The sequence below is a fragment of the Cytobacillus eiseniae genome, from assembly GCF_017874625.1.
GTDB classification, from domain to species: domain Bacteria; phylum Bacillota; class Bacilli; order Bacillales; family Cytobacillaceae; genus Cytobacillus; species Cytobacillus eiseniae.
The window spans coordinates 1-57,671 of record NZ_JAGIKZ010000017.1; the positions used below are offsets into that span (position 1 = coordinate 1).

A 57,671-nucleotide genomic window follows, 5' to 3' on the forward strand; every position below is an offset into this window, starting at 1 on the left:
ATGAAGTGGTAAACGCATGGCATTGACTGGTACATTTCTTGTCATTCGGTGGTAAAAAATATGTCAAAGGTGGTACATTTTGATGGCCGTAATCATTAAAAGAGAAAAGGGTGATTTTAATATTCTGCTTATCATTTTTTTTAATATCAACAAGCATATTTTCAATTTCCTGTAGTCTTTTTTGAGTACAAACTTTTGTACTGTTATCAAAATCAATCAATGATTCTTCTATTTTATTTAATTGACTTCTTATTTCGTTTAGTTCGGTTTTCATCTTATCAGTAAATTTATTACTTAATACTTCTGATAGAGTTGCAAATATAATCGAAACTAGTCCGAAAATTAGTCCAGCATGGGCAAATATGATTTCATCACCACTAGGGGCTTTAAACATTGCATAGATAATTATGCCTGACCCTAGAAAGGCAATAATAATTATTAACCAGTGAATTATACTAGGAAATTTCATCTCTATACCTCCGTTTAAAAAATTTAATGATAGTATATCACTAATATCCATACAGTGTTTGTTACTTTCTTTTAATCTAATTCCATATTTTACTCAGTGTATAAATATTCTTTTATAACATTTCTGTAATGTTATGCAGGATTTTTCCATGCTAACGATTGTTCAATCCAAATGGATAATCTGGAAATAATTTTACATATCCCAATCCCCAAAAATGTTTTATGATATATCTCGTGAGGCCGAGAAGATGAAACAACGGCTGACACAAACGCAATTATATCGATTATTAAATAAAACAAACATAACTTCTAGGGGGATTCTCATTTGAATAAAAATAAAGCAATTAAAGTACTAGGCGCATCAGCAATCGCAGCATCAGCATTTGTAGCAACATCACCAATTGGCGCAGACGCTGCATCAGCGAAAGACGTACAATCATCAGTAAAGAAAGCTAAGGATGCGGGTACGGTATTAAAATGGGCAATCTCAACAGAAGGTTCTGCGGATGGAACAACTCGTCCATGGGCACAATATAATGCGGCAAAGGTTGCGCGTGATAAAGCAGTAGCTGCAGTTAAGACTTTACCGGCTGCTCAAAGAGCTGGCTACCTTGCAGACATCGAGCAAAACGTAAATCTTCATATTAATCGTACAATGTACTACATCGATGCAATTACAGCTGGCGAAAAGATCAGCGTGAAGAAAGCAGCACTTGAAGGACAAATTGCAAAGAACGTAATCGATGACAAAACAGAAGCGGCTTACCATGAGCTTTCAACTGAAATTCGTAAACAAGCGATCCTTTTAGACCGTGTATATGGACAAACAACACGTGATGAAATTCGTAACAATTATAAAAAATCGGCTGAAGCAGTACGTGACAGCGTAAAATATGAAGTATCTACAAAAATTGAATTAGATCTAGCGAAAAAAGCTTTAGATGCGAATGATACAGAAACAGCTGATAAACATTTAGCTGAAGCAGCTAAATATATGAAACAAGCAAAAAATGAAAAAATGAAAGCATCATTAGTAAAAACGCTTGATGAGCTTGAAGCAAGTGTAACACCGAAAGTGAAGTCTGTTAGTGCAGTGAATGCTACTCAATTAGTTGTTGTTTTTAATAAAGAAATGAATGTGGCGGATGTAACAGCAGATAAGTTTAAATTAGAAGGCCAAGCAGCTCCTACTGTTGATGTAGCTGATGATGAGAAAACAGTTACATTAACTTACAGCAATGTGCAAGGAGAAAACTTAGTTTTCACTGTTGAACCAATCAAAACAAAAGCGAACAATGAAGTGAGTACAGAGCGTAATGTCTCAACAATCACTTACAAAGATACTGTTGCACCAACAATTTCTGATGTAACATATGAATACAATGTGGATGGAAAAACAGCAACGTCTGTGATTAAATTTAGTGAGCCATTACAATCAAAAGGTACAATTTCTGTAAATGGTACGGTTGAACAATCAACGGATGAATTGGCAACAGGAACAATCAAATTAACAGGATTAGAAGTAGGCAAAGCATACAAAGTGGATATTGTTGGTGCAATTGATAAAGCGAATAATATTGCGAACCCAATTACACAAACAATTACTGTTCCAGCACAAGTGAAGGATGAAGTGAAACCAGCTGCATCGATTCATGTCGATGGAAACAAAGTAACGCTTCATTTTTCAGAAGAGCTATCTTCATTAGGAACAGTTAAAATCAATGGAACGGACTATGCTTCAAGCTTTAAAAAAGATACAAAAGAAAATACGAAGTATGTACTAGACGCACAAGAAGCTGGTGTGCTTGATGGAGTAAACTTCCTGCAAGCAACAATTGCTGTTGATGGCTTTAAAGATCTAGCAAAAAACACTGGTGAAAAAGTAGAATCTCAAGCTACTTTACACGCGGACAGAACAGCTCCAGCATTTGAAGCGGCAACAGTGAACAAAACAAATGATAAATTACTAGTTTCTTTTAATGATAAAGTAGTAGCAGGGGATCTTGACGCTTCAAATGAATTAAAATTAAAAATGAAGAATGATGTTCATCAATCAGCAGAAACACTTGATTTAACAGCAGCAAATACGTCATTTGGTTACGATGTTGACCAAAACGGCAAAATTGAAGGCACAGAGAAAAACGTTCTTGCCATCAACTATGCATTTGATGCGAAATCAACGTATACATTTGAACTTGCTGGAAAAGTAGTCGCAGATGTATATGGAAATAAAGTGGCAGATGCTTTAACACTTTCAGTAACTGCACCTGAATTAGAAGTAACACCAGTTAAGCCAGAAGCAGTTATTGCATTTGATGGTGTAGAAGTTGATGGCGGCGTGCTAACTGTTTCTTTCAATAAAGAAATGAGTGATTCTGCACTTGTTGCATCAAACTACACATTAGGTGGAAAGGTTTTACCTACTGACACACAGCTTAAATTCGTTGATTCAAAGAAAAATGTTGAAGTAACATTGCCAGAAGGATTTATTACAGCAAACGGCATGTATGTACTTGAAGCAACATCATTACTTGATAAAGACGGCAACACATTAGCAAATGGCAAAGCAACGATCTCAAAGGAAATGAAAGAGAATATTGCACCAACTGCAGGCACGATTGCAGTAACTAGCAGCAAAAACGTAACAGTTGATTTCTCAGAAGCCATTGCAAACAACAATTCAGTAACAGGAGTAACCGTTAAAGTGAACGGGACAGTCGTTGAAACGACATCTAAGAAGGCTGAAAATGGGAAACTAGCAATCACAATGACGAACAACTTTAATTCAAATGATACGATCTCAGTAGAATTCAAATCTGCTAATTTAGTAGATATGAATGGCAATAAAGTGAAGGATGGCATTGTTACTAAGTAATGAATGAGCGAAGCACGGGGACGGTTCTCGTGCTTCCGATAAAGATTATTTCTTGTATTTTGAAAAGCTCTGAAGAGGAATAAACTCTTCAGAGCTTTTCTTTGTAAAGGAAGAAAGCATTCTTGCTTTCAAGAGTAGATTAAGTGTTGGTTGGAATAAAGGTTGATTAAATAATTCTATTCAAACCGTATTTAACAGTAAATGCAAAAACTCCATTTTGAAAAAATTGATTAGAATAACGCTTTATTTATTAATAGCCACGTAATAAACGCTTTCCTAATGAAAGTGTTGCGCCAGCTAGAGTCGTTACAACCATAATTGGAGCAGATGCAACGATAAGTGCACCCACAGATGTAGCAGCTAATGTAGCACCCATTAACGAAGCAGCCGTTGCCGTAATTGCAGTGCTTGCTGCTGTAACTCCTGCACCAATACTAGCTGATGCCGCAAGTAAGCTTGAACCGGCTGTTGTTCCCATTAATGCTCCCGAAACTGTAGAAGCAGTGCCTGCTGCTAATGCGCCTACTTTTGTTGTTGCTAATGCTCCTGCAACTTTAGTAGATACCATTATCCCCGCTTTTGAACTTGATGCAGCGCGTAGAGCAATGGACGCAAGTTGCATACCACCGCCAATTGCTGTACTTTGCGCAGCCCCTACTAATGCACTTTTTGCGATTTGTGCGCCAGCGTCTTGCAGGGTGATTTCTCCATATAATAATTCAACAGTGGATTCTCCAAATGAATAACCAGCACTCGCTACACCACCATAAATGCCTGTTTTAAAAGCAGCGCCGCCAGTAGAAATGACAGTTGAAGTGATCGGTGCATTTTTACCTGTTGAATTAAAAACTGTCTGATAAATTTTTCGTTCAAGTTGCATAAGTTCCGCTACTTTAGTAGTCGTATCAAGGCTGATAGGTGATTCTATAACGGTTTTTCCAGTCTTTTCAAGTCTGGCCTTTAATGTTGGATTATTTTTTGGGATAACAAATAACTGTCCATCATATTTAGAAGCGTCAAACCACGCGTTTTCATAGCCCGCTTTTGCTTGTCCGAAAGTTTTTGTTCCGTCCGCGTTAAACATAATGAAATCGATTGGGCCGTTATTGTTATTAACAATCGTTTTCGTACCGCGTAGGGAAGCTGATGCAGCGTGTAGGTCTTCAAAAATAAACCCTCTAAAACGTTCTGCAGTTCCACCTCTAAATACATCTTTTGAAATTAAATTCGTATGCAATTGATCAAAGATTTCTTTTGTTTTAAATGAAGAAATGAGTGCTTGTGATGGGGCAATACCTTTATCAATGACTTCTTGAATTTCATCAAGTTTCACTGCAAAATCATTTAAGCCCCATCTATGCATACCAAGTACGGCTTTCATTTCATTAGGTGTAATACCTGCAATGTCTTGTAATACGGCAAATTCCGTTGATAACCACAACGCTTCACTTCTGCATTCTTCTGAACAGAACTTTGCCGAGCCGTATGTATATTCTGTCTCTATGCGCTCATTACAGTGAGGGCATCGCGGTTTATAAGGTATAACATTGTTCATTTTATCGCTAAAGAAGTATAAAGGTTCTAGCCAATGTTCACGCGCTTCTGGGTAAATGTTCAGATAAGCTTCAATGATGCTTTCGTAATCACGTTTCATATAAAGCGCAAAATAATACGTTAACATACGTAATGAATAGGTGTGTCGTTTCATATATACGTCCCGTAACGGTGCATTCGGAAATTGCGTATAGGACAGCAATGTTTTTTCTAAAGCATTGATCTCTCGATTGAATCGATCCATAATCGGATATTCCTTATCAATGGTAATATCTAACATGAATAAATAATCTTCATTTTTCAGTAATATGTAGTCACCTACTGTATTATCTAAAGCAATTGACTCTTGATGTAATTGTTCAGAATTCCCTGCTATTTTTTTCAACTGTTCATTTTGTTCAATCATAAACGATTCAATATCGATTAATTCATCATCAAAAACGGTTTCTTGTTCAAAAACTTCTTTAGAACCACCATTCATATTTGGGCTAAAGAAGTATAAATCGTCATCCCAGTGTTTGACTCCCTCATTAATGAAGTTTTTATGTTCATTAATAAATTCCTGGAAATTTTCCAACTTATTTAAATATAAATATTTATAATAGCCAATCATACGTAGGGAATACACGGAACGCATGATGTAATTTTCTCTAAAATAAGCGTTTTTATCATCACGTAATCGCAATTGTTCATCTTTAATCAGAACAATTACTCGGTCAAATGCATCTTCCATATATGTATTTGGATTATATTCTTTTAATTGACTTTCCAAGCCCATCTCATTATAAATTGAATAACCATTAGCATAGTTTTCTAAATTTTTCTTTGTTGTCCAATAACAAAAATCATTTACTACATTTTCAATAGACATGCATTCTTGTTTAAATTGTTCACTATGATTTGCAAGAGCTTTGATTTGCTCTAAATCTTCCATCATTTTTTCCGAAATCCCCATATTAGTCACCATTTTCCATATTTTATATATTTATTATATCAAATTTCCTATTAAATTCTAATTATAGCAAGGGGACGGTTCTCATACTTCCATCATGAAGCATAAGAACCGTCCCTATGCTTCTTTTAAATCAGCTGATTTCCGATAATTGATTTTTTAAGTCTATCCGTAGCCCCTGTTCTCCAACTTTTTACCGCTGATAAGGACACCTTTTCTATTGACGCTATTTCTTTCACGTTGAAGCCCTTTAAATATGTGTAAAGCACCCACTTCGTCTGGTTTTCGGTCAAAGCTGCCGCCTGACAATAAGCAAGAAGAGTATCCTCTTCCAATGGGCAGATACAGGACTCATCTTCTACATAATGCAAAATTTCCTCATTTGCCGGACATGTATGGTCAAAATGTTTATTCGCATGGTTCATTTCTGTGAGAAGCCTTCCCTTAATATAGCTGTAAGCATAGCCTGTGAAATTCCCTTTCTCTGGATCAAATCGCTCGTAAGCCTCCCATAATGCGATAAGGGCAATCTGGTAAAACTCGTCCTTGTTCATATAAATATGGAGAGATGAAATAATTTTGTAAATCATTGGCTGATATTGATTTGTAATCTGTTCAAAGCTTTCCATTGGTAATCCCTTCAGAAAGCGCGCTTTACTCATGTATTCCCGGGTAATTCCACCATAATGGAACACTGAATTTTCAGCGAACAGAGTAAATAATAATTCTGAAGGGAGAAGGGTAGTAAGCGTTGAAATTTCGACAGGAAAAGAATGATTTGACTGCAAAAAGTGAGATTTTATGACGATTTTAATCAATCGTTGTCATCAGAAATTAAACGCAATTTCATGCTAATAATAGGGAGAAGTCTAAATTCCTTTGCTCCTGTCCAGTCGAAAAGCCCATCTCAAATAGCTCATCAAAATAGAGTTCTTCTAATTTCTGATTTAAGATCCCGTAGAAATAGGCAATAGGGTTGCTAACTTTAGTACTTGACTTCATTTTTCGAATAAGCTGTTTAAATGAATGAATCGCTAAATCAGTCATCAGTCCAAGATCATTTTCACGGTGATGACGATAAGCAGCAATTGTTGTCATTCTCCAAAATTCTTCAATCTGCTTCATGTTAGAAAAGAAAGACTTAACCAATTGATTGAACGCAGAAGGAACACGATCACTTGTATACGTATGATCAAGTTCGCTCTCTTTACGTTTATTTAAATCTTTTATCTTTGTTTTAGAAAGATTGCTAGTTTTATTAAGGGGGGTCAATTTTTCCCTTTTAGGTGGTTCACTATGAGGAAAACATTGAAAGACGTACAGGTTACTAGATTGTGAACCATTTCTTCTTTCCGTTTCATAGACTGTTAGTATACCGAGTGAACTTACCTTGGCAATCATTCTCTTAAATGTCGAACGAGAGATGCCATTTCCATCAAACTCTTCGTGAATAGCCTTTAACACGGTTCCAATCTTCGCATTGCACACACCTGGCACTTTCGCTGCAAAGCGAATCAGCCGCTTCAACCCAACTAATTCCCCTTTTGTAAGCTTATCTTTATGCACCGCTAACCACATCTCAATATGCATATTAAATTCTTGAAGACTTTGAAACTGTGAATAGGACTGAAACTGTTCTACATTGCCTGATTTAATATTCATTTATATGCACCACCCTTTTATAGCTATATAGCTAATTGAGGTGGAAAGGGACAGGGGGGTGGGGGATTTTTTTGAAGGGATCGGTGCCTATTATAATGGGGAGGCATAGTGATGGTTTTATTGCAGTTTTGCATAAATGCTAGTTGGTACTTATCATCCCAGAAAAGCCTTCATTCATATTAGATCGATTTAAATATTAGCAAGTAAAAGAGCTAACTCAATTTATTCATGAGTTAGCTCTAATTTGTTTGATGATATTTTTTTTGCAAAAGCAAAAGATCTGTTAATGGACTTCCATTAAGCGCTGGAAAAGCATTTAAGGTTGTTATTTCATTATAACTGTATCTTCACGAATCCTTTCATACCTTCTAGCCACACTATTCATACTTCGATCCATCTTCACACTGATTTCCTTAAATGTATGTCCTTGATTACGCAATTCAAGAAGAGTATTGTCCTCTTTCGTTGTCCAAATTTGATAGCTTCTTCTTTTTATTAGGTTTTTATCTTTCTGCCTTTCAATTGCTACCCAATCGGGTTCTGGGAGAAGTGTTTGTGGTTCTATTTTGGAAAACTGAACTTTTTCTTTATGTTCAGAGGCCCATTCCCAAAAATCGGTTGGGTGGATGAAATAGAATTGCCTAGACTCTCTTGTTGTCCTTCTTAGATAAGTTAATCCATGTTTCTTTGTCCATTCGCATATGGTCGTACGATCTACTTTGAGGATGGTTGCTAATTCACCGATTGTTACTAGCCCGGTATGTTGTTTCGTATTAGATAATCCCAGTCTCTTCATTTTCACCCGAACGGATTCATATGAACGATTTAATCTATTAGCGATAGTGGATAGTTTATACATACCGATATGATCCTCAAGAAAAAGGAGCTCGGCTTCCGTCCATTCTTTCCTCAATTTAAAATCCTCCAAGTTATACATGTTGATAGGTCTACAACATTAATCGTTGTAAAAACAGACACTAAGGTGAAGCAGGGGATTTATTGATTATTGCAAATCTAAACGCCATTAATCTTAAATTTTTACTGCTTATCCCTTTAATAATAATATTTCTTCCTAAGCCTATAGTTTAAATTTATTTATCATTTCATTTAGTTCTTCGGCTAAAGAAGCGAGTGATTCAGAACTGCCTGTTATTTCCTGCATCGAACTGCTTTGTTGCTCAGCGGTCGCTGCACTTTGTTGAATCCCTGCCGCCGCTTGTTCAGAAGCAGCTGCAATCTCTTCACTAGACTCTCTTACGTTGTCACTGCTTGTTCTGATTTCCATTAAATGCTGGGAGACTTTCTGTATTCCCTCAATCATTTCTGTTACGCCTAAATTAATAGAGTCAAAGGCTTGGCTGCTCAGCTCCATTTGGCTGTTTCCTTCCCTCACCCTTTGATAGCCAGTCTGTAAGGAATCTACCGTAGATTTTGTTTCTTCTTGAACCCCATGAATGATGACTGTAATTTCATTGACAGAGCTCCCTACTTGTTCGGCCAGTTTTCGTACTTCATCAGCAACAACGGCAAACCCTCTACCGGATTCCCCAGCACGAGCGGCTTCGATCGCTGCATTCAAGGCGAGAAGGTTTGTTTGCTCCGCAATTCCCTGGATCACATCTACTAATTTTGATATTTCCTGTGAACGCTGATCCAGTCCTTTAACCTGTTCCACTGATGATAAGACTACATCATTAATTTCTTCCATTCGAATGGTTGAAAGTTTCATCTGCTCTTTTCCGTTATTGGATAGTTCCCACACACGGTCGGAAGTTTCTTTTAGACTATCGCCTTGTTGACTAGTCTCATTGATTTTATGATTAAGTCCACGCATCAGGTTAGAAATGTCACTAGAGGAACTCGCTTGTTGTTCAGACCCAGATGCTAATTCTTGCATCGTTTCAGCAATTTGATCCGCCCCTGTCGTTACTTCATTTGAACTTTGGGTTAATTCTTCACTTTGGGTATTAACTGTCTGCGAAATCGTTGAAATTTGTGAGATCATCTCACGAAGACTATCACTCATCGTATTAACCGCTAGCCCTAATTGTCCAAGTTCATCCTTCCCATGAAATTCAAGCTTTTCTACAGATAAATCACCATCAGCAATTCGTTGCTTACTTCTACTACTTTACTTAGGCTACGGGATACTAACCGATTGGTAAGGAATACTAATGTTCCCCCTGTGATAATAGAAATAATAATAGATATAAGTAGTACTCGGTCTGCTATTTTTGCACTACTTAAAGATTGATTAAATGCTATTAGACGATCGTCATTAACAAGTGTCTTTAACTTTTCTAATTGTTCTACTGTTTTCGTTTGCAGTTCATTCGCTTGTGTTTCTAATTGTAATAGTTTATGGTTATCCGCTTGTATATTTAAGGTAACAATCTCTTCTATAAAAAGCTCACGCACTCGCTCAGCATTTGTAATCACTTGATCGAATAAGGTTATTTGTTCCTCGGTATACATTCTTCCATCTAATTCAGTTATGATCGCATCAATTTGTTTATAACGTTCTTCATAATCATCGATAATCTGTGGACTCCCATTATGAATGTAAGTGATGATTCGTATATGATTTGCGCGGATCAAAGAGCCCATTTCTGTAATTTTAATAGCACGATCGCCTCTTTGTCCTTGCACATTAATATTATCCTTAATGCCTGAAAGTAGAGTCGACACGACTGCTGTAGAACTACTCACTAATAGGATAACAACACCTAATGTTATCCAATATTTCCAACTTATCTTCATATTTTTCCATTTGAGTTTTTCGAACATAATAAATAAATGACCTCTCTTTTACTGGGTATTTTTAATAAACAATGTGAAGTACATCTGTATTCTCAACATAAGTTTTCTTTGATTTGAAAATATAATTCTAGGATGAAGGATAGTCAAATGCGGAATGAATGCATTTCTAGCGAGGAATGTATCTCCTAAAAGCTCAATTAATCAATTTTAACTTCTGATATTGAATAATTATTTCATCGAGTTTTTCGCTTATCTTAATCGTTTCGTGATGCTGAATGCCTCTTTGCATATAAATTTTAAATAACTCTTCTACATAATTGTCCATTTGATTAAAAAGAGTTTCCTCTTTTAAAAGCAATGTTAGCTTTTCGGAAAGCTGTTCATACTCTGGGCTAGTTGTCCCACTTTGAATAGAAACTTCTAATAATTTATTATTAACATCCTTAATTTCCATTGAAATTTTCAGTTTCTGTTTTTGGATATAACTACTTTTTTCATTATTCACTTAGTCTAATCACCCTTCATATATTTTGTTTTTGGATCGTAGGATGTATGGAACAGAATGGTCCCTCTCTTATGTAAACACATGTAATAATTCCAAAACCTTACTGAAATTAACATAATGTAAATTTATAGTAAACCCTAATGCTAATATTTATAAAATTAGGAAAAGAATATAAGTATATTAGAATCTATTATTTAATTTTCATAAATGGTGAGTTTTAAATAGTTTCAACGGTAGGAGGAAATACCTATAGGTGAAAGTGATATATTAAAATAACATTAACGGTAAAAGAAAAAGTATTTCTAATATTAGCACTGTTAATGTGTTTTAAGAAAGTAGTGCTTCATGTTGAATTTTTCATTATTTTTTATCTAAGTAGGAGAGAAGCAAAGGATTGTTGAGCAAAGAAGAAGCGTAGAGAAAAGTTTACTAGAAGGCTCTTTTTCATTTTCAAGTGTAACTGCTAGTTCGAGTGCTCATCAATCCCTGAATAATTGTTTATAACAAAATAATCCAAAAATTAGCAAGTAATAGATCTAGTTCTATTTTTTAGATGAAAGTCAGTGATTTTGTGGAAGCAAAAGAACCGTCCCCGTGCTTCTTTTTTTAGGAAGCAAAAGAACTGCCCCACGCTTCCACAATAGTAATTTTTAATCAAACGTTTGATTAAAAAATTTTTGAGCCCTTATAAAACCTAGTGCAAATTCCCTATTTTAAAAATTAACTTTTTTCACCGACTATATTAGAAAAGGAATGGGGGCGGGAGAGTCTCACCCTTTGAAGAAGCGCAAGAACCGTCCCCATGCTTCCTTTTATTATATTAAAATGCAAAACTTGTTGCTTTTTATTTCTAAATTTAGGAAAATGGGCATATTGGACTGATTCATTCGTTCTAATGAAATTTTACTATTTTCCATATTTGGGAGGGGTACATATGAAGAAGGGAAAATTTGCCATACTTATTTTTATTATGGCATTATTGCTAACTGCATGCAGCGGCGGCAGTGAGGAAGCGGGAAGTAAAAAGAAATTGTCTGAAATGGCTAAGAATACGTTTTTGCTGTATAGTGAGGCGTATGAAAATGAAGATGGCCTTAGTATTGGTGATTTATATATTAAAACAATCGGCAAAGAGGAAGAAAAGATTGCAAGTTCAGTAGTAAATGGACAATTTGAATTTGTGATAGACACGGAAAAAGTACTTTATATAGATGAAGAAGATGAATTATATGAAGTGGCATCTGGTCAAGACAAAGAAAAGATTGCTAGTAACGTTTCCTACTTTAATGCCAATCATACGAATAATATTATTACGTATCAAAATGAAGAAAGTGACTTATATGTAGTGAATAAAGAACGGGAATCTGAAAAAATTGCTTCCGAGATTGCTCAATACGAAGTCATTGATAACAACATCTATTATTTAGGTTACGATGGGGATTTCCATAAGTATAATCTAGAAACACGTGAGGAATTATCCATTGCTAATGATGTAGCGAATTTCACCTTATTAAACGCTAAAGAATTAGTGTATGCCAATGATGATTATATGTTATTTTACAAAAACAATGATGATCCAAATGTGAAAATTTCAAGCAAAGAAGTTAGTTCAAGTTTTATACAAAAAGTAGATAATCAATTAATGTACTTTGCTGAAGAGGACGGCCATTTTAATTTATATACTTCTTCTCTTGATGGCTCAACTACGGACAAAATTGCTAGTGAAGTAACGAGTGTAGAGTTAGACGGAAAAAATATCTATTACTTAACGACAGACGGAAATGTCTTTGTAAAAAAGGCAACAGAAGAAAAAGCAAAGAAATTATTAAGTGACGTAACAGACTTTACCCTAAACGATGATACTGTTTATTACACAGACGAAGAGAGTAATTTCTATAAGTTAGCAGATGGTGGCAAAAAGGAAAAGGTTGCAGCTGACGTAGAATCGATGAAAATAACAGATAAAGGGGAATTTATTTATCAAAATTCCAATGATGAACTGTATTTAAGCAAAACAAAATTATCAAGTGATATCGATGAATTCTCTTTTGTATCTAATAATTTAGCCTATGCGACGCTTGACGATAAACTATATTTCATGACGCTTGGGGAAGAAAAACAGGTTGTATCAGAAGACTTAAGCAAATACTCCATTGTCACTTATCATAATAAAATAATTTATTCAAATTATTTAAGCTTTGATGATGTTTCAGGTACTTATTCAATTCAAGATGGCGATGAAACGTATTACGCAGAATTAAACAATAAAGGAATCTTCACGAGTGGATTGTCTAACGAAACATTAGTATTAGATTTTGTTTATGCGGGCTTTAATTATATAAATGTTAAAATCGATGAAGAGTATGCGACACTTCGTCTAGATGGAAACCAGTTAATTCTTGAAGATGAATATGAACAACTTATTTTCACCAAGTCATCGAAGGAAGAAATGAATAAAGAAGTAGCCAACCAGAAAGCACTTCAAGAAAAGCAGGAAGCTGAGGCAGCGGCTGCAGCGATTGCTGAAGAAATTAACTATGTTTTAAGTGATTATTTATATGAATACACAGCTGCAGTCAATTATGACGATATATCAAGTTTACATTACTACATTTTAGATAGTTCTACTTTCTATAAGGAACAAACAAGTTACGCTCAATCTTTGACTGAAAATGGAACGTATTTAGATTTATTAGATTATACAATTGGTACACCTGTGAAAGTAACGGATGATACATATAATGTAGAAGTAATGGAATCATTCGATATCACCAAGGCGGACGGTACGAGCTCAGAGACGACTTATACGAGCATTTATACGTTGAAATATGTGAATGATGAGTGGTTTATAACAGATATGAAGATAAGTTCGAAGTAAGGTCACCCCGGAATAATCGTATTTCACAGAATAGAGCCAACTCAATTTGAGTTGGCTCTATTTTTTTCTGGAAAGTGGAAAGCGCATGGACGGTTCTCCTGCTTCCTTCAAGGGAGAATTAAGTAGCAAAAGAACCGTCCATGCAGTTCCTTAAAAAAGGGAATTCTAGAATGCTTATAGAAGATAAAAGGAAAATATTTAGTTAGAGGAGCTAAGCTGATGGAAGGAAAAATTAAAACCTATGAGGAAGCTGTGAAAGTAGTGGAGGAGCTTGGTTTGCTGCCCTTGGCGCCTTTGGTCCCTGATTATCCCTCTTTGAATAGCATTACTACAGAAGAATCATGGCATTCTGGGACAGAGTTTGATCCTTGGAATTGGAGGACACAGTTTTCAGTAGATGGGGTGGCGGGGTACGGGAAATTTATGAAGAAAAAATCAGTACTCATTTCTAGACAGTTACTTCCCTATGTGAAACGGGTGCTTGGCTTTAATGATTCAGTTGAAGAACGTTATTACAAAGGGAACGTATCAAGGGAAGCATTGCATTTATACAGGATCATTCATGAAGAAGAGGGGATTGACACAAGGGCATTGAGGACGAAAGCAGAAATGCGGGAGAAGGAAAAGAAAAAGCTATTTGAAAATGCATTAGTAGAATTGCAAGGGACAATGGATATTGTCATTTCAGGGATTCAGGAAAAAAAGAATGAAGACGGAGAAAGGAATGGCTGGAGCAGCACCTCTTTTGAAACATACGATTCTTGGGCGAAAAGAAATCATATCGACTCCATTGCACTAGATAGGGAAGAGGCAAAAGAATACCTTTTGACACATTTCAAAAATGTATGTGTGAATGAAGCTTCAGTAAAGAAATTAGAAAAGATCCTTTAATAGGGTTGGGTGCTTGCCAGCTCTGAATGATTCATCCTTTGTATGAATCCCTATCGTTTGATAATATAATGCTAAGTAGAAGTCGAAAGGAATGATTTGATGTCCATTCCAAATGAAAAAGGGAGATACTCGTATGCGGATTATTTATCATGGGATGACGGAGAAAGACTGGAGTTAATTGATGGGGAAGTCTTCAATATGTCGCCTGCCCCTTCACGTAGGCATCAGCAGGTTCTTCGAGAATTATCGACTATCTTTTCTGTTTTTCTGAGAGGGAAGGAATGCGAAGTGTTTTTTGCGCCTTTCGATGTACGGCTGTTAGCAGAAAACAAACAAGATGATGAAATTACTCATGTTGTTCAGCCTGATCTATCAGTTGTGTGTGATCAAGGAAAGCTTGATGATAAAGGTTGTAATGGAGCGCCAGACATGATTGTTGAAATCCTTTCCCCTTCATCTGTTAAGTTGGATCGCTGGAAGAAATATCAGCTGTATGAAAAAGCAGGGGTAAAGGAGTATTGGCTTGTTGATCCGATTAATGAATCGGTAGAAATACATTTATTAATAGGTGAGCAATATCAATTTCAAGGGGTTTATACAAAAGAAGATTCCATTGCAGTTCGTATTTTAGCTGGATTCGAATTTGGCTTAGATCAAATATTTGTCTAAATACAGGTGCTTGTAATTACGTAGTTTTGATGGGGGAAGCATGGGGACGGTTCTCTTGCTTCCTTCAAAACCATTCCTACATTTGTGGAAGCACAAGAACCGTCCCCGCGCTTCGCCAATTATTTTAAAGTAAACGTCACCTTTTTACCCTTTGAAAGGTCCTTTGCTTCTTTGTCTTTCATTGGTCCGATTTCAAGTTCGAATGATTTATCTTTCCAAATTTTTTCGTACATTTCTTTTTCTAAAGCATAGACTTGCAGCAATTCGCCTGAAGTGCTAGGGGCGATTACATCATTGTATTTGTAACTAAGCAGCATGCCTTCATCGAGCATGTATTGTGAGCCATCATTAACCGTTAGCTTCGAGTTGATAGAACTTTGTGCAATTTCTGCTGACTCTTTATTATCAATCGTAAATTTAACAGTTAACAGGACAACCCCATTATTGAACGATTCAAATCTTGGCGCTTCAACCTCGTTTGGGACAAAATCAGTGAATTGATACCCATCTAGCGTAACAGTGGCATTTCCTAGTTGTTCGCTTTTGGCAATGTCGCTTTTTTCTTCGATCATTGTCTTTGTGCCCCAGTCATCAATCGTTGCTCGATCCTGATAAAACCCTTTATTTCCTTCGACTTTTTTCTCTCCACTTTCATTCAGGCTAAGTGTGAACTTTCCATCCTTTCCAAATGTAGAAGAGAAGTCATCCTTTACAGACTGTGGGGTAGGAACTTCAATAGCTACAGTTGATACATTCAATACTTGCTTTAGATGATCTTCACCAAATGGATAAGTATAATAGCCAGTAATTGTTTCGCCAGCTTTAATTAAGTAATCATTGGCTGGAGCCAGCTTTGTTGGAAGCTGTTTTTCTTCAGGCAATAGGACTCGATAATTGTTATAATGCTTCTCACCCCCTGTAAAAAATAAGTAGAATGCAGGCATATAATAAGCATCTTTATCTGTTTGATTCTTCACCGTATATTTGGCAATGATGACGCCGCCATTCGTTTGATCATTAAAAGGAATCATAAAATCAGTATGGAAATCTATTAATTCAACAAGTTTATAGGCATCTAATGAAACAGAAACCCCTTCCATTTCATGCGTTTGTGGAGTGTCATTTTCATAAAGAATCGTAGTCGTTCATTCTGTTTCCTTCTCCATATAACGAATTAATTCAGAAAAGTCGCTTGAGCTTTCACTTTTGTTTGTGTCGCTTTCCTCAGCTGCTTCCTCTGTATCTTCACTTTTTTCTTGTTTTTCTGCTACTTCGGTTTCTTTTGGTTCTTCGGGAAGCATGGGGACGGTTCTCCTGCTTCCGTCAAAGCCATTCCTGCCCTTGTGAAAGTGTAAGAAAGGTCCTATAGTTAATTCAAAGTAAAGTCGGGGTGCTTGTCATCTGCGAAATAAGATTGATTCACAAAATAGAGCCAACTCGATTGGAGTTAGCTCTGTTTTTTTGATTCTTTTCTAAGGGAAAGCAAAGAGATGGTTCTTCCGCTTTCTTTAAAATCAATCGCATCCTTATGGAAGCACAAGAACCGTCCCCGTGCTTCATTTGTCTCCATTCACCATATCTTTTAATTGTAAGCTTACATGATTTAATTCGCCTACTGCTTCATTTATTGAAGTAATTAGATGATGTTCATCTTCCAGTGTTGCCACTATTTCCTGTGTGGAAGCAGAGTTCTCTTCTGAAATATTGGCAATATTTTCAATCTGCTCTTGAATATGTGTGAAAGTATCTGTTGCTAATTTAACTTCTTCCATTCCCTTAGAAAGTTCTGCATTTGTATTTTGGAACGAATCTTTTATCTCAGAAAAGAAGGATGAAACTTCATTTAATAAATGACGCCCTTCTACAGCTGCATTTTCACCTTCAATCGATTTTACATGTGCTTCCTTGGATTTATGGGAGAGTGTATTTGTCACTTCTGAGATAGATACAGTAATATTTGCACTTTGCTCAGCCAGTTTGCGCACCTCATCCGCTACGACCGCAAAGCCCTTCCCATGTTCCCCTGCACGGGCAGATTCAATGGCAGCATTAAGTGCTAATAAATTGGTCTGGTCTGCAATCTGCTTGATGCCTTCTAATAATGAATTCACTGTTTCAAGGCTTGTTTGAAGTTCTTTGACGGTTAAAGCAGTCGTACTAATGGCAGAATTGACTGTTTCCATATGGTCTGTTACTTGGCTGATCTTATTCCAGCCATCCTGGACTTTCACATTCATCTTTTCCGACTCTTCTGCGATCCCTTGGGAAATGGAAATCGTTTGATTGACTCTTTTGAGTGAATTTCCCATCCATTCATTTACATGACTGATATTGTTTGCTTCCTCTTGGATCCCTGCAGCCATTTCTTGAACAGAATCGAGGATATGATGACTAGAATCATAGATTGTTGTTATATTTGTATTAAAATGATTGATATTGTTTTCTAATGTTATTGTGCCTTCTTCTATGGAAGAGAATGTAATCTTTAATTTTTCTACTAGCTCTGTTGCTTTTAATTCCTTTTGATGAGATTCCTCTATTAAGTCTCTTCCCCATTTGGTTATGTAAAAGAAAGCCCACAAAATTCCATTGATGATAAAAAATACGGTAATAAATGCTTTTAGTCCATGCTCAATTCCTAATAGACCCGCTGGATTGAATAGATACATGGAAATATAAGAAATATTTACAATTCCACTAAATACAAGAACTAATTCTTTTTTCAAATAAAGAGTGATCATCGCAATCGTTAGTAGGATTAAATAATGTTTGTTCAATGCAAAACCATCTAAGTTAAAGAGTGCCACTATTACTAAGTTGGGCAGCAGGGCAAAAAGGAACCCCTTCAAATATTCAGGTATTGGCAAGAAGTAATTTATAGCTGATAAGAGAAGAACGATAGCACCTGCAATAATGATTCCTATACTGTCAGTAAGGCCCCTCTCAAAAATTATCGGTATGACGATAAGGAAAACTAAAGCTGCTAGCAGCAATACATTTACATTATGCACCCTTTTTATATTATAGGTATCTTGTTGTTTCAATTGGATCTCCTCCTCAATTTTCTGGAAAAATAAAGTAATTATGACCTAATCTTAATATAAATTTCCTATATAGGGAATATTTGTTTGAATAATAATTTCTATTTCGATATAACTTTTACCATAAAAGAGAGGAAGCGTGGGGACGGTTCTCTTGCTTCCTGCTCTTGTGGAAGCACAAGAACCGTCCCCCCGCTTCCCCCTTGTGAATCAATCGAGTTGTCTTTAATATAGAAATAAAATAAATCATAAGGACGCTCAAATAAATGAAAAAACACTCTTTAAAGATTGTAATACTAACTATTGTGCTAATTATATGTGTAATTGTGTTGAATACTTGGTTAGATCAAGAAAAGACGACACAGCGAGAAGCTGTGAATGGGGTTTTAGATCTTCGTGGCTATGATTTCAGCCAAGGGGAGCCTGTGGAGTTGGATGGGGAATGGGCGTTTGTTCCTGGTCAATTACTTGACTCCATTGAGTTTGAAAAGGTGCCTTCTTATTTTGTTCAAGTGCCGTCCTTATGGACAAGCTATGACCTTGATGGGGAGAACGTGCCTAAATATACGAGTGGCACGTATCGCCTAAAGATCAAGATCGATCATAAAGAAGAGATTCTAGGATTAAAAACAAGCAATATTCGTATGTCTAATGCCATGTATTTGGATGGGCAGCTGATCGGTCAAAGTGGAAGTCCGGCAGAGGATGCATCTTATACGCCACATAATATCCCATATGTTTCCTACTTCATATCTGACAATCGTGAAATCGAACTGCTAATCCATGTTGCCAATTTTGAATACGCGTCAGGCGGGGGAATTTTAGGTTCTATCTATATCGGTGACCAAGACAGCATCGGAAAATTACGAGAGAGCTCAATTGTGTATGATTGGGTAACGATTGCGGCCTTTTTAACGATGTTTATTTATTTCTTAGGGAGTTATCTACATGCAAGAATTGGGCTGGAACAGCTTTACTTTTCTCTTTTTTGTTTTTCGAATGTGTTATATGCCTTTTCTCATGGTGAAAAGGTGTTTCTTGCGCTATTTCCTGCTACGCCATATGAACTATTTGAAAGAGTTCAATCTTCTTCAAGTATTTTGATCGGCTTTTTTATCTTGTTGTATTTTCAGCATGCTTTAAAGCCATTTACGCATCGAAGGATTTTCAGAACACTTAGTATCATGGGCCTTCTATTATTTGGCTCAGCTTTGTTGCCTGTGCATATAAATTCTCAATTGCAAGGTGTTTATTCCGCCTATATTTTTATTGTTTTAGTTTACATCATCTATATTCAAGTTATTGCGATTTATAAGCGGTCAGTTGGGGCAACGTATTTAATCCTTAGCTCGTTTACGATTTTTATTTATTTTATCGTTGGCACATTAAATGTGATGATGGATATTAAATTAAATGCCCTGCCTCCATTATTGCCGTTTATTTGTTTGACGTTGCTCGCTCTTTTTATTTCACATCGTTTTACGAAATCATTTTTGAAAAAGGACGAGCTTTCTAGTGCCCTCTTGCATGTGGATCAGCTTAAGAATGAATTTATTGCAAAAACATCTCATGAATTTCGAACGCCCTTGCATGGCATCATTGCAATTTCGCAATCGATGTTAGACAAGGAAGATGCCTCCTTAACAAATGATCAAAAGGAAAAAATGATGCTCGTTGTTCATATTGCTCAGCGGTTGTCTCTTCTTGTGAACGATATTTTGGATTTTTCTAAGTTGAAGGTCGGAGAATTAAAACTAAATATTGCTCCAGTTGATTTATTTGCTACTACACATGTAGTCGTTGAGACGTTTTCATACTTGATCGATAAGGATGTAACGATTATTAATCATATGAAACGAGGGCAATTTGTTTTAGCGGATGAGGAAAGGATTCGACAAATATTATATAACTTAATCGAAAATGCGATTAAATACACGCATCAAGGGAAAATTGAAATTAATTGTTTTGAACGGGATGGAAAAGTTGTGATCCAGATCAGTGATACGGGCATCGGCATTCCTCCTGAAAATATGGAGAAACTATATGATCCATTCCAGCAGTTTGAGAACTCCGTTGGCGGTACCGGTCTAGGACTAAGTGTGACAAAGGAGCTTGTTCAAATCCAGAATGGAGAAATTACAGTTGACTCGATTGTTGGAAAAGGAACAACATTTACAATTACTCTTCCGCGTGCAGATGTAAAAGAAGGAGAAGAGAAGAGAGAAAACCCAATGTACGTTAGTCAAAGACGGCCGATTCACCTTTCCATTCCTTACATTGCCAAAAATAAAGGAAAACAAAAGGTGATCATTGCTGATGACGATCACATCAACTTAAAAGTACTGATCGACACACTTACACAAGAAGGCTATTTTATTATTGCTGTTGATAGTGGAAAGGCTGTTTTCGATCAAATTAAAAAGCACCCTGATGTGGATTTAGTCATTTTGGATATTATGATGCCTGGGCTGTCTGGATATGAAGTTTGCCAACAATTAAGAAAAGCCTATCCTCTATCAGAACTACCTGTTTTAATGCTGACGGCTGCGATTCGGGGTGAGGACATGGTGGCAGCTTTTCGGTCAGGGGCTAATGACTTTCTGCATAAACCGCTTGATGCCTCTGAATTGAAAACAAGGATACGAAATCTTATTTTGATGAAGGAATCAGCAGAAGCAGCAACAAATATGGAAGTTGCCTTTTTACAAGCTCAAATTAAGCCGCATTTTATTTATAATGTATTAAATTCAATTTTATCCCTTAGCTATTTAGATTTAGACAAGGCAAGAACAATGATTACAGACTTTGCTCATTTTTTAAGAGGGAGCTTTTCGTTTGAGAATACGAGTTCACTTGTGCCGCTAGCAAAGGAGCTTTCACTCATTCAATCGTATGTGAATATTCAGATGACAAGATTTCCAGAGCAAATGGAGTTTGAATTACAAATGGAGGAACCAATCCATTGCTTCATTCCACCGCTATTGCTGCAGCCGCTTGTAGAAAATGCCATTATTCATGGACTGAAGGAGAAGAAAGCGGGTGGGAAAGTCACACTTAAAGTGAAAGAGGAAAATGGAATGGTTGTTTGTCAGGTCATAGATAATGGCCGTGGAATTTCAGCTGAAAGGCTTCATGACCATAGGAAAGATGTACATCTGATGGAACAAGGAGTAGGGCTTCACAATATTGCCAAACGATTAAAATATTACGAGGAAGCATCCATACATTTCGAAAGTGAAGAAAATAAAGGGACGACAGTAGAAGTGAAATTCCCGTTCATTCACGATATGAATAGCCTGGGATGAGCGATTGGAAAAAGAGGTGAAATAAGTGTTAAAAGCGATTTTGGTTGATGATGAAGTGTTGGCATTAGATTTATTAGAGGCGATGCTGAAGGAAGTTGGCGGAATTGATATTGTTGGAAAGTTTTCCAATCCAATCGAAGGGTTGGACAGGATCGGAACGCTGAAGCCGGATCTCGTATTCCTTGATATCGAAATGCAAGAGATGAACGGCATTACACTCGCTGAAAAATTGGAAAGTGTGGAATGGCAAACAGAAATCATATTTGTAACTGCCTATGATCAATATGCGTTGGAGGCATTTAATGTCCATGCCGTTGACTATATTCTGAAGCCAATTGAAAAGGACCGTCTGAAAAAAACGATCCAACGAATTTCTGAGCGGAAAGTTCAATCGCTCCCTAATCAAGTTCCAACAATGAAAGCGAGTCTGCTCGGAAGCTTTCGCTTGACCGATCAACAAGGAAAGCAAATGAAATGGCGGACAAAAAAGGTAAAGGAACTTTGTGCGTATTTAATCCATGTAAACGAACCTGTTCATCGGGATAAAATGATGGAGGAACTTTGGCCAGAACAATCGCAAGAGAAAGCATCTGCGCTTCTGCATACGAGTGTATATCATCTCCGCAAGGAATTCAAAAATCGTGAGTTCCATGAGGCAATCAAATATGTGGATGGGCGATATTCTTTTATTATCGATATTGATAGTGATGTGATGGAAATTAAACAAATCATCAATCAGAAACGCTTCACAAGCAGTGATGTAAAGGAACTGCTTTCCTTATATACGAGTGATTATTTAGTAGAAGAAGATTATAACTGGTCCATTCATTTGCGCGAACAGCTCTGGAAAGCGATCACCCACTATTTAAGAACCTATATTAAGATTGCCCCAGACGAAACAAAGGCAGATCCTGTGTACAAAGAGGCCATAGAAAAGCTAATTGATTTAGACCCATGGGAAGAGCAGTATACGATGGTGTTAATCCAATATTATATTCAGCAGGGAAACAATCGAGAGGCGCTGAATGTATACGAAAAATATCGAACATCCCTGTGGATACAGTTGGATATGAAGCCGCATAAGGAACTAGAGGATATAATAAAAAAAATAAAATAATTTTTATCCACCTAAATAGGCAGATAGGTGGATTTTTTGTCGTTTTTTGTCTGATTTGTTGAGAATTTGTTGAGAGTGAAGTAATAGAATAGTACTAGTGAGATAGATCACTAGTAAATATATTTTCTATTTTATCAAATTTAAAAGATACATATTAAATAGGGGGGCCTACATTGAAGAAGAATAAAATACTAGTTTGTTTAATTATTTTTATGATGATGTTTTCATATCTTCCACAATTAACTGTGGATGCGGAGAGATTATCAGAGGACGATAGCACAACAACTGAAGGTACAGAAACAATACTAGAGGAATCTGATGAATTAACAGATGAACAGATAGTAGAAGCTGTAAAGTCTACTTTAGCGATTGTATTTGCAGAAGGAGAGAGTGAATCAAATGTAACACAATCACTTACTCTTCCTGCATCAGGTATAGAGGAAACTACAATTACCTGGTCAATTGATTTAGAAGATATTATTGATGCTGAAGGAACAGTCAAACGTCCAACAGATGAAGACAAATTGGTGACCTTAACAGCAACTATTACAAAAAATGAAGTAACTGATACAAAAACGTTTCACGTAACAGTCATTAGACAGCTTGAATCAGCGGCTCCAGTATTAACAGCTGGTGAAGTTGAACGCGTCTCCAATTCTGAGGCGGCAGTGAGATTTACATCGAGTAAAGCAGGGCAATATTACTTCGAATTAGTACCAAGTGGTGAAACAGCTCCAATTATTGAAACGGTTGATGCTGGAACTGCTGTGACAACAGAAGAAGCAACGATTCGTTTAATCGATTTGTCTGCAGGTGGCAAGGACATTTATATTCAAGTAAAAGATGAAGAAGGAAATGTAAGTGAGGCATTAGCTATTGAAATTCCAGCATATGAACCGAGTCTACCAATTGTCGGTAGACATGTAACAGTTGGTGAAGATGTCTTTTTAGGCGGAAAATATATTGAAGTTGGGATCTCAAAAAGTGGTTCATTCGGGACGAATTTGGACGCACCTCATGGTTTTCATCCGATCAACCGTTCAAATCTGGGGTTTGTTTATGATGCGGATGGCTTTGACATGGGAAAGGAAATGAATAGTGGAGATTATTTTCTTCCAGGCAGCCCATATGAAGGCTTTCTTGTTGGATACAAAAATGGGGAAATGCCAACTACTTTTTTAAATGCAGAGAGAAATGAAGTTATAACTATTCCTAGTATATCAATTGAAGATTTATCTAGTGGAGATACTTTAGCTGCCAAAACTAGTGGAAAAACAAATGATAATAAATTAAAAGTAGAACAACTTGTTTCATTTAAAGTGGATAATAAATTTTTCAAAATGACAGTAGAGATAACAAATACGACGGATGAAACCCTTCACGATGTAAGGTATATGCGTTCTGTAGATCCGGATATAGATTTAGATATGAAAGGGACATATAATACAATTAACTCTGTTCCATTCAATTTTCCAAATGACAACAAATCAGTTGCATTAGCAGTAGGACCAGAAACAGGCAATGCTTTATTGTTAATGTCAACTGATTCAAGGTCGAGGGCTTCATTAGTTACGAGCGATATGTATTCATTAGCGGCTTACAATGATGACGGTGTCATTGCAGAATCTAATTCAGATACTTGGATGGGATTAACTTTTGCATTAGGTAATTTAGCCCCTGGACAAACCGAGATTGTTGAATATTTTTATAGCTTAGATAGTAACATCGATCAGACAATAGAAGATATTGAGGAAGCTGCACCGGGTATGTCAGATGACGAGGCAGTAGCAAATGCAAAGGCTTCACTAGAGATCGGGTATGAGGATGGGGACAATCAATCAAGTGTAACGAAGAATCTAACTCTCCCAACTTCAGGCGAGAATGGCACGATAGTTAGCTGGTCTTCAAATACACCAGGAGTCATTTCTCCAGAGGGTACGATTAATCGCCCATCCTATATAAATGGAAATGCATTCGTTACATTAACTGCAACTATCAAAAAAGGTGATTCAATAGAAACAAAAACATTTATTATTACTGTAGTTAAACTACCAATTACAGATAGAGAAGCAATAAGTATAGCAGGATCAGCATTAAATATAAGTTATGCAGCGGGTGACAGTGCAACGAATGTTACTCAAAATCTTACACTTCCGTTAACAGGGGAAAAAGGAACAATAATTAGTTGGTCAACAAGCCATCCAGACATTATCGCAGAAAATGGAAATGTTTCAAGACCAACAAGAGATACAGAAGTTATTTTAACAGCGACAATAAAAAAGAATGGTATAACGGAAACGATAATCTTCCGTGTAAAGGTATTAAAAGAAAGAACATCTAGTTATCCAGAAGACGATTATGAGAATACAGCTTCAGAACCAACGACAGAAGAAATTGTTGATGTCGATGGAGCAAATGGAGAAAACCTAACAAAAACGCCAATCACAAGAACAACAGGTACTGATGGCAAGGTGAAGGATCATGTTTCCATGTCAGAGACCGTCGCCAAAGATACCGTTGAAAAAGCGAAACAACAAGGTGTCAACACTGCGAGAATTGTTATTCCAGATACAAACGACAAAGTATCTGAAATAACAGTAGAAATTCCGAAGTCTGCAATGAAACAATTAAATGATGGAAAAATGAAACTGGAAATTGCGACAGACAATGCGATCATAGCGATTCCAACCGCATCGATCTCTTCGTTTGATGATGATTTATACTTCCGAGTTGTTCCACTTAAAACAAAAGAACAACAAAAGCAAGTAGAGGACCGTGCAAAGAAGGAAGAAATCGTTAAGGAAATTGCCCAAAATCAAACGGTGCAAGTGCTAGGCCGACCGATGGAAATCGAAACAAATATGCAAAACCGTGAAGTGTCTATCGTCCTTCCTTTAAAAGATAGTCTGCCAGCAGATGCCAAGGAAAGAGAAAAAATCCTTGATAATCTAGCCATCTTTATCGAACATAGCGACGGAACGAAAGAAGTTTTACAAGGGAAAGTTGTTACCTATAAAAACAATGGTGAACTAGGACTGGAATTCACGGTCAACAAGTTTAGTACTTTTACAATCGTCTATATGGAAGGTGCCGACACTTACTTCGCTGGGAAAGAAACATGCGGAAAAGATGTCCTTCCAGCGGATGCAATTGGCTGTGTAAGTGCTAAGAAGACTGTGCCGGTATATGAACTTGTAAACAATCGCTTGAAAAAAGTAGATGTTCTAAAGGGAAGTCAATCAGCTCCTGCATACGAATCGATTTCCCCAATGCTTGGATTAGGCGGAGACATTTGGGTAGAGCGTACAAATGCGATTCGCTACGAGACGCCATCCAAAGCAATGTTAGCCAAAAATGCATTAACAGGTTCAAAGCGAGTAAAGCAAATGTGGAAAGGGCTTGAACTGCGCCCAGGCCAAATTGGAAAAGTAACGATCTTACAAGACACAGTAATTTGGGAAAAAATCAACAAAACGAATAAGCTTCCTCGTATTTTGAAAAAGGGAGAGCAATATCGAGTGTATCGCTATGTGCCAGGTATGTATGATTTAGGGAATGGGATATATGTGGTGCAGGATGGGAACATCACGATTCAGTAAGACTGTTTGTTTTTCAAGGTATTATAATTTTGGTGAAAACTGGTAAAAATACTATAGGGGAATAGTTAAATTGTACAAGGAACATTCTCCCATGAGCAAAAAAAGGAGAAGTGATCTTAGGTTAACGACTGCTTCTCCTTTTTCTAATATGGAAGGGTGAACTCTGCATAATATTCTTCTTCATTTATGTCTGGATTCACAAGACTATAGGCATAACCAATCTTTACATCCGCTCCGAATAAATGAATGCTCATAATATTAAAGAGGCCATATTCATTATTAAGGTCCTTGTTTTGATCATCAAATCCATTAAAAAGTTGTTCTAATACTTGCGTTTTTTTAGAATAATTAATATGATTCTGGAAGCATATGGATTGTTCTCCTGCTTCCTTCAAAGCCACATGCCCTTGTGGAAGTGTAAGAAAGGTCCTCATAGTAATTTCAAAGTAAAGTCGGGGTGCTTGTCACCTGCGGAATAAGCTTATTTCACAAAATAGAGCTAACTCGATTTGAGTTAGCTCTATTTATTTTGACTCTTTTCTAAGGGAAAGCAAAGGGATGGTTCTCTTGCTTTTCTTTAAAATCATTCATATGGAAGCACAAGAACCGTCCCCATGCTTCACAAAAAAAAGTAGCTGGTTCGCAAATAAAAATAGAATATCGCAAAAAAAGTAGCTGATTCGCAAATAAAAATAGAATATCGCAAAAAAAGCAGCTGGTTCGCAAATAAAAAGAAGATATCGCAAAAAAAGCAGCTAGATCGCAAATAAAAAGAAAATATCGCAAATAAAGTAACTTATTCACAAATAAAAGTAAGATATCGCAAAAAAAGTTTTCATTACAATAGATAATAACTATATTTTTTAATTAAACCTAAACATTTCGTTTGGAAAAGATCGATTATCCCGTAAGCTTCATTTAGTAGTTAAGGGGACGTGTTAGCAAACACAATTAAGTCTATAATAATATCAATCAAAACTATTCAATCAAGCATAATAGTAATGAAAAGGCCACCAAGCAGGAGCAAGGTGGCAGGTAACTCATTTAGATGAAATTTTTACTTACTCCGATTCAATCGAAGGAGGGTCATGGAAGCACAAGAACCGTCCCCATGCTTCCCTAAGGTACGAGATTCCCTCAATCAAGCATGTTTTCTGGACAACCCTCATAAGGATAAAAGAGTGTTTCTTGTTCGGAGATATGGGGTGATTAGGATGTTTGCTAGAATAGCTGCTGTGTTGATTGGGAGCATGCTGCTTGGGGTTGGGATTAACGGTTTCTTAGTTCCACATCATTTACTTGATGGGGGAATTATCGGTCTGGCCCTTATTTTACATTATTATTTTGATTTTCAAGCGGGACTATGGTCAGCTTTGTTAAGTGTTCCATTAATTTCTTATGCATGGGTAAAGGATCGGGCCCAGTTTCATGGCAGTATTTACGGGATGATTATGACAGCCGTTTTTATTGATTTATTGGCGCCTTTTCAGTTTCAGCTGCCAATCTGGCTCAGTGCGATTTTAGGGGGAGCAATTTGTGGAATTGGCGTAGGCTTGATGCTTCGATATGAGACAAGCACAGGGGGAACGGACTTGATCGCCTATTTTATCGCAAAAGTAACCCCATTAAATATTGGGCTATCGATCGCTATAATGGATTGCCTCATTGTCCTAATCGGGTATCAAACATTAGGTCTTAAAAGTGTAGTATTTTCAAGTATAACGATTTTAACTGCGGGAGTGTTTGCGAATATTTGTTATGAGGGGTTTAAATGAATTAAACTGAAGAAATAATCATTCAACGTGTAAAATGAAAAAAGGGGTCGTGCAATAGAGAATAGTGTGTTCTTCTTCCTGCTATTTGCACCTTCTTGGATTGTTTTATTAGTGCAGGTATGGAATAAGCGGAAAAATTCCGGCTAATTAATATAAACGAGGCTTAAATAGCGAATATAAGCAGAGAGACTCCGGTTCACTGCTACAAATAAGACAAAATCTATTTTTTTTTGATCATATAAGCGGAAAAACTTCCCTTATTATTCATGTGCAGTGAATTTTAAAAAAGCAGCTGATTTGCAAATAAAAAGAAGATATTGCAAAAAAAGCAGCTGGTTCGCAAATAAAAGTAGAATATCGCAAAAAAAGTAGCTGATTCGCAAATAAAGTAGCTAATTCGCAAATAAAAGTAAGATATCGCAAAAAAAGTTTTCATTACAATAGATAATAACTATATTTTTTAATTAAACCTAAACATTTCGTTTGGAAAAGATCGATTATCCCGTAAGCTTCATTTATTAGTTAAGGGGACGTGTTAGCAAACACAATTAAGTCTATAATAATATCAATCAAAACTATTCAATCAAGCATAATAGTAATGAAAAGGCCACCAAGCAGGAGCAAGGTGGCAGGTAACTTATTTAGATGAAATTTTTACTTACTCCGATTCAATCGAAAGAGGGTCACTAGGCTCTTCGGTTACAGAAGAATCATTGACGGGTGTACTTGTTTCTTCAGGCTTTGAAGTTTCTACCGGTTTTGTTGGTTTTTCAGGTGCAGGCTTAACGGGTGCAACATCCACTGTTTTATCCGTCTCTTTCTTAACTGGTGGTACAGTTACAGGCTTTTCCTTGCGTTGGACATAGATAAATATAGACGCATCTGTATTCCAGTTTCGACCTGCAGAAGTTTCTGAACGAATGACTGTGCCTTCTTTTTTTCCGCCGTCCTCGTAAGCAACACGCGGTGTTAGTCCTTTTGCATGCATTGTTCGAACGGCCTCTGCTTCAGTCATCCCGATAATATTCGGCATGATTACCCATTTCCTTGGAGCATCCATTCTTTTCAAATCTTCTTCAGAGTAGAGTCATTTTAATTCAGCTTGGTATTCGGGATCATTTGACATGTCTCTGCCGCCATTTTTAAGAGCGGCGCCCTCGTCATACCAATCACTAACAACAGTATTTTCTGTAGAAGGTTGACTAACAGCTTCTGGAGGAATATTTGTTGTTTCCTCTTTATCCTCCGTTTTTTCTTCCTCTAGTGGAGTAGCTATCTCCTCTTGCTCAGGTTGATTGATGTCTGTTTTCGCTACTGGATTTTGTACAGGAAGCAATGCGGCAAGCTTTCCTTGTGGAAGATAAACGATTACCAGAATGATTCCTAGTAAAATAGCACCGCAGCCTGTTAAAATTTTGGATGACTTTTTGAAACGTATCTTTCTTAAATTCCTGCCTATTTTCATTGTTTTCTTCTCGCATTCTATTCGTTTTTTCTTTTTAAAATTACCATAGAAGTTTCTGTTTAAGTAGCTGTAATTTATGGAAGGAAAGGACGAGAAATCGGCCGCTATTTCTCCCTAATTGTTGTTCATAGAAAAATGAAAAGTGACAGCAAAATAGAGCAAAGTTAAGCATTCTAAACAAATAGATTCAGAATCATAAAAAATCCCGATTGATGAGAAATCGGGATTCTTCTACATTGTACTTCCTATTAAAAGGCCCCTGAACCGCCACCGCCGCCACCTGCTCCAGAGCCGGAACCTGCACCGCCGCTCCCTGAACTGGTGTGAATCGCTGTTGCATCATCTGCGGACTTGAAGTTTGAAGTGACCATAGTCGCCAAGATAATCCATGTCGGATCAAATCCATAGACTGTGTCCACTTGACCTTCTTCTGCATGAAATGTTGTTTTGAAAGATTTGTTGTTCACTTGAAGGCTTTTCTCATTGATTCCTAAACCATATATATAGCCGCGCATTCTGTCATCAGTTGATAACAGCTTCCAATCTGTTTCAGTCATATTTGGGAAACGCTTTTTAAACAGTTGCCATTCATATGCGATCTTGGCACCATTCCAATTTTTCGGGCGATAAGTAATTCCGAAAACGAGTAACACCAAAAATAGAAATAATGAAATCAAAAACAAAGCAATTAAATCATTTGCAGCAAATAATATAGAAAATGGCACAAGGATTAAGCTTAGCAGGCAAACGGTCCATCGATATTTCCCGTTCTTCTCATACAAAGCAGCAGCTTTCCACTCATCTCGTACGGCGTTCTGCCATTTTGATCGATGTGTCTGGTATTTCTCATGATTCTCCTGATCTTTCGTATAGGCAGATAAATCATCGAAGTTAAATTCATCGTTCGCTCCAATTTCATCAAATAGCCAACTGACTAATTCCTGCTCATGCCCGAGTAAACCTTCTCGATTGACAAGTCGAAAACGATTTTCATCCAGTTGATCAACATGCCCTTTTCTAACCAAATCTAGGATAGAAGCAGCAATCGTTTCTGGCAAGAGCTGTTGATAATTTGTAAAATAAATCGTCGCTGGCAATGAGAGTACTTGCTTAGGTAATCGGCCATCACTCCCAAGTTCTCTAATGAGTGCATGCTTCCTTCCTTTCGCACCGAGATAGGCACGTAAAAGCACAAATAATAATAGAATACTAAAGATAGGAACGACAATCATACCGATTGATCTGAGCTGCTCCTTTCGTTCGGATTGGGCTGCTGCTTGATCGGTTAATTGCTGTTCTGCAGCCTCTATTTCATCTCGCATGTGTTTTTTCGAAGGACTCGTAACAGCTCCGAAAAGCTTGCTGTCATAGGCTACACGAATGTCTCCATTTCGTTCACTAGGCACTTTCCCTAATTGAAATTGCACCTGTCCATCTTGTAAAACTTGTTCCTTTTGAAAGGCTTCATCATAGCCAAATGCAATAACATTTGTCGTTGATTCTGGTGGATAAACATTGATTGTTAAACTTCCATAAGTAGATTCATTGCTTTTATCAAAAAATGGCCAATAAAGTTCTGCAACATCTGCATATACGTCCACACCATTTTTTATTTCATAAAACAAATCAATCGTAACCGTTTCATCTTTTCCTTCACGATGAATCCGATGCTCCGATTTATCCGTTTCAATTTCTAACTGTTTTTTCCCTTCATAGGCTTCAAGGTTAACAATCTCAGATCCCTTTTTCGGAATGATCTCCCGAATAATCCCCCCGAATTTCCCGCTAAACTCGTAAGTATGCTGTTCCTGCACAGCTACACGTCCATCTTCTTGTAAATAGGCATGAATTTCTACATCTGTAATATCGTAATCAACTGCTAGTGCTTGTGTGGGAATCAATAATATAATTGCTAAAAACAAGACAGTTATTATTTTTCTATACATAGTTTGCACCCCCCATGCTTTACTTACTATACGTAATTTCAATCGAAAGGTTTCAGAAACAAAAGCACAATCGAGTGACTCTATTATTAGCAAGTTCGTTCTACTTTCTAAAATTAGAAGCTTATGAGTAAGAAATATCTCCGTCTTAATGCTTCCCTTGATGAAGGGCAATACTAACGACTTTTCCAATTAAATGTTAAACGAAACTTATATCGTAATTTATGGTAATATTTACTTATATAACTGAACTAAAGGTGTGGTTCTAATGTACTGCCATAAATGTGGAGAGAAATTATTGGAGGAATCTAAGTTTTGTTCTTCCTGTGGTTCTGAAGTTCAAATACTTATAGAGGAGACAACAGGTTCTGATAATGAAATAATGACCGAACAAATGGAAGAAGCGACAATTGAAACATCTATTGATTCAGAGGTGGAAACAATAGATGAACCTGAAAGACAGCAGGAAATTAAGCGAAATCCTTTTATGCGATTATTACCAATTATTATTCCGGTTATTAGTCTCATCATCGTTGCTTCAGGGCTTAGTTATTACTACGTTCAAGAAAAAGAGTTGAATAGCAAAGTATTGGGTTTAAAAGCTTCTGCTGAGGAGCTCGCTTTAAAAAGGGACTTCAATCAAGCGAAGAAGTTATTAGAAAAGGCGCAAGCAGATCGACCGAATTACATTGCCTTACAGGATAGTATGACGATGATAGAGAAGGCGATGGAGTATGAGGCTGCACTTATCGATGTTGGGGAAAATATCCAAAAGACAGCATTTGATGTAGCTTCAAAAGAGCTTACTAGTTTAAGAGAAAAGCTAAATAAAGAAAACGCGCCGCTATTTGATCATTTTCATCAGGAAGTAGAGAATAGTGCAACGAAAATTACGATTGGCACGATCAAGAAGGAAATCAATGAATTGACAACAGTTGATCAGTTAGGTGGAAAACTATCGATTCTTGCAACATTGCCCAAGGATAGTGCCAGTGTGGTCGAAAAGGAAATAGTCAATAAGATTGTCCAAATTAGCAGCAATGATGTGGAAAGTGAATTAACTAAAAAACAGTTCTCCGAAGCTTTTGCAATTATAAATAAAGGGCTGCAATTTGCTGTTAATGATGAAAAGCTTTTAGCTTTAAAAAGTCGGGTGGAACAAGACAAGCTTGCTTTTGAACAAGCTGAGCAGCGGAAGATTGAGCAGGCAATGGAGGCTGCGGCACAAGAGGACTTGAAGAATCGAACGGCTGCTGTTCATGTGTCGGATTTTGCTGTAGAAGTGGATGAATACGGGGATTTATATTTGGCTGGAAATGTAAAGAATGTCGCAACGACGACTATAAGTTCGATCACAATTTATTATACGGTATACGATGTAAATGATAGGTACTTATCAAATGGTTCGACATCTGTTTATCCATACTATTTAGAACCTGGAGCAATAGGCTCATTTGAAGATATTTATTATGGTGTGTATCAGGATGTAAATGTTGAGATTGATAATATTACGTGGTATCTCAATTAAAGAAGGTGACAAGATGAAAAAATGGATCATCAGTTTGATTTCGACCATACTCGTCTGGGGTGCAGGACTATTCGTCTTTTTTTACATAAAGGAGACAATCCCGAATAAATTAACAGCAACATCTGAGTTAACAGTTGAAGCAACAGCAACAGAAGAGAAGGATTCAACCGACCTAAAGGAAGTCATTCACCATACACAAAAACTAGTTGTGAAAATTCAATTAGCAGATGGATCACTGGGATCTGGATTTCTTTATAATAATAAGGGGGATGTAGTGACGAATGCGCATGTTGTCGCGAATGTAAAAGATGTGACTGTCATCACCTCTGATTCGAAGGAGTTTTCCGGAACGGTAATTGGGATTAGCCAGGAGACGGATGTTGCCGTAGTGCGTGTTCCAGGTTTAGAAGGGACAGAGCCGCTCCCTATTGCGAAAAATCGCAAAGGAGAAATTGGTGATGAGGTCCTCGCATTAGGAAGTCCATTAGGTCTGCAAAATACTGTTACAACAGGGATCATTAGTGGGGTTGATCGTGATTTAGATATCGAACCCTTTCATTATGAGGATGTTTACCAAATATCTGCACCTATCGCGCCGGGCAATAGCGGAGGCCCGTTAGTGGACAGCAAAACAGGAGAAGTTCTCGGAATAAACTCAGCCGGATCGGAAAAAGGGGCGATTGGCTTTAGTATTCCAATTATGAGTATTCTTTCACTGATTGAAGGCTGGATACAGACCCCAATGGCAACCCTTCCTCAAGTTAATTTAGGAACGGAAGGCTATGCTTATGATGAAGAATATTCATTAGAAGACTACTCTAGTTATCTAGTTGCCTATTTCTATGAAAGCCTAAACTATGGTGACTATGTAACTGCCTATTCACTACTAGGCAGCTCATGGAAATCAGGTCTCACCTATGAAAATTTTAGAGGCGGATATTTAGACACTTTATCCGTCACCATTGATGATTTATCAGCAAAAAGTTCAGGTGATAATTCAACAGTTGTCGCGATAATTTCTGCTGAAGAGCGAAGCAATGGCTCTACAATTTTAAGCAAATACAAAACCACTTACGAGATCCGCTATGAGAATGACCAGTTGAAACTAATCTCTGGAAAGGCAGAGAAGATTAATTAGAAAAGTAGGGCCACAAAAGAGTGGTCCTATTTATTTTGCTTAAGCAGAGGTTTGCGTGTTAGAAATTGCATGTTTCATTAAAGATTAGTAACTGATTTGGGGAAAATAGTAATAAGTAAGTATCTAAAAGTCTAGCAGTTTTTTTGCAGGAAAAAGTAAAAAAGGCTAATAAATCCATAAAGAGAACCGTCCCCGTGTTTCATTGCCTTTCTTTTTGATATGATGTACTTAGAAATCAATGTATGGGGGATGAAGGATGGTTGGTGTGAAGTCAGTAACGATGGATGGGGAAACGATCTGCGTTTTTAGCAGTGCCATCTATATTTTTGAATCTTCTACTGGGGATCATTTGGATGTCGATATGATTGTAAGCGAGGTTTCTCTAAGAAAGTATAAAGACAGGGAAAGCCTGATCATTGAAATTGAATTAGAAGATGGCAGAAGCATTAGTTCCTTTATGTTTTTAAAATCGCTGCCAGGAAAGCTGCCTAGGCTTCATTTATTCTGCGAAATAGATAAGGATCATGACTATGAAGGCATCCTAAGGATTAGTGAAGATGACTCGGCTTTTCCGGACATCGAGGAAGGCATTACATTAGAGGATATTAGAAAAGTAGAAATGCCAAATGAAAAGATTACACTTAAATTAAATCTGCCTATTGATCAGGTAGAATGGCTAAAGATGAAGAAAAACAAGGAACTAAACGAGCTTTTTAAAGAATTCTTGTATGAGAAGATGACCTTATAGTTGTTGTAGTTTTAAACACTTTTTAAAAATGAGAGGAAAAGTGTGTCTGACCCCTGCTGGATGGAGGGGGACGGTTCTTGCGCTACTAAATGACACACAAGAACCGTCTCTTTGTTTCACAAATACTTTTCCAATATAGTCGATGAAAAAAGTTAATTTTCAAAACGGTAGAATTGACCTAGGTTTTATAAGGGCTCAAAAATTTTTTAATCAAACGTTTGATTAAAAAATACTATTGGAAAGTATGAGGATGTTCCCGTAAATAGTAGAAAGGAATCTGCCAATTAGAACTTTTGTACTTATTTTGCGAAATGAATAATGGGACGGTACTCACGTTTCCTTTAACGAAATTGTTATCTATTTCGCACAGCTTACAAATGAAGTATAGAAGGTTTTGACCGCACCACACATACTTTACACAGATCTTACTCTGATGATGTTTCCGGACTGCTGTTCCGCTATTTCATATAAAAGTATTTATTTTGGGGGATTTTCGGACACAGGTTCCGCTATAGCTGTCCGAGAGTGTCATTTTCGTATGATTATGAGTAATTAACGGAACTGGTGTCCGCAAGTGACGGTAAGATCGTAGATTTTATATAAATAGCGGAATGAGTGTCCGTTACGTTTCTGAGCGGACTATAGTTCCGTTATGTAGGGGTTACCCGTCGCTTTTAGTTATTAGTACTTTAACAAAAAATGTAAGAATATTGTCAATGCTCAGAGTTGTAATTCTTTGAGCTTTTTTGACTTTTGCTAGGATTTATAGTTGATGTATTTTATAAAGTTTTCTCGGCATTATTGGAAATACGCAGATCTATGCCTGTTCACCTATTTTAATCTTCTAATCTTGTATTTCCAAACTTCTCTTCAGCTTCTCCTTCACCTCTTTCCACATAGCTTTAATAGCGGGGTGACAAGAAGATATTTCTTACTTTTCATTTGAAAAGTCTCGAAAGGAATGAAAATCTCTCATTTAATCAAATAATTGATTAAGGACCCTATTTCACAATGAACTTACGGATTATTGACTATCGGCTCTTCTATAAACAAGACAGATCATGCCTAAACAGGTAAAATTAGATATAGTATATTTAAAGGCGATATAAGGCTCACTCTCATAAATAGATTGCTAAAAGAACTGGAGTCCATCTGTTTGAAATAGGATAAAAGATGCTTTTAACCATATAAATCTGATCGATAGTTATAAATAAAGGGAGTATAAAAAATGTATAAAATCGGGGTCGTTGGTTTAAATACCTCAATTAAATGGATTGTTGAATTTGCAGCAGAATATCAGACTGATTTTGAATTTCTCTCTTTTCCATATGAAACAACTAATGAAATAGAAAAAATAATTAAGGAAAATGATTCGAATCTGCATGCTTGGCTTTTTTCTGGTCCGATTCCTTATGAAATGGCCAAAAAAAATATAGACACAGATAAAATCATGGTCCATGTGCCGGCTACAGAATCTGGTTTTTATAATTCCCTTTTGGAGATGATCTATGAACAAGGGAAGATTATTAAGAAGCTGAGTATTGATGTGATGTTTCTTGAATCGATATCCTCAAACACTATTATCGAAGAAGCCATCCCACAGATGAATATCCCCTCCCTAGAGGTTTTTACGAAAGTGTTTGACTCAGATGTGAATCTGAATGAGTTGCTTCATTTCCATTTGGATTTATGGAAGGAAGGGAAGACAGAAGGGGCATTATGCTGTTTTCCAACTGTCTGTGATGCATTAAGAGAAAAGGGTGTTCCTGCCTACCATATGTCAATTAGTAAGGTGGATATACAGCAAACACTTCGGATTCTTGACGAAAAAGTGAAGGCTGCTTACTTTAAAGATACACAAATCGGGGTCGAGATCATTGAAGTGGAGTATTTTAATCGAGTGGCTGAGGAGATGAAAACCCCTTATCATTTACAATATTTAGAGCTCCGGTTAAAAGAAAGGATTATTAATCTCTGTGAGAAACTAAAGGGTTCTTTTTCAGAAAAAGGAAACGGGAGATATATGATAATTAGCTCTCGTGGCTCAATTGAACAAGAAATTCGTACATTAGAAGATACGATTGAAAAATTAGCTCTTGAAGCAGAAACAACCATTGCTGTTGGAATTGGCTATGGCAAAACTGCCTATTCTGCAGAAGTCAACGCCTTTCGAGCAATCCAACATTCGAAGGAGATGAAAAAACGAGGGATTGTGATTGTCCAGGAGGATGGAAAAATTATTGAAACACCAGGTACACATAATGAACTCCAATATGCTAGCCGTACGTATAATGAAATCCTTCTCGAAAAATTAAAAAAAGGAAATATCGGGTTAAAAACGTATAAAAAAATTGCTGCTCTCATTCATCGAATGGGGTGGCACGAGTTTACAACAAAGGAGTTAGCAACACATCTCGAGATGACCGAACGAAATGCACGGCGAATTGTTACGAGTATGTGCCATGTGGAATTGGCACAATGCATTGGTGAAGAGGCGATCGCTACCCGCGGAAGACCAAGTAAACTATATCGATTGTTATAAGCGCTCAAATTTGAGTGCTTATTTTATTTTTTCAAAAATGGGCTACGTTTTTTTATTAAAATATTCAAAAAATTGTTGTGTGCAGAAAATTAAAACAGTATACTTTATTTAAGGAAATTATTCCTAAAGTAGTCCGTTAATAAAAGTGATGTCAAACGAACAAGGAGTTATGAAAGTTGTCGCAAATACAAATGATTCATGAGTTAACAGCAGAAATGAGAGAGAAAGTGATTGAATGGCGCAGATATTTCCATAAGTATCCGGAGCTGTCATTTCAGGAAGAGAAAACCGCTCAATTTGTATATGAAACACTGCAAACCTTTGGTAATTTAGAAATTTCACGTCCGACGAAAACAAGTGTGATGGCCCGATTGGTTGGTCAGGAAACTGGAAAGGTGATTGCACTGCGGGCAGATATGGATGCGCTTCCAATTGAGGAGGAGAACACTTTTGATTATGTATCACAGAACAAAGGGGTCATGCATGCTTGTGGACATGACGGCCATACGGCGATGCTGCTTGGTGCGGCCAAATTATTAACTAAATTAAAAGCGCACATCCAAGGAGAAATTCGTTTTTTATTTCAACATGCAGAAGAATTATTCCCAGGCGGTGCACAGGAAATGGTGAAAGCTGGTGTATTGGATGGAGTCGATCAAGTGATTGGCATTCATCTATGCTCCCCAATAGAGGTGGGGAAAATCGGGATCTGTCATGGACCAGCAACTTCTGGAAGTGATACATTTGATCTTAAAATTCTAGGAAAAGGCGGCCATTCTTCTGAGCCCCATGCAGCAGTTGATCCGATTGCCATTGGTGCACAAGTAATCAATAATCTGCAGCATATTGTTTCAAGAAACCTTGATCCCCTTGAAAAACTCGTCGTATCAGTGACAAAGTTCCATAGCGGAACCGCACATAATGTCATTCCAGATACAGCTATTTTAAGCGGGTCTGTACGAAGCTTTCATCCGGACATTCGTCAACAAATTCCAGGATTAATTGAAAGAATTGTGAAAGGAGTGACGGAAGCGCATCATGCATCATTTGAATTGGATTATCATTTTGGCTACAGCTCCGTTGTAAATAATGATAGAGTCAGAGAAATTGTTGAGGAAACAATCATTGATGTATGGGGGGAAGATACGCTGCGTACGCTGCCAGCGCTAATGAGCGGAGAGGACTTTTCTGCCTTTTCAGATCAGGTGCCAGGCTGCTTTATCTTTGTTGGTGCCGGAAACAAGGAGAAGGGAATCATCTACCCGCATCATCACCCTCGTTTTACGATTGATGAAGATGCATTAGAAATCGGTGTTGAATTGTTTGTCCAATCTTCTTTCAAGCTGTTAGGACAATTGGATTGATAGGGAATAGATTTTAATTCCCTTTTAATAAAAATAAAAAAGTAAAGGGGTGTAAAAAAATGATACATGAACCAGTCATTGCAGCTCTTATTATTTTGGCATTAATCGCGGTAGGAGAAGTTATATCCATCCTTACAAAAGCTAGGGTTTCTATGTTTCTCGTTGCCATCGTAGGGTATCTCATATTAATCTGGACAGGAATTATCCCAAAGGATTTGATTGGGGATTCTAAATTTGTTGAAATTGGTGCCGTATTAGGAACAGCGCCCATTATTATTCATATGGGCACATTGATTCCTCTCAAAGTGATACGAAGTCAATGGAAGGCCGTGGCCATATCATTGATTGGGATTCTTTTCGGCACAGGGCTCATTCTTCTTTTGATTACGATGATGTTTGGATATCAAACGGCTGTTGCGGGAGCAGGACCATTAACAGGGGGAGTCATTGCATTTTTGGTAACTGCTGAAGGGCTAAAAGAAGTCGGTTTGGCAAGTCTTGTCGTGATTCCAGCTTTAATCCTATCCTTCCAGTCTCTGTTTGGTATGCCTCTTTCCGCCATTTTGTTACGCCGGTATGCATTAAAGTTTCAAAAGGCAGTTGATGCTGGAACGTATACAGCGTCTGCGTTAGAAGCAGGTATAGATAATGGAATGCATGCAGAAAAAGTTAGCGAACATTATTCCAAATGGATTCCGAAAAAATACCAAACCAATCTTATCCTTCTTTTTCAATTATTTATCGGTGGGGCGATTGCGGTGGCTCTCGACCAATTTACAGGTGTCCCATATAGTATTTGGGCGTTAGCACTTGGGATTATTGGCAGAGTCATTGGATTTTATCCAGACCGTGTAATGGAACGGGCGAATGCTTTCACAATCGGAATGGCAGGACTCGTATTTTTAATTATTGCTACTATGAATGATACGACATTTGAAATGTTTATCGGTTATCTTCCGGAAATGTTCATGATCATCGCTGTCGGAATTATTGGCATCATTATCGGCGGCTTTATCGGTTCTAAATTATTTAAATGGGATCCTTTGAAGGGTCTCCCTGTCGCACTTACAGCCACAGTCGGTTTCCCTGGCGATTACCTAGTTTGTGAGGAAGTCAGCCGAAGCGTTGGAAGAAATAAAGAAGAAGAAGAAATGATCTTAAATGAAATCTTAACCCCGATGTTAATCGGTGGATTTACAACTGTAACAGCTGGTTCAGTTGTCATTGCGAGTATTTTAATTAAAACATTGTAAACAAAGAGACGATTCTTGTGCTTCTAAACGAAGCATAAGGATTGTCTCTTTTTATGACAAATACTTTCCCAATATAGTCAATGAAAAAAGTTAATTTTTAAAACAGAAAATTTATCCTAGGTTTCATATGGGTTCAAAAATTTTTTAATCAAACGTTTGATTAAAAATTACTATTGGAAATGTTCTCGTAAACAGTAGAGAAGAATATGTTGATTAGAATCTTTGCACTTATTTTGCGAAGTTCTTTACTTCTTTTTTTTACATAATGATAGGTTCAAAAATACTGAAATTGCTGTATACTATTAGAGAGGAGGTGAGAGAATGATGAACGAAGAAAAAATGGATACTATGTTATCACAATTAATTAAAATGGTAGGAAACATGCATTCCGATCAGCAAGAGATGAAACAAGAAATGCATCAAATGAAACAAGACCAACTAGGACTTCAAGTACAGTTAGAAAAGATGGAAACGAAGAGCGAAGAGCGTCATCAAGAGATATTAGCACGTTTTAAAGTTCTTGAAATTGATCAGGATTTCGTATGGGAGAAAACGGTACGGAATGAAAGAGATCTAGCAAATATTAAGAGACAATTAAGTCAATAAAATTCCAGCCTTATCCTCATATTTCCACATCATACAATTAATTCTACCGGGAAATTTCATCCACTTAAAAGATCACTCTGTAAAAAAACAGGATATTTCAAGAAATACAAAAGGAGAGGTGATCTTACAAACGATCCCTCTCCACTTGATTTTAAAGACTACTTTATTTCTTCACTCCTGCGACTTCTTCAATCGTCCAGCCTTTTTAGCAGCATCACGAAGAAGGAATTCGATATGGCTGTTTACACTTCTAAATCATCAGCCGCCCATTTCTGCAAAATCTCATATAATTCCGGGTCTAATCGTAATGGAAAACTTTTTTTCTTAGACATATTGCTCACTCATTAATATAGTGTCCCCGTATTAATAACTGGTTGGGCTGGTTTTTCAGCAACGATGGCCACTAGCAGATTATTTACCATTTGCACTTTGCGTTCATCATCTAATTCAATCGTTTTATCTGCTTCCAATTGCTTAATGGCCATTTGTGCCATTCCGACAGCACCTTCAACAATTTTTTGGCGGGCAGAGATGATGGCTGTTGCTTGTTGACGCTGGAGCATTGCTTGAGCAATTTCAGTGGAATAGGCGAGGTGCGTCAGTCTTGCTTCAATCACTTCAACCCCAGCCACATTCAGACGGGCTTGTAAATCAGCTGTCAATTCATTGGAAACCTCTTCTGCATTTCCTCTTAATGTAAGATCCGCTTCTCCAAACGTATCATAAGGATATTTCGTTGCCACATGACGAATCGCTGTTTCACTTTGAATTTCAACAAATTCCTCATAATTGTCTACATCGAATACTGCTTTCGCAGAATCAACCACTTTGAATACAATCACGGCAGCAATTTCAATTGGATTTCCTTCCACATCATTTACCTTCAAGCGATTGCTATTAAAGTTACGAACCCTTAGTGACACATTGCGTCGAAGGGAAAGTGGCACGGTCAAGTATAGTCCATTGTTTCGGATTGAACCTAAATATTTACCGAAAAAAGTAACAACAGCTGCCTGGTTTGGCTGCACAATCGTAATTCCGCTCGCTAAAAGAACAGCAACAATCAGGGCAGGAATAGCAATGAAAAACAGTTCATTCATTAATAGCCATACACCAAGACCAATCAGCACGATAATCGCTAAAATGCCAACAAAACCATTCACTTGAAAGACGTTTTTATCCTTCATTTCAATCACTCCTCTTCAATATCTAACTTATATTATTATGATGTCACTTTTAGAAAAAACTGTAAATCATTTATTTCCAAATAAAAGAAAGTTGCCAAATACACACCCATGAATTACCATTTAATCAAACACTAAAATGGGGGAAGCTAATATGTCCAAACGTGCACTAATTAATGTTGATTATACAGTTGACTTTGTCGCAGCAGATGGGGCTTTAACATGTGGAGAACCAGGACAGGCATTAGAACAAAAAATGGTTGAATTAACAAAGGAATTTATCTTAAATGGGGATTTTACCGTATTTGCGATTGATGTCCATGAAGAGGGGGACCCCTATCATCCAGAAACAAAACTATTTCCTCCGCATAATATCCGTCATACAAAAGGAAGAGATTTATATGGCGGTTTAAAAGAGTTATATGATGAAAACAAAGATGCGGACCATGTCTATTTCATGGATAAAACAAGATATTCAGCATTTGCTGGAACGGACTTAGAAATGAAATTGCGTGTGCGAGGGATTGATGAAATTCATTTGGTAGGGGTATGCACAGATATTTGTGTTCTTCATACAGCAGTCGATGCTTACAACAAAGGATTTAAAATCGTTGTACATAGAGATGCGGTTGCATCCTTTAATCAAGCCGGACATGACTGGGCTTTAGGCCATTTCGAAGGTTCATTGGGAGCGACGGTGATTTAGATTTGAATCGAGAGAGAAGCTGCCTGTATAGTTGGGTAGCTTTTTTTTATGGAAATTAGAAAGTGGTTGGAAAAATGCGAGAATTGATGCTGAAACTCTTAAATGTTCATTATCAAGGTGGATGCGGGCCAAAAGCAGCTGAAGAAATTATCGAAATGTCCATCATCGAAGAGATGAAGGGCAAAGGTAGCTGAGAAAATTATCGAAATGTCCATCATTGAAGAGATGAAGGCCAAAAGCAGTTGAAGAAATTATCGAAATGTCCATCATCAAGGAGATGAAGGCCAAAAGCAGCTGAAGAAATTATCGAAATGTCCATCATCGAAGGGATGAAGACCAAAAGCAGCTGAAGAAATTATCGAAATGTCCATCATCGAAGAGATGAAGGCCAAAAGCAGCTGAAGAAATTATCGAAATGTCCATCATCGAAGAGATGAAGGCCAAAAGCAGCTGAGGAAATTATCGAAATGTCCATCATCGAAGGGATGAAGGCCAAAAGCAGCTGAGGAAATTATTGAAATGTCCATCATCGAAGAGATGAAGGCCAAAAGCAGCTTAAGAAATTATCGAAATGTCCATCATCGAAGGGATGAAGGCCAAAGGTAGCTGAGGAAATTATCGAAATGTCCATCATCGAAGAGATGAAGGCCAAAAGCAGAAGAGGAAACTCTCAAAATGTCCATCATAAAGAATATGAAGACCAAAATTGATGAGGAACTCTCTCAATCAATATCAAACCCAATAAAAAAGAGGCTGTCCATTCAGTCATACCTTTGACTTTGGGACAGCCTCTTTTCATATAATCATACATTAATAGAATCGCTTAAATCCATCAAAATGCTTCTGGTAATAAGCATCACTCAGCTTCGTAATCATCACACCATTTGATGTGCTCGCATGGATAAATTGGTTGTCTCCGATATAGATGCCCATATGGGAGATGCCCTTTTTATATGTATTTTCAAAGAAAACTAAGTCGCCAGGCTGTGGAGTGTCCACATAATAGGAACGGCTATAATAGCCTTCAGATGATAATCGATTGATCGCTTTTCCAGTCTTGTTAAAAACATAATGAATAAATCCGCTGCAATCAAAGGCATCTACACTTGAGCCGCCATATTGATAAGGAGTGCCGATCAGCTTGATTGCCTCGGTTAATAAAGGCATATCTGTATTTATGACTTGCTCACTGTCAGCTGGCTTCTGTTCAACAGCTGGTTTCTCACTTCCATTGATCAGTAATTTTTGTCCAGCATAAATTAAATCGGATTTTAAGTTATTAAGGCTTTGCAGCTGCTGAACGGTCATTCCAAATTGTGAAGCAATGCGTGACAAGCTATCGCCACTTTTTATGATGTATTCTGTCTGATTATTGTTTACCGTAGGTGCTGGCAGCTGTTCTTCTGCAGGTGCTGTCGGTGGTGGTGTGGCAGACACTAAAGATACCTTCAAGCTTTGCCCTGGATAAATACGATCCGATGTTAAGTTATTCCAAGCGATTAAGTCATCTAATTTGATGCTGTGTTTTGCAGCAATTTTGCTAAGATTGTCCCCTGAAGCGACTGTATACGATTGTGCCGTTTGTGATAACGTGGCAACGGCAGTCGTTTTCTGAGCAGTAGGGGCAATAGGTTGTACAATTTTTAGTGATTGGTTGCTAGCTAAGAAATCACTTGTTAGATTGTTTAAAGATTTAAGTTCCCCAATTGTCGTATGATGCTTTTTAGCAATACTTGAAAGTGTATCCCCTTTTTGTACCGTGTAGGTAGAAGCAAAGGCACTTGTTGTAAAACTTGCTGATAAAAGAGCAGCAGTTGCAATAGTCGCGACTTTTTTCTTCATTTTTCTACCAACCCTCCTAAAATAGTCTATATTATGCATATTTTATCATAGAAAAGGGTTTCTGGCAGTAGTTGTTGGATAAAAAGGAGTGAAGAAAGGCTGTGAGAAAGTGAATCATAAAGTAAAAACTCTTATTTAGAATGTTTTTGCTAGAGGAGCAAATAAAAGGATTCTAGAATAAGAGTTTTTCAGGTGGTTTGTTTTATTCCAGCGAGTTAATTTGTTCAATCAACTTGATGATCTGAGCTGTTTCATCAAGGGACACAGGAGATTTACTAGTATTAAAAAATGCTATGATTTCAACTAATAGATTTCTATAATAAGGTTGTTCATCTTGCCAAAGCTTAAATGTTTCTATCTGCTCTTTATAGTGAATAATGCCGCCAAATCGGTTATGCCAATCATAATCTCCTCGAAAAATCACTTGGCGATTAGTAGCAAAGGTTAAATACAACAGCTCATAGTTCTCATATTTCTCTTTTTTGATCGTTACGATATCTGTTCCAAAAAGGGTGACAATCATTTCTAGCGAATGAATGCCGTACCAAAAATAACCGGGCATAGCTTGCTGCTGTGGCAATGGCCCGTATATATACGCACTAACGATATCGCTCGTCTCTTTATTTGTAATCGACTGGGCATACCGTAAGGAGGAAGAACTCATGATTGGTGTCTGAAAGTTTTCACTTAGCTCGACTACGGTCTTTAATTCATCACTACTCATTACAATCGGTTTATCAATGAATATCGGCTTCTTGTAGTGGACGATATTTTTTAACCAAAGCAAGTGATTTCTGCCATCTACAGTCGCTAATAGAACTGCATCCACACTTTTCATGAACAGATCAATATTTTCTACAATTTTCACTTTGTATTTATTTTCAACGATCTCTTTATAATGTAGAAAACGGTCTCTGCTAATCGGCAAGTCTTCTGAAAAGACTGGAAAGGCATGTGTGATTGTCCCGCCAGCAACATGGTGGGGATCACTTGAATCATTCAGCAATCGCGTGAATATTTCACTATGGGATGTGTCTAATCCGATTAATCCAATTTTCATTTTCACCACTCCTCATTTTGAATCATTGAAAAAACTTGTCGTGGCCGACCTCTCGTTGTCAGTTTTTCTGTACCGACCACTTCAATAATATGAATGTCTAACCATGCCTGCAAAATTCGATGAGCGCTTCGAATGGTAATGCCTAACATATTGGCAACATCTTGTGCGGTAAATTCATTGAGTCGATTTCGTTTAATCATCGCTAATGCCTTTTCTAAATGAACGGCATTGATTCCTGATTTTTCCGCTAAATCGAGCAGCTTCTTATCTGTTATCGATAGGGGATAAGTAATAGGAGAAATCAGGTCAATGGGGCCAAAGACTTTTCGATCCTCACGAACAATGAACCCACATTGCCCTCCATAATCCTGTGCCTGGTAAAGAGCAAATCGTGCATTTTTGCCTGCTTCCATGGCTGTCGATCCGAAACCAATTCCAATTGATAAGTGGATATTTAGCGATTTTTTCACTTCATTTAATAAAGGCAGCGATTTGTAGCCTTCCGTAATGCGTTCAAATGTCCCTCTATTGGTCACAAATATATATTCAGCGTCATTTAAGGCAGTTAAATAGGCATCAAATTGTTCTGCGAAATGCAACAATGTTTTATAAATTGCATGAATCCGTTTTTGGACTTGTTTTTCAGTGGCAAAATCTTTCATTAATGCGGAGTGATCCACAAAGATTCGGCCAATGACGATTTGCGTTTCCTTTTGTTTTCGCTGTGTGGTAGAAAGGAGGAGGCGCTCCAATATAACAATAATATCTTCCTCTGTTGGCTTCAGCCATTGATTGGGAATTCCAAGCTGACTGAGCCTTTCACTAATTATCATTAGACTCGTGATAACAGCGCTATTTGGGAATTTCTCGATCACTGATAAATGATGTTCCACTACTTCATCTACATGATCGGCATGGACTAATTCATTATAATAGGTGTAAGTGAAAGATTCTTGGAGTGATTGTTTCGTATTTTCGATATAGGGTACTTGAATTCCGTCAAAGCTGATATGTGACAATGGTTTCTTTTTGTTTAGTAAGTAGAGTGCACGATATAATCCAGAACCTTTCAAAGGAACATAGAAGGAGGGAAGCTGTGCAGGAATCTCCTTTCTTGCTGTTAAATAGGGTGCCTTACCTGAATAAAGGAAACAATCTACTTGTTCACCTAGTTCCTTCGTAAATCGAGAGGCATCGCTTAACTGATTAGAGAGGCGGAAAATAGGGGTCATCGACGGAAAGAGATCAAAGCATCTTTGGAAGGTTTCCTTTATCCAAAGTGGGCCAATCACCCCAACTTTAATATGTACGTCCATTCCAACATCTCCTTATCATTGTCAAAAAAGGCACACCCGCAAGAATGTGCCTTTTCTATTCATTATACATGAGCTTCATTCAATAAAAAGGATTGAATGAAAGAGTCATCATTCAGCTCTGGGTAAGCGGCTATAACTCGACTAATCTCTTCACTTTGTCCATCGCTCAGTACTTCATGCTCGGCTAAACACCAATTTCCCTGCAGGAGACCTTGTCTTCTTAACACTTCATTGATTCCTGAGATGCTTCCTTTAAAATCATTGGCTGAATCAAAAAATGCTGCATTTGCGTCTGTTACTTTTTGGGCAATTGTGAGCCACTTTAAATCGATGCTTTCTTTCCTTTTGGCTTCTTTTATCGCAGTAAATAATTGAACGGCTTCCCTCGTCCAGACTGACCAATGCCCGAGTAACCCTCCGACAATCGATTTTTTTACTTGGCGGTCGTTCATTCGGAAGGCATATGTTGTCAGTAAATCAACGATAATATTATCATCATTCCCAGTGTAGAGAGCGATTTCATCTCTACGTTCGGATTCACAAACAGCTCTTACAACATCAAGTGTTTGATAACGATTGAACGGCGCCATTTTGATCGCTAGTACGTTCTGTATACTGGCAAACTCTTTCCAAAAATGATAAGTGAATACTCTCCCACCAACGGCCGGCTGTAAATAAAAGCCAAAGACTGGAATGATTTCAGCGATTTTCTGTGTCCGTTTAAGTAGTTCTGCCTCTGAATAATGATTTAATCCGCCATTACTGACTAATACAATGTCGTAGCCTAAGCTCTTGGCAATTTTAGCTTCTTCAACAGCCTGCTCAGTAGGGCCGCAAACCCCAGCAATTTTTAAAAAGGGACGCGTGACATTTGCTTTGTCTACTTCTTCAGAGGCCATTCTTAGGACGTTTTCGAAAAGATTGAATTGTGGATCGCGAATTTCAAATTGTGTCGTATGAACACCTACGGCAATTCCATCTACACCTGCTTCAATATAATAACGGGTTAGTCTTCTTTGAGAAGTTTCATCCAGTTTCTTCTGTTCAGTTAACGCTAATGGATGCGCTGGGATAAATGCACCATCATGCAGCAATGTCCATTTTTCAGGAGAAAGCACCATTAAAATTGTCCCTGCCTTTCTTGGAAATGTGTAGGCTTATTTATCGTTTCACCGTCATTCATCACCCAATTAGCTGTCCAATCAAGCATTTCATGTATGGATACACGAGGATAGCCGAATAATTGATGCGCTTTTCCGGCGTGATTAAGCAGGGCTGTTTCTTGCTCTTGACCATTAAATACAGGCTCTTTTCCAAATCTTTTTCCGAATTGGTCGGCAATCCAGCGTACAGGTAATGTCTCAGGGCCAGTTACATTTAAGATCGCTGGAGGCGAGCTGGCAATGGTCAAAGAGCGAATGGCATATTCGTTTGCATCTCCTTGCCAGATGACGTTGACATGGCCCATCGATAGATCGATAGAAGTAGAATGATAGACAGCTTTTGCAATTTCAAGAAGCACTCCATATCGCATGTCAATTGCGTAATTTAACCGAAAAATCGTCAGTGGTGTCTGATCTCTGTAAGAAAAATGGGTTAATACTCTTTCTCGGCCTAATGACGATTGCCCATATTCTCCAACAGGACCAACTGGATGCGATTCATCACATCCGCCCTTTTGTACAGGAACAAGTGGGTAGACATTTCCTGTAGAGAAAGCAACAATGCGAGAGCCGCTGAAATGCTCGGCTATTCTTCCGGGTAAATACGTATTCATCGCCCATGTATAATGTTCATTTCCTGAAGTGCCAAATTTATTGCCAGCCATAAAAATGACATTGGGCAGCTTCGGTAGAGCAGCAAGCTGCTCTTCATCCATTAAATCGGCTGTAATTGTTTCAATGCCTGCTTCTTCTAACTCTTCCTTTAGCGTGCCAGAGGAAAATCTTGAAACCCCAATGACTCTTTTATCGATTCCAGCTTTGTCGATTGCCCGCTTAGCTTTTTTTGCAAGTGTGGGACCCATTTTTCCTCCGACTCCAATAATCAAAATATCGCCATCCAAGTTTTTTATATCCTCTATTAACGCGCTCGACGGTTTCGTCATTAATTCTTCTAATTGCTGTATATTCTGCATGACATACAACTCCTTATGATGATTTATGAAAGAAAGATATTTTTGAAATTATTAAATGCAAGGTAAAGTAAGACGAGAAGGCCTAATATTCCAAATAGATTACTAGTTAGTTTATTTTTTAAGGTTCCCATGATTTTTCCATCATTCGCGACAACTAAAATACATATTGCAATAAAAGGAACGATAAAGATCGTCACGGCTTGAGCAAAAACAATCAGATTGACAGGTGCAGACCCGAAAATAATGGCAATGATGGAACCGAATAAGATTACGCCGACAATGGCGAATTTTACCTTTATATTAGATAGCTTGCTTCCAAAGCCGAGCCCATCTGCTAACATGGAACCGCCAATGGTCGCATTCCCTATTAATGAGGAATAGGAGGCGCCCAATAGTCCAATCATAAATACGACGGTTGCCCATGAACCAAACAGCGGTTCAAGAGATGCCCCCATTTCTGAAGCATCATTCACGACGATTCCTTGAGGCTTCAACACAGAAGCTGCAACGACCATAATTAAAAATGAAATAAATCCTAAAATGAAGATTCCTAAATACGATTCACGTGTGCTGCTTTTCGCATCTTTAATCGTCCAGCCCTTTTCCTGTACTAAATAAGATTGATAGACCGCACCAACGATAGAGAAGCTCGTTGCAAAAAGAGCAATAACTAAGCCAATGCTTCCTGAAGGCATTGTAGGGATAAATCCACTGAAAATATCAGCAAAGGATGGTTTAACAGCGATAAAGGTAATTAGAAATGCGCCAAGCATTACTAAAACAAGTCCAAGCATGAGCTTTTCCAAAATAGCATAAAACTGTTTCGTAAATAAAAGGGCAATAGCCAGGATGGACATAACAATGATCCACACAGTCGAATGAACACCCGTTAGTGCTTTCATTGCAATTCCAGTCCCGATTGAGTTCCCAGCTTGGAAAGAGGCCGTTACTAAAAATGCACCTATACCTATCAAAATAGATACGATCTTGCCCCACTTATCCAGCATGACATTTATGAAGCTTTGCTTAGCAGCAAGGCCAATCCTTGTGCTCATCTCTGTGTAGCACATCATAAAGATAACCGCAGCAAAAATCGCCCAAACAAGATCGGTGCCATGGATAGCCCCAATCTTTGACGACAGAGTCACACTTCCTGGACCTAAAACTAAGGCTGAAGTAATAAATGCAGGACCAAGATACTTTAAAATATTTTTTCTCCCACGATTCACATGAACTTCTGGTGTTGCTCCCTCATTCTCTACTTTCATTAAACTCGCCCCCTTTTATTATCTGAATCTTCAATATAATCATAAAACAAATAAACTTTAATTGACATGTCTTTAATATGTCTTTAATTTGATCGCGGGGGATTGATCATGAGTACTGGAAAATTGGCATTGCTAGTAGAGAAATTCTCCTATTAGCTTGAACAACAGCATGGCGGTACTACTCTTTAAAAGCTTATGTAGACATGAGGTGCAATCGAATATGTGAGGGGAACTTTATTACGCATATTTTGGGAGAATAAGAGATTCTATTTTTTTGTATAGGTATTCGATCCCCGCTATAGGAGACAGCTTCATCGGAAAAACAGCACAAAAGGTATGAGCATTAATAAACGGAAAAATCCCGGTTAACTGCTTTAAATCAGACAAAAATCCATCGATTTGAATCAGATAAGCGGAAAGTTTCCCCTTATATTCAACTTTTTTATGCGAAGGGAATGCAAGGGAAAATGGGGAAGCGCGGGACGGTTCTTTATTTGGTTGAGGGGCGTAAATGAAATTAAAAAGGAAAGTTCTTAAAGAATTCTCTTTACAGAACTTTCCTTTTCATTTTGATCACTACTTTTATACACTTTTTGGGATACAGCAGGTCATCCTACGATAAAGGCTCTAATTGGCTCCGTAGCTAATTAGGTTTGTGAATATACGGTAGCCGCCAGGTACTTGGCCTTGGATTTGTCGGTAAAAGACTAGGTTGGTGTAAAGATATGTGCCTTTTCCGTGTTTTGTCATCAGGATGCCGCCTTCGAAAGGCTCTTCATTTGGATCGGCCATGCTGACGAATGTTTCGAAGTTTTTATCCCATTCCATTGGGTAGTATAAGCCTCTTTCCTGAACCCAGTTTTCCCAATCACTATCTGTAATTTTATTCGGATAGCTAAATAAGGAGGAATCTGGTTTTAGGACAGTGACTTTTGCGTTCTCGTCTGTGACTCTCCATTTGATGGATGGATTTCCAAGCGTTAATGGATATGGAGCGGTTGTTTTCGCGTCCCATCCATCTGATGGTTTATGGTATTGAACGACTAGGTGTCCGCCATCTTCGACATATTTATGGAGGCGATCATTATGCTCGACGAGATCTTTCCTTGATAAATATGCACGAATGCCTGTTACAATCGTATCATACTGATTAAGATCCCCAGTTGTCAAGTCCTCTTCGGTCAGCTTTGTAATATTGAAGCCCGTATTGGTTAGATAGTCTGCTACCATATCAAAACCGCTGTCTATATAGCCAATTTTCAATTGATCATTTTTCAATAACTCAAAAGCAACTCCATTTACTTGTGCATCATACAAATAATAAAATGTTCCGATATGGTCATAGTTGATTTCCTGAACGGTTGAATCAAAAGTTTTGCCGTTTGCAACTGCTTCTGCATGAACAGCAAAGCTGCCATCCTGAATATTAGAAGGAGGGGTTAGCTTAAAAGCAACCTCTTTTTCTTCTAATTGAGCTTTAAAAGCCACTTCTTCTTTACTAGGTGAAACCTTCCAGCCTTCTGGTACAGCTAATGAAACATCTGCAGTATTTTTTCCGTTAAAATAGTTTTTAACTTTCACTGTTACAGGAATTTCATCTTGAATATCTGCGGTATTTACGACAATGTCTTCAGGGGATAGTGTAAGACCTACGTCAGGCAAGACAGCAATGGTTTCTCCAAGTTCGCTGATTTGACTTGTTTGCGTACCGCTATCTTCAAATTGAACCTTCGTGCGGATGACTGAATCAACATAGGCATGATAGTCGTCCGCATCTTTAGGCACCTGTACTTCATAGGTTAATTCAGCTTTTTCTTCAGGGTTTAAGTCTTTAGCGGAGGCTGTCTTAGAAACCTTCCAATTTTCTGGTACGACTAGCTCTGCCGCTACCTTCTTTAATTTCTTTTTCCCGTTGTTTTGCAGTTTTACCTTAACAATTGTTTTTTGTCCTTTTGTAAGAATCTTTGTTTCTGGGATGGCTTCAACAGATAATTCTGCAGACTCGACACTTACAATTTGTAATTGCTCTTCTTTTAGTGAGAGCTTATGAAGCAAGTCAGTTTTTACTTGTGGGTCAAGCTTTGCTTTTTCAGTTTTCTTTTGGATTTGTCGAACATCTTTTAGTGCTTTTTGTGTTTTTTCGAATACTTGGTCATTGCTAGGATAAGCGGAAATAATGGAGTCTAGTGATTCTTGGAGTTTTGTAAAATGTACTTGCAGGTCTTTTTCTTGTTTTGGCAGCTTTTGTGCCCACTCTTTGAAATTGTAAGGGATCCCTGCAAATAGATTGCTGCTTTTATTTGTTTCAACCGCAGTTTTTATTAATTCTAAGTGAACTTGCCTTGGTTCAGCAGGAATGTCATTTCCCATTCCTTGGCTTTTATGCATATAGCGGGATTCTTCTCCCAATTGAGGGTAGGTCATATTATAGATTGGATCATACATCCCGATTTCAATAGAAGTGGTAGCAGTATCTTTTGAGTCAGCAGGTAGATATAGCTTTTTAACCTGCCAAACAGATAATCCCTCTTTTAACTGCTCTGGGAAAATAGCAGGGTTGGCAGCATCTTTAAATGCCTTTTCACTTAAAATAGCCATTGTGCGATGGTGTCCGTGCTGTGTATCCACATCCTTGAACGATGGCATCACAATATCAGGCTGGTACGTACGAATGAAGCGAATCAATCGTTCATAGGTGAGATCTTCTCCCCAATTCTCTAATGTCTCCTCAGGCGTTTTGGAGAAGCCGAAATCATAAATAGGGTCAGACGTTGTTTCACTAAGATGATAAGCTTTTACGCCCGTAATCTTAGCTGCCTCAATCATTTCTCTTGATCGAATAATTCCGAGGCCATTGTCTAATTCATTCCCAATTTCATTTTGTCCGCCTTCGCCGCGGTTTGCAATCAGACTAGATGTTTTTACGCCAAGCCCTCTGGATAAATAAGCAAGAAAATCGCTTCTTTCATCATCTGGATGTGCCCCTGTGTTCAGGAAGGTAACCGTTGTTCCTAGAGGCTTAACCGCATTCCAAAGATCTACATCATGTTCCTTTTCTTTTTCTTTTGCTGCATGAGTGGCAGCTGGCCATAAGGAAATGACTAATAAAATAGAGAGTACCCAGCTAAAATATTTTTTCAAATTTGAAACCCCTTTCATTTTGGGATAACGACGTAGTGAATCTTTGTCCTCCTTCCATCTATTTATATGTAGGTTAGTTAGGTTAATTAACTAACGATACAATGAACCTCAACTACTATTATCCATAATTAACCGCGTTTGTAAATATGAGTATATTCAGAAAATTAAAAATAGTAGTTTTGGACTAATGTTTCAAATTAGAACTAATAATTAAAAATAAATATTTAAAAAATTGAAAATATTTGTTGTAAATATTTAACTACTATTGTATATTTTAGTTAATTAAGGAAACTTACTAACCTAAAATGATTAAGGCCGTGATGTCATGAGTAGTAATAGGAACTTGATTCTATTGAAAAGAACAAATAAAAAAATCGTTCTTCAATGTATTAAAGAAAATCAGCCCATCTCTCGTGCAGAGATTGCCTCTAAGAGTCAAATCAGTAAGCCGACTGTATCTCTTTTAGTCGATGAATTGGTTCAAGAAAATTGGGTGCTGGAAAAAGGAATAGGGGTGGCATCTTCTCAAGGTGGGAGAAGGCCGATTCAGCTTTACTTTAATGAGAAGGCTGGCTATGTGATTGGAACAGATATTGGCGGGACGAAAGTAAAAACTGTCATATGTGATCTAGTCGGGAATATTATTTGCACAAGCAGCTTTAAAACAAGTCAATATCTACAAACAGGGTTGCTAAAGCAAATTCATAAAGAAGTAAACGGGATGATTCAGTCCTATCAGCTAGATTCGAATAAAATTTTGGGCATGGGTGTGGGAGTACCTGGTATCACTGAGCCAAATAAAGGTGTTGTTGTTGAAGCTCCGAGCATTAATTGGGTACGCTATCCGTTTATAACCGAAGCAAAAAGATACTTCTCCTTTCCAATTTATATCGATAATGATGTGAATGTTGCGGCTTTAGGAGAGCAATGGCTTGGGAATGCGAAATCAAAAGAGAATATTCTTTTTATTGCTGTTGGAACAGGCATCGGAAGCGGTTTAATTATTCATAATCAGCTCTACCGCGGCTCTTCCTGTGCAGCAGGCGAGATGGGCTATATGGTTACGGATAAAAATGATATGAAAAATGAGTTTAAACCCATTTTCCATCGATATGGCTACTTGGAAAGTGTGGCTGGCGGGAAGGCGATTGGTGAAAGATTAACTAATCTAATCCAGCAAAAGCCAGGGCATCCACTATTTGAAGAAGCCAGCCACTCAGAACTGACAGGGGAAAGAGCCTTTTCGTTAGCAAAGGAAGGAGAAGAGACCGCTCGGTTGGTTGTGGATGATGCCATTGAACATTTGGCTTATGGCATTATCAATGCGGCTAGTTTACTCAATCCTGAGGTTATTGTTTTAGGGGGCGGTGTTCTTAAATCCTCAGATTATATCTTACCAAGATTACGAGAAATTGTGTATCACTATCTTCCTAGTACAGTAGAGTTGAACACTTCCCAGTTAGAAGATCATGCAGAGGTACTTGGCGCTGTCTCACTATTTCTTCGAGAATATGAAAGCGTTTTAAATTAGAGCATTTACTAACTTGATTCTAAAGCAGGCTTATATGGCTACATATACCTAGAACAGAGAAGAGTTTTAAGCCTACTTTCAGGATAAATATCATTTATTTTAAGGGGGTTCATCATGTTTAGAAAGAATCGTTTATTTGTTTTTTTTATTGTGGCACTCATGCTTATCATGTCTGCATGTAGTAATTCCACGGGAGGCAATGAAAGCAGCGGAGAAAAAGAAAACAACTCAGGCGGGGAAAAAGCGGCAGAAAACAGTGGAAAGTTAGTCATCTACACAGCGCGTGATCAAACGGTTGTTGATCAGGTTGTTGGGATGTTTAATGAAAAGTACCCTGATATTCAAGTCGATGTCCTCACAATGGGAGCGCAGCAGGTTCTTGAACGTATTCGTGGAGAGAAATCGAACCCTCAAGCTGATTTTTGGTGGGGAGGGACACAATCTGCCTTTATGACGGGTGCGAATGAGGATTTATTAGAGTCATTCAAGCCAAGCTTTGATGCAAGCATTCTGCCAGAGCATAAAGACGCAGAAGGCCGCTGGTATGGTGAAATGCTTTTACCAGAGGTTATTATGATCAACTCAGACATGCTAGCGAAAGACGAAGCACCGCAAGATTGGGATGATCTGCTTGATTCAAAATGGAAGGATCAGATTATCATCCGTGGCGTATTGGCTTCAGGAACAATGAGAACGATTTATTCAGCAATGATTCATGTGCAAGGAGCAGATAATCCTGAGGCTGGTTATGAGTGGCTAAAGAAGCTTGATGCAAATACAAAAGAATATGCCCAGGATCCGACGAATCTTTACTTGAAATTGGCTCGTCAAGAAGGCTCTATCTCATTATGGAATCTGCAGGACATCCTTTTACAGAAAAACGAGCATAACCAGCCATTTGATTTTGTTTATCCAGAAAGCGGAGCGCCTATACTTGTCGATGCAGTTGGTCTTGTGAAGGATGCAAAGAATCTTGAAAATGCAAAGGTATTCTATGAGTTTCTTTTTGATCCTGAAACTCGTGCAACATTAGCGGAGGACTTGTATCAAATTCCTACCCGTACGGACATTGATCAAGATCAAATGCCTGAATGGTTTAAAGATATCGAGCTGAAGGCATTAGACCTGGACTGGGGAGTAATGGCAGAAAAAGAAGCTGAGTGGATGCAGCATTGGGATGAAAATATTAAAGGAAAAAACTAATATTCTATTTTAAAAGGGGTGAAGAATTTTTTCACCCCCTTTATCTACACAGCGAGGTGGTTTTATTGAAAAGTGTACGACTTGATCATGTGAGCAAAATGTTTGGAACAGCAAAAGGGGTAGAGCATGTAGCCATCGATGTAAAGCCCGGGGAGTTTTTTACCTTTTTAGGGCCCTCAGGTTGCGGGAAAACAACGACACTCCGAATGATTGCAGGCTTTTACTATCCAACAAAGGGGAAAATCTTTTTTGATAACCGTGATGTCACAACCCTTCAGCCAAATAAAAGAAACATTGGAATGGTCTTTCAAAACTATGCCCTCTTTCCACATATGACGGTTTTTGAAAATATCGCCTTTGGCCTTGAGGTTCGTAAACTATCGAAATCAGTGATCAAAGAAAAAGTAGAAAGGGCACAGAAGCTTGTTTATCTAGATAAATATGGAACGAGAAAAATAAATGAGCTTTCAGGTGGTCAGCAGCAGCGGGTTGCCTTGGCGCGTGCACTTGTAATTGAACCAGATATTTTGCTTTTAGATGAGCCTTTATCCAATTTAGATGCCAAATTGCGTGAAGAAACGAGATTAGAAATTAAAAGGCTTCAAGTGGAATTAGGCGTAACGACCATATATGTTACCCATGATCAAACAGAAGCGATGACAATGTCTGATCGGATTATGGTTATGAAAGAAGGGGTCGTGCAGCAGATTGGTACCCCTCAGGAAATTTACAATAGGCCAGCCAATCATTTTGTCGCTTCCTTTATTGGTGAATCCAACATGCTTGAAGGTGAAGTGATGGAGATAAGCGGTTCGACAGTTAAGGTGAAAGTAGACAGTGATCTGCAAGTAGAGGGAGTTTTAGATACAGCTATAAATAAGATAAAAGTAGAAGTGGGCAAAAGTGTGAAACTTTCGATTCGTCCGGAAGCCATATTTGAAGGGCAAGGGCCAAATCAATTACACGGAACGATTCAATTAGTGGAATTTACTGGGGTAAGTATTAATTATCTAGTTCAGGTCGGATCAGCAACATTAAAAGTCATGATTATTAATAAAGGAAATCAAATTCTTAAAAGAGGCGATTCCATTTCCCTTTATGTACCGGAAAAGGGTGTTTACTTTATAAATGAGTAGGTTTCTTTACGGAACGAATTCAAGCGAACAGAAGGTGAAAACATGAATACGGATCAAGCAGCCCCTTTGAAGGAAAGCTGGTGGGCAAGACTGACACAATCAAAATATTTCATCTATATCTTAATCTCTCCTCTTTTCTTAGTGCTCCTAGCCTACGTTATTTATCCCTTTTATCAAACATTTATTCAAAGTGTGGTAGGTTCTGAGGGAGCTGGAATAGGAAACTATAAACGGTTCTTTAGTTTGGAAAGCACAGCCAACCTGGAGGCGCTCTGGACTAGTATTTATATTTCTGTCATAAGTGTAATTACTTGTGCCATTGTAGGAGTAACGATGGCCTTCTTAATCGAACGGTACGAGTTTCCGGGAAGGAAAATTCTTTCCATTCTTGTTCTTGTTCCGATGGCCTTGCCGCCTTTAGTTGGTGTATTATCTTTTACATTTTTATATGGTGAAAGCGGGATTATTCCAAGAGCACTTCAAGCTTTATTCCATCTTGATTCCGTTCC

General features: G+C 37.7%; 43 protein-coding genes and 2 pseudogenes (1 of these 45 running past the window's edge). 20 read left to right on the top strand and 25 right to left on the bottom strand.

The window, feature by feature from the left end; genetic code table 11:
- The coding region (locus J2Z40_RS13665; RefSeq protein WP_209795156.1) for a hypothetical protein at positions 1-469 on the bottom strand (469 nt) is incomplete at its 3' end.
- A gap of 324 nt (positions 470-793) precedes the next feature.
- On the opposite strand from J2Z40_RS13665, the gene J2Z40_RS13670 reads away from it, so the two are divergent.
- Positions 794-3,343: an Ig-like domain-containing protein gene (locus J2Z40_RS13670; protein WP_066398045.1), complete on the top strand. Its 2,550-nt coding sequence runs from the start codon at positions 794-796 to the stop codon at positions 3,341-3,343.
- Between the two features lie 250 nt (positions 3,344-3,593).
- Here J2Z40_RS13670 and J2Z40_RS13675 read toward each other — a convergent pair whose 3' ends face one another.
- From J2Z40_RS13675 to J2Z40_RS20125, 8 genes and pseudogenes are all read right to left on the bottom strand, one after another.
- On the bottom strand, positions 3,594-5,834 hold the full coding sequence (locus J2Z40_RS13675; RefSeq protein WP_157087858.1) for a hypothetical protein: 2,241 nt from the start codon (positions 5,832-5,834) through the stop codon (positions 3,594-3,596).
- 143 nt (positions 5,835-5,977) lie between these two features.
- A complete protein-coding gene (locus J2Z40_RS13680; RefSeq protein WP_066398041.1) occupies positions 5,978-6,478 on the bottom strand; it encodes a sigma-70 family RNA polymerase sigma factor in 501 nt (166 codons plus the stop codon).
- A gap of 217 nt (positions 6,479-6,695) precedes the next feature.
- Positions 6,696-7,511, bottom strand: a complete 816-nt coding sequence (locus J2Z40_RS13685; protein ID WP_066398038.1) for a hypothetical protein — start codon at positions 7,509-7,511, stop codon at positions 6,696-6,698.
- A 325-nt stretch (positions 7,512-7,836) separates the two neighbouring features.
- The gene (locus tag J2Z40_RS13690; protein ID WP_083953970.1) at positions 7,837-8,424 is read right to left on the bottom strand and encodes a hypothetical protein; all 588 of its coding nucleotides are present in this window, start codon (positions 8,422-8,424) and stop codon (positions 7,837-7,839) included.
- Positions 8,425-8,589: 165 nt separating this feature from the next.
- A complete protein-coding gene (locus J2Z40_RS13695) occupies positions 8,590-9,537 on the bottom strand; it encodes a methyl-accepting chemotaxis protein (RefSeq protein WP_083954028.1) in 948 nt (315 codons plus the stop codon).
- A 30-nt stretch (positions 9,538-9,567) separates the two neighbouring features.
- Positions 9,568-9,621 (bottom strand): annotated as a pseudogene (locus J2Z40_RS20170) (hypothetical protein); the annotation flags it as partial.
- On the bottom strand, positions 9,597-10,271 hold the full coding sequence (locus J2Z40_RS13705; protein ID WP_157087857.1) for a hypothetical protein: 675 nt from the start codon (positions 10,269-10,271) through the stop codon (positions 9,597-9,599). The pseudogene J2Z40_RS20170 and the gene J2Z40_RS13705, both read right to left, overlap by 25 nt.
- 193 nt (positions 10,272-10,464) lie before the next feature.
- Positions 10,465-10,776 carry a Spo0E family sporulation regulatory protein-aspartic acid phosphatase gene (locus tag J2Z40_RS20125; RefSeq protein WP_066398032.1) on the bottom strand — a complete coding sequence of 104 codons (312 nt, stop codon included), beginning with the start codon at positions 10,774-10,776 and terminating at the stop codon, positions 10,465-10,467.
- A 934-nt stretch (positions 10,777-11,710) separates the two neighbouring features.
- On the opposite strand from J2Z40_RS20125, the gene J2Z40_RS13715 reads away from it, so the two are divergent.
- The 3 genes from J2Z40_RS13715 (at position 11,711) to J2Z40_RS13725 (ending at position 15,214) form a co-directional block, all read left to right on the top strand.
- On the top strand, positions 11,711-13,654 hold the full coding sequence (locus J2Z40_RS13715) for a TcaA NTF2-like domain-containing protein (protein ID WP_066398030.1): 1,944 nt from the start codon (positions 11,711-11,713) through the stop codon (positions 13,652-13,654).
- 219 nt (positions 13,655-13,873) lie between these two features.
- On the top strand, positions 13,874-14,545 hold the full coding sequence (locus J2Z40_RS13720; protein ID WP_066398028.1) for an AlkZ-related protein: 672 nt from the start codon (positions 13,874-13,876) through the stop codon (positions 14,543-14,545).
- Between the two features lie 99 nt (positions 14,546-14,644).
- Positions 14,645-15,214 carry a Uma2 family endonuclease gene (locus tag J2Z40_RS13725; RefSeq protein WP_066398026.1) on the top strand — a complete coding sequence of 190 codons (570 nt, stop codon included), beginning with the start codon at positions 14,645-14,647 and terminating at the stop codon, positions 15,212-15,214.
- Between the two features lie 119 nt (positions 15,215-15,333).
- Here the strand turns inward: J2Z40_RS13725 and J2Z40_RS13730 are convergent, their stop codons facing one another.
- The 3 genes from J2Z40_RS13730 to J2Z40_RS13735 form a co-directional block, all read right to left on the bottom strand.
- Positions 15,334-16,350, bottom strand: a complete 1,017-nt coding sequence (locus J2Z40_RS13730; protein WP_342590339.1) for a DUF5068 domain-containing protein — start codon at positions 16,348-16,350, stop codon at positions 15,334-15,336.
- Between the two features lie 9 nt (positions 16,351-16,359).
- Positions 16,360-16,515, bottom strand: coding sequence for a hypothetical protein (locus J2Z40_RS19850; protein ID WP_245350106.1), 156 nt, complete (start codon positions 16,513-16,515; stop codon positions 16,360-16,362).
- 255 nt (positions 16,516-16,770) lie between these two features.
- The gene (locus J2Z40_RS13735) at positions 16,771-18,258 is read right to left on the bottom strand and encodes a methyl-accepting chemotaxis protein (protein WP_066398020.1); all 1,488 of its coding nucleotides are present in this window, start codon (positions 18,256-18,258) and stop codon (positions 16,771-16,773) included.
- A gap of 263 nt (positions 18,259-18,521) precedes the next feature.
- On the opposite strand from J2Z40_RS13735, the gene J2Z40_RS13740 reads away from it, so the two are divergent.
- The 3 genes from J2Z40_RS13740 to J2Z40_RS13750 all read left to right on the top strand — a co-directional run bounded on the left by J2Z40_RS13740 (position 18,522) and on the right by J2Z40_RS13750 (position 26,276).
- Positions 18,522-21,560 (top strand): ATP-binding protein, encoded by a 3,039-nt coding sequence (locus J2Z40_RS13740; RefSeq protein ID WP_066398018.1) that lies wholly within the window; start codon positions 18,522-18,524, stop codon positions 21,558-21,560.
- Positions 21,561-21,585: 25 nt separating this feature from the next.
- Entirely contained in the window at positions 21,586-22,677 is a 1,092-nt protein-coding gene (locus tag J2Z40_RS13745; protein WP_066398017.1) for a response regulator, read from the top strand.
- 173 nt (positions 22,678-22,850) lie between these two features.
- Positions 22,851-26,276, top strand: coding sequence for an immunoglobulin-like domain-containing protein (locus J2Z40_RS13750; protein WP_066398016.1), 3,426 nt, complete (start codon positions 22,851-22,853; stop codon positions 26,274-26,276).
- A 143-nt stretch (positions 26,277-26,419) separates the two neighbouring features.
- Here the strand turns inward: J2Z40_RS13750 and J2Z40_RS13755 are convergent, their stop codons facing one another.
- Entirely contained in the window at positions 26,420-26,671 is a 252-nt protein-coding gene (locus tag J2Z40_RS13755) for a hypothetical protein (protein WP_157087856.1), read from the bottom strand.
- Between the two features lie 819 nt (positions 26,672-27,490).
- On the opposite strand from J2Z40_RS13755, the gene J2Z40_RS13760 reads away from it, so the two are divergent.
- Positions 27,491-28,051 carry a YitT family protein gene (locus J2Z40_RS13760; protein WP_066399587.1) on the top strand — a complete coding sequence of 187 codons (561 nt, stop codon included), beginning with the start codon at positions 27,491-27,493 and terminating at the stop codon, positions 28,049-28,051.
- Positions 28,052-28,709: 658 nt separating this feature from the next.
- Here J2Z40_RS13760 and J2Z40_RS13765 read toward each other — a convergent pair.
- From J2Z40_RS13765 to J2Z40_RS13775, 3 genes are all read right to left on the bottom strand, one after another.
- Entirely contained in the window at positions 28,710-29,084 is a 375-nt protein-coding gene (locus tag J2Z40_RS13765; RefSeq protein WP_162840503.1) for a PASTA domain-containing protein, read from the bottom strand.
- Positions 29,085-29,138: 54 nt separating this feature from the next.
- Positions 29,139-29,516: a hypothetical protein gene (locus J2Z40_RS13770; RefSeq protein ID WP_066398011.1), complete on the bottom strand. Its 378-nt coding sequence runs from the start codon at positions 29,514-29,516 to the stop codon at positions 29,139-29,141.
- 248 nt (positions 29,517-29,764) lie between these two features.
- Complete coding sequence (locus tag J2Z40_RS13775) at positions 29,765-31,462, bottom strand: DUF2207 domain-containing protein (protein ID WP_066398009.1); 1,698 nt, start codon at positions 31,460-31,462, stop codon at positions 29,765-29,767.
- 265 nt (positions 31,463-31,727) lie between these two features.
- Between J2Z40_RS13775 and J2Z40_RS13780 the strand changes: the two genes are divergently transcribed.
- The 7 genes from J2Z40_RS13780 (at position 31,728) to J2Z40_RS13810 (ending at position 40,638) form a co-directional block, all read left to right on the top strand.
- Complete coding sequence (locus tag J2Z40_RS13780; RefSeq protein ID WP_083953968.1) at positions 31,728-32,987, top strand: zinc-ribbon domain-containing protein; 1,260 nt, start codon at positions 31,728-31,730, stop codon at positions 32,985-32,987.
- Positions 32,988-33,000: 13 nt separating this feature from the next.
- Entirely contained in the window at positions 33,001-34,125 is a 1,125-nt protein-coding gene (locus tag J2Z40_RS13785) for a S1C family serine protease (protein ID WP_066399584.1), read from the top strand.
- A 256-nt stretch (positions 34,126-34,381) separates the two neighbouring features.
- Complete coding sequence (locus tag J2Z40_RS13790) at positions 34,382-34,873, top strand: hypothetical protein (protein ID WP_066398005.1); 492 nt, start codon at positions 34,382-34,384, stop codon at positions 34,871-34,873.
- A 1,228-nt stretch (positions 34,874-36,101) separates the two neighbouring features.
- Positions 36,102-37,415, top strand: coding sequence for a helix-turn-helix domain-containing protein (locus tag J2Z40_RS13795; protein WP_066398003.1), 1,314 nt, complete (start codon positions 36,102-36,104; stop codon positions 37,413-37,415).
- Between the two features lie 191 nt (positions 37,416-37,606).
- Positions 37,607-38,779, top strand: a complete 1,173-nt coding sequence (locus J2Z40_RS13800) for an amidohydrolase (RefSeq protein WP_066399581.1) — start codon at positions 37,607-37,609, stop codon at positions 38,777-38,779.
- Between the two features lie 59 nt (positions 38,780-38,838).
- Positions 38,839-40,032 (top strand): hypothetical protein, encoded by a 1,194-nt coding sequence (locus tag J2Z40_RS13805; protein WP_066398001.1) that lies wholly within the window; start codon positions 38,839-38,841, stop codon positions 40,030-40,032.
- Positions 40,033-40,353: 321 nt separating this feature from the next.
- Entirely contained in the window at positions 40,354-40,638 is a 285-nt protein-coding gene (locus J2Z40_RS13810; protein ID WP_066398000.1) for a hypothetical protein, read from the top strand.
- Positions 40,639-40,809: 171 nt separating this feature from the next.
- On the opposite strand, the pseudogene J2Z40_RS13815 reads toward J2Z40_RS13810, so the two are convergent.
- Positions 40,810-40,970 (bottom strand): annotated as a pseudogene (locus J2Z40_RS13815) (type II toxin-antitoxin system antitoxin).
- Positions 40,971-40,982: 12 nt separating this feature from the next.
- On the bottom strand, positions 40,983-41,825 hold the full coding sequence (locus J2Z40_RS13820; RefSeq protein WP_066397999.1) for an SPFH domain-containing protein: 843 nt from the start codon (positions 41,823-41,825) through the stop codon (positions 40,983-40,985).
- 151 nt (positions 41,826-41,976) lie between these two features.
- On the opposite strand from J2Z40_RS13820, the gene J2Z40_RS13825 reads away from it, so the two are divergent.
- Positions 41,977-42,528 (top strand): cysteine hydrolase family protein, encoded by a 552-nt coding sequence (locus J2Z40_RS13825; RefSeq protein ID WP_066397990.1) that lies wholly within the window; start codon positions 41,977-41,979, stop codon positions 42,526-42,528.
- Positions 42,529-43,338: 810 nt separating this feature from the next.
- Here the strand turns inward: J2Z40_RS13825 and J2Z40_RS13830 are convergent.
- The 7 genes from J2Z40_RS13830 to J2Z40_RS13860 form a co-directional block, all read right to left on the bottom strand.
- Positions 43,339-44,370, bottom strand: a complete 1,032-nt coding sequence (locus J2Z40_RS13830) for a C40 family peptidase (protein ID WP_066397989.1) — start codon at positions 44,368-44,370, stop codon at positions 43,339-43,341.
- Positions 44,371-44,572: 202 nt separating this feature from the next.
- Positions 44,573-45,430, bottom strand: coding sequence for a Gfo/Idh/MocA family oxidoreductase (locus J2Z40_RS13835; RefSeq protein WP_083953967.1), 858 nt, complete (start codon positions 45,428-45,430; stop codon positions 44,573-44,575).
- A gap of 2 nt (positions 45,431-45,432) precedes the next feature.
- Entirely contained in the window at positions 45,433-46,746 is a 1,314-nt protein-coding gene (locus tag J2Z40_RS13840) for a GGDEF domain-containing protein (protein ID WP_066397986.1), read from the bottom strand.
- 62 nt (positions 46,747-46,808) lie between these two features.
- Complete coding sequence (locus J2Z40_RS13845; RefSeq protein WP_066397984.1) at positions 46,809-47,867, bottom strand: dihydrodipicolinate synthase family protein; 1,059 nt, start codon at positions 47,865-47,867, stop codon at positions 46,809-46,811.
- A complete protein-coding gene (locus tag J2Z40_RS13850; protein ID WP_066397980.1) occupies positions 47,867-48,883 on the bottom strand; it encodes an NAD-dependent epimerase/dehydratase family protein in 1,017 nt (338 codons plus the stop codon). The genes J2Z40_RS13845 and J2Z40_RS13850 overlap by 1 nt, the downstream gene beginning before the upstream one ends.
- A gap of 23 nt (positions 48,884-48,906) precedes the next feature.
- The gene (locus J2Z40_RS13855) at positions 48,907-50,151 is read right to left on the bottom strand and encodes an Nramp family divalent metal transporter (protein WP_066397978.1); all 1,245 of its coding nucleotides are present in this window, start codon (positions 50,149-50,151) and stop codon (positions 48,907-48,909) included.
- 627 nt (positions 50,152-50,778) lie between these two features.
- A complete protein-coding gene (locus J2Z40_RS13860) occupies positions 50,779-53,292 on the bottom strand; it encodes a PIG-L family deacetylase (protein ID WP_083954027.1) in 2,514 nt (837 codons plus the stop codon).
- Positions 53,293-53,617: 325 nt separating this feature from the next.
- Here J2Z40_RS13860 and J2Z40_RS13865 point away from each other — a divergent pair, with 325 nt between their 5' ends.
- From J2Z40_RS13865 to J2Z40_RS13880, 4 genes are all read left to right on the top strand, one after another.
- Positions 53,618-54,823 carry an ROK family transcriptional regulator gene (locus J2Z40_RS13865; protein WP_245350107.1) on the top strand — a complete coding sequence of 402 codons (1,206 nt, stop codon included), beginning with the start codon at positions 53,618-53,620 and terminating at the stop codon, positions 54,821-54,823.
- Positions 54,824-54,937: 114 nt separating this feature from the next.
- On the top strand, positions 54,938-56,026 hold the full coding sequence (locus J2Z40_RS13870) for an extracellular solute-binding protein (RefSeq protein WP_066397973.1): 1,089 nt from the start codon (positions 54,938-54,940) through the stop codon (positions 56,024-56,026).
- A gap of 65 nt (positions 56,027-56,091) precedes the next feature.
- Positions 56,092-57,162 carry an ABC transporter ATP-binding protein gene (locus J2Z40_RS13875; RefSeq protein WP_157087855.1) on the top strand — a complete coding sequence of 357 codons (1,071 nt, stop codon included), beginning with the start codon at positions 56,092-56,094 and terminating at the stop codon, positions 57,160-57,162.
- 42 nt (positions 57,163-57,204) lie between these two features.
- On the top strand, positions 57,205-57,671 hold the beginning of the coding sequence (locus J2Z40_RS13880) for an ABC transporter permease (RefSeq protein WP_066397969.1). Its footprint extends 1,261 nt past the window's final position; the window shows 467 of its 1,728 coding nt (coding positions 1-467); its start codon is at positions 57,205-57,207; the stop codon falls past the right edge of the window.

Bases quoted from the DNA above. Each gene is read 5' to 3' on its own strand.
- J2Z40_RS13675 (WP_157087858.1), bottom strand. From the start codon at position 5,834: ATGATGGAAGATTTAGAGCAAATCAAAGCTCTTGCAAATCATAGTGAA.
- J2Z40_RS13680 (WP_066398041.1), bottom strand. From the start codon at position 6,478: ATGGAAAGCTTTGAACAGATTACAAATCAATATCAGCCAATGATTTAC.
- J2Z40_RS13685 (WP_066398038.1), bottom strand. From the start codon at position 7,511: ATGAATATTAAATCAGGCAATGTAGAACAGTTTCAGTCCTATTCACAG.
- J2Z40_RS13695 (WP_083954028.1), bottom strand. From the start codon at position 9,537: ATGAGTGATAGTCTTCGTGAGATGATCTCACAAATTTCAACGATTTCG.
- J2Z40_RS13705 (WP_157087857.1), bottom strand. From the start codon at position 10,271: ATGAAGATAAGTTGGAAATATTGGATAACATTAGGTGTTGTTATCCTA.
- J2Z40_RS13715 (WP_066398030.1), top strand. From the start codon at position 11,711: ATGAAGAAGGGAAAATTTGCCATACTTATTTTTATTATGGCATTATTG.
- J2Z40_RS13720 (WP_066398028.1), top strand. From the start codon at position 13,874: ATGGAAGGAAAAATTAAAACCTATGAGGAAGCTGTGAAAGTAGTGGAG.
- J2Z40_RS13725 (WP_066398026.1), top strand. From the start codon at position 14,645: ATGTCCATTCCAAATGAAAAAGGGAGATACTCGTATGCGGATTATTTA.
- J2Z40_RS19850 (WP_245350106.1), bottom strand. From the start codon at position 16,515: ATGCTTCCCGAAGAACCAAAAGAAACCGAAGTAGCAGAAAAACAAGAA.
- J2Z40_RS13740 (WP_066398018.1), top strand. From the start codon at position 18,522: ATGAAAAAACACTCTTTAAAGATTGTAATACTAACTATTGTGCTAATT.
- J2Z40_RS13760 (WP_066399587.1), top strand. From the start codon at position 27,491: ATGTTTGCTAGAATAGCTGCTGTGTTGATTGGGAGCATGCTGCTTGGG.
- J2Z40_RS13765 (WP_162840503.1), bottom strand. From the start codon at position 29,084: ATGCCGAATATTATCGGGATGACTGAAGCAGAGGCCGTTCGAACAATG.
- J2Z40_RS13770 (WP_066398011.1), bottom strand. From the start codon at position 29,516: ATGAAAATAGGCAGGAATTTAAGAAAGATACGTTTCAAAAAGTCATCC.
- J2Z40_RS13775 (WP_066398009.1), bottom strand. From the start codon at position 31,462: ATGTATAGAAAAATAATAACTGTCTTGTTTTTAGCAATTATATTATTG.
- J2Z40_RS13780 (WP_083953968.1), top strand. From the start codon at position 31,728: ATGTACTGCCATAAATGTGGAGAGAAATTATTGGAGGAATCTAAGTTT.
- J2Z40_RS13785 (WP_066399584.1), top strand. From the start codon at position 33,001: ATGAAAAAATGGATCATCAGTTTGATTTCGACCATACTCGTCTGGGGT.
- J2Z40_RS13790 (WP_066398005.1), top strand. From the start codon at position 34,382: ATGGTTGGTGTGAAGTCAGTAACGATGGATGGGGAAACGATCTGCGTT.
- J2Z40_RS13795 (WP_066398003.1), top strand. From the start codon at position 36,102: ATGTATAAAATCGGGGTCGTTGGTTTAAATACCTCAATTAAATGGATT.
- J2Z40_RS13800 (WP_066399581.1), top strand. From the start codon at position 37,607: ATGATTCATGAGTTAACAGCAGAAATGAGAGAGAAAGTGATTGAATGG.
- J2Z40_RS13805 (WP_066398001.1), top strand. From the start codon at position 38,839: ATGATACATGAACCAGTCATTGCAGCTCTTATTATTTTGGCATTAATC.
- J2Z40_RS13810 (WP_066398000.1), top strand. From the start codon at position 40,354: ATGATGAACGAAGAAAAAATGGATACTATGTTATCACAATTAATTAAA.
- J2Z40_RS13820 (WP_066397999.1), bottom strand. From the start codon at position 41,825: ATGAAGGATAAAAACGTCTTTCAAGTGAATGGTTTTGTTGGCATTTTA.
- J2Z40_RS13825 (WP_066397990.1), top strand. From the start codon at position 41,977: ATGTCCAAACGTGCACTAATTAATGTTGATTATACAGTTGACTTTGTC.
- J2Z40_RS13830 (WP_066397989.1), bottom strand. From the start codon at position 44,370: ATGAAGAAAAAAGTCGCGACTATTGCAACTGCTGCTCTTTTATCAGCA.
- J2Z40_RS13835 (WP_083953967.1), bottom strand. From the start codon at position 45,430: ATGAAAATTGGATTAATCGGATTAGACACATCCCATAGTGAAATATTC.
- J2Z40_RS13840 (WP_066397986.1), bottom strand. From the start codon at position 46,746: ATGGACGTACATATTAAAGTTGGGGTGATTGGCCCACTTTGGATAAAG.
- J2Z40_RS13845 (WP_066397984.1), bottom strand. From the start codon at position 47,867: ATGGTGCTTTCTCCTGAAAAATGGACATTGCTGCATGATGGTGCATTT.
- J2Z40_RS13850 (WP_066397980.1), bottom strand. From the start codon at position 48,883: ATGCAGAATATACAGCAATTAGAAGAATTAATGACGAAACCGTCGAGC.
- J2Z40_RS13855 (WP_066397978.1), bottom strand. From the start codon at position 50,151: ATGAAAGTAGAGAATGAGGGAGCAACACCAGAAGTTCATGTGAATCGT.
- J2Z40_RS13865 (WP_245350107.1), top strand. From the start codon at position 53,618: ATGAGTAGTAATAGGAACTTGATTCTATTGAAAAGAACAAATAAAAAA.
- J2Z40_RS13870 (WP_066397973.1), top strand. From the start codon at position 54,938: ATGTTTAGAAAGAATCGTTTATTTGTTTTTTTTATTGTGGCACTCATG.